This is a genomic window from Brachybacterium paraconglomeratum, from assembly GCF_003994255.1.
GTDB lineage: Bacteria > Actinomycetota > Actinomycetes > Actinomycetales > Dermabacteraceae > Brachybacterium > Brachybacterium conglomeratum.
Map to the genome: position 1 here is coordinate 397967 of NZ_ML133851.1, position 56331 is coordinate 454297.

Sequence of the window (56331 nt, forward strand, 5' to 3'; positions counted from 1 at the left end):
CGGCGACCGCTCACCCGTTGCCCGGAACGCTCCGCGCTCGGCGCCCTCGGTGCCGATCGTCACCGGCCGCACCGCCGGTCTTCTGGCCCTGGTCGAGGTGATCGGGATCCTCGTGACCGTCCTGCTCCTGGCACGGTCCGGTCTCGGGGAGCTGGTGATGCCTGCCGTCGCGGTGGTCGTCGCCGCGCACTTCGCCCTGTTCCTGCGCGTGCAGCGCTCGTGGCTGCACCTGGTCACCTCGGTGCTGGGGATCCTCGGTGCGGGGAGCGCCCTGGTGCTCATCGCCGTCGGCGCGCTCGACCCCGCCACCGGGCGGGCCGTGGCCGGGCTCTCGCTCGCCGCGTGCACGGCGCTCTACGGAATCGTGTTCTGCACCCTCGTCCCCGCCCCGGTGCGGTCGGTCGCCGCCCGCTCTTGAGCACGGCGCGGCGGGCTCAGAACAGGAGCGTGGCCAACTCCCCCACCTGACGGAAGCCGGAGGCGGCGTAGGCGCGACGGGCCGGCTCGTTGAAGTCGTTGACGTAGAGGGAGACCTGCGGGGCGTGGTCGCGGCGCACCTGGGCGACGAGCTCGGCCATCGCGGTGCGGCCCAGCCCGTGGCCGCGACGGTCCGGGCGCACCCACACGCCGTGGATCTGGGCGACGGGGCCGAAGAGCGCGCCGACATCGGCCTTGAACAGCACCTCGCCCTCCTCGACCACCGCATAGGTGCGGCGCTGCCGTATCAGCTCCCCCACCCGGTGACGGTAGGAGCGGCCGCCGTCGCCGAGCAGCGGATCGATCCCGACCTCCTCGCGGAACATCGCCACCGCGGCCGGGAACACGGCCGCCGCGTCCTGCGGCTCGGCGGCCCGCAGTCCCGCGCCGGGCAGCGAGGGCATCAGCGCCGGCGGGTCCGCGAGCAGCAGCGGCTGGCTCCAGCGGTGCTCGCGCACCTCCCGGTCCCAGGAGCGGCCGAGGGTCTCCCACAGCCGTTCGATCGCGGCCCGCTCCCCCACCACCGAGCTGGCCCGGCGCGGCCTGCCCGCCAGATGCGTCCCGAACTCGTCGAGCGCGCGCGGGGTCGCGGACAGCGGCGAGAGGTTCACCCCGTGCCAGAGCACGCCCTCGGGCAGGCGGTCATCGCCCACCAGGGAGAACTCCTGGGCGAGAGAGGCGGAGCGGGCGGTCTCCCGCAGCCGGGCACCGCCGAGCGCGTTGGTGACCGGGTCCCGCAGGGCGAGGACCAGCGCCGCGTCCACGGTGCCGGGGCGCACTGCGCGCAGGCGCCCGCCCCGCCGGAACACGGCCTCAGCCCACGGAGACGGAGGGGGCGCCGCCGGCGGGCACGTCCTCGCCCATCTCGGCGGCGATGCGGTTCGCCTCGGCCAGCAGGGTCTCGACGATGTCCGCCTCCGGCACGGTCTTGATGACCTCGCCCTTGACGAAGATCTGGCCCTTGCCGTTGCCGGAGGCGACGCCGAGATCGGCCTCGCGCGCCTCGCCGGGGCCGTTGACGACGCAGCCCATGACGGCGACGCGCAGCGGGACCTCGAGGTGCTTGAGGCCCTCGGTGACCTCGTCGGCGAGGGTGTAGACGTCGACCTGGGCGCGGCCGCAGGAGGGGCAGGAGACGATGTCGAGCTTGCGCGGCTTGAGGTTCAGCGACTGCAGGATCTGGTTGCCCACCTTGACCTCCTCCACCGGCGGGGCGGAGAGGGAGACGCGGATGGTGTCGCCGATGCCCTCACCGAGCAGGATGCCGAAGGCGACCGAGGACTTGATCGTGCCCTGGAAGGCGGGGCCCGCCTCGGTGACGCCGAGGTGGAGGGGCCAGTCGCCCTCGGCGGCGAGCTGGCGGTAGGCCTCGACCATGATCACCGGATCGTTGTGCTTGACCGAGATGCCGAAGTCGTGGAAGTCGTGCTCCTCGAAGAGGGACGCCTCCCACTTCGCGGAGGCGACGAGGGCCTCGGGGGTGACGCGGTCGCCGGTCATCATGCGCTTGTCGATCGAACCGGCGTTCACGCCGATGCGCAGCGCGGTGCCGTGGTCCTTCGCGGCCTTGGCGATGTCCTTCACCTGGTCGTCGAAGCGGCGGATGTTGCCGGGGTTGACGCGGACGCCCGCGCAGCCCGCCTCGATCGCGGCGAAGACGTACTTGGGCTGGAAGTGGATGTCGGCGATCACCGGGATCGGGGACTTCGCGGCGATCGCGACGAGCGCGTCGGCGTCCTCCTGGCGCGGGCAGGCCACGCGCACGATGTCGCAGCCGGCCGCGGTCAGCTCCGCGATCTGCTGGAGGGTCGCGTTGATGTCGTGCGTCGGCGTGGTGGTCATCGACTGCACGGTGATCGGCGCGTCGCCGCCGACGTACAGGTCGCCCAGCTTCACCTTGCGGGTCTTCCGCCGGGGGGCGAGGACCGGCGGGGGCGTCTTGACGGAGGGGATGCCGAGGCTCACGGAAGTCACCCCTCCATTATGGACCGCCGACGGGCTCTGGCGAGGCGAGGTGCGACACCTCCACCTCTCCTGCACGTACGACGTGGCCGGAGGCACAGCCCGGCGGGTCCGTCGCCCCGTGCGGTCAGGGGAACAGCGTGATCGGCTTGACGATGTCGGCGTAGAGCAGCAGCAGCGTCATCACGATGAACACGAGCGCGACCGCATTGGTCAGCGGGAGCATCCGCGACATGTCGACGGGCCCCGGATCCGGGCGTCCCCGCAGCCGAGCGATCCGGCGTCGGATCCCCTCGAGCAGCGCCCCGGCGACGTGCCCGCCGTCCAGCGGCAGCAGCGGGACGAGGTTGAACACGAACAGCGCCATGTTCAGCGAGGCGAGCATCGAGATCATCGTCCCGACCTTCTCGCGCAGCTCGAAGCCGGGCTCGTCGGCGGAGGCGACCTCGCCGGCCAGGCGGGAGACGCCGACGACGCCGAGCGGTCCGTCCGGGTCCCGCTCGGCGCTGCCGAAGGCGGCCTGGCCCACCTCGTACAGCCGCACCGGGAGGGTCACCACGATCTGTCCGGTGCGCACGAAGGCGTCCCACGCCATCGCGGGCACCTCGGTCGGGGACTGCGGGACGAGGTCGGGGGTGCCGGCCACGCCGAGGAACCCTACCTCCTCGGTGACCAACCTCCCGTCGGCGTCGCGCACCGCGGCGCCGTCCTGGTCCAGGACGGGCCGGGCGTCGATCACGAGGGTCGCCTCGAGCGGGATCTCCCGCCCGTCGCGCTCGACGACGACCTCTATCGTGCGGTCGTCCGCGGCGCGGACGGCCTCGGTGACGTCCTCCCAGCGCGTGATCGGGGCGCCGTCGATCTCGCGCAGTACGTCGCCGGGACGGATCCCGGCCTCGAGTGCGGGGGCCGGGGGCTGTCCCTCGCAGGAGACGTCCGCCGGCGCGTCGGCCGGGACCACGCACTCGGAGACGCTCTGCACCGTCGGCGTCACCGAGGGCAGGCCGATCCCGCTGACCAGCACCACCATCAGCAGCACGGAGATGAGCAGGTTCATGGTGGGCCCGCCGAGCATGACCACGAGCTTCTTCGGCACCGACAGCGCCACGAAGGTGCGGTGGGCGTCCTCGGGCCCGTACTGGGCGGACTCGTACGCCTTCGCGTCCTCGGACATCTCCGTCATCTGCTGGAGCAGGCCGGTGGAGTCCTCGCGGATCGTGCCCTCGGGCTCGCCCTTGTGCGGCGGGTACATGCCGATCATGCGGATGTAGCCGCCCAGCGGGATGGCCTTCAGCCCGTACTCGGTCTCGCCGCGGGTGCGGGAGAGGACCGTCGGCCCGAAGCCGATCATGTACTGGGTGACGCGGACCCCGAACAGCTTCGCGGGGACCAGGTGTCCGATCTCGTGCAGCGCGATCGAGAGGGCGAGCCCCGCCGCGATGACGAGGACGCCGAGCGCGAACAGCAGCATGCTCAGCGCGTCCGGGCCGAGAGGAGCTCGGCCGCGGCGGTGCGTGCCCAGGACTCGAGCTCGAGGAGGGCCCCGACGCCGTCGGCGCGCTCCGCGCGCGGCCGCGTCGGCAGCTCGAGCACCGACCGGATCAGCCCGGTGATGTCGAGGAAGTCGAGGCGCCCGTCGAAGAAGGCGTCGACCGCCTCCTCGTTCACGGCGTTGTACACGGCCATCGCTCCCCCGCCCTCGCGGTGCGCGGCGCGGGCCAGCGCGATCGCGTCGAAGGTGTCCTCGTCCACGGGCTCGAAGGTCCAGGACTGGGCGGCGGAGAAGTCCAGCGGGGCGGCGAGGCCGGGGAGCTTCTCGGGATGGGCCAGGGCCCAGCCGATCGCGTGGCGCATGTCCGGCGGGCTCGCCTGGGCGATCGTGGAGCCGTCGACGAGCGTGACCATCGAGTGGACGATCGACTGGGGGTGGACGACCACCTGCACGCGCTCCTCCGGCAGGTCGAACTGGAAGCAGGCCTCGATCACCTCGAGCGCCTTGTTCACCAGGGTCGCGGAGTTCGTGGTGATGACCCGGCCCATCGACCAGGTGGGGTGGGCGAGCGCCTGCTCGGGGGTGACGCCGTCGAGCTCGGCGCGGGTGCGGCCGCGGAAGGGCCCTCCGGAGGCGGTGACCACGAGGTGGTCGATCTGGTCGTGGCGCACCCCGGCCAGGGCCTGCGCGATCGCGGTGTGCTCGGAGTCGACGGGGAGGATCTGCCCGGGCGCGGCGGCGCCGGTGACCAGGTCTCCGCCGACGACGAGGGACTCCTTGTTCGCCAGCGCGAGCCGGGCCCCGGAGCGGAGCGCGGCGAGGGTGGGCAGCAGGCCGACGGAGCCGGTGATCGCGTTGAGGACCACGTCCTGCGCGCCGAGGGACCCGGCGAGCTCGACGACCGACTCGGCGCCCGCGCTGATCCGGGGCGCAGGGAGGCCGGCGGCGGTGCAGGCCGCCTCGACGGCCTCGCGCACCGCGACGACCCGGGCGGGGTCGGAGACGACGAGCTCGGCGGGGCGGTGCGCGAGCACCTGCTCGGCGACGAGGCCGGGCCGGGTGCCGCCGACGGCGAGGCCGTGGAGGGTCGCGACGTCCCCGTAGCGGGCGAGGACGTCGAGCGCCTGCGTGCCGATGGAGCCGGTGGATCCCAGCAGGACCAGGCGCCGGGGGGCGGCGCCGGTCACGGCACGGAGGCCATCACGTCCGCGACATGGTCGAGGTACACGTCGACCACGGCCTCGCGGTAGCCCTCGGGGCCGCGGCGGCGGCCGAAGGCGGCGCGGCGCACGTCGTCCACGCTCATCGGGTGGCCGTCGGTGAAGTAGGCGACGAGCTGGTCGCACAGGGCGTCGACGTCGCCCTTGTCGTAGGCGGGCTCGCCCTGCGCGGCCGGGGCGAAGCGGTCGCCCGCGGGGCGCTCGAGCCGCTCCTTGAGGGTCTCGGCGCGCTCGGTGAGCTGGGCGACCCATGCCTCCTCGCCCTGGGCGGCGATGGCGTCGTCGCGGGCCTGCAGCGCGAACGCGTCGGAGAGGCGGTCCAGCGCCTCGTCGACCACGCGCATGTCGTAGCCGCCGCGCTCGGTGCCGAAGCTCGCCGCCGTGATGTCGGAGCCGTCGAAGGACGGGTCGCGACCCTCGTAGGCCTTGCGGGCGCGGGAGAGGAACTCGTCGACCTCGCGCATGTCGTATCCGACGCTGAAGCGCGAGACACGCTCGAACGATGTGCTCACCTGGTGGTCCTTCCTCGGTGCTGTCGGTGTCCCACTGTAGCGGCGCGGGAGGGGCGATTCGGGGAGGCGTGCTGGGCTCTGCGGTCCCGGACGGGGCCGGGCCGCAGCGTCAGTCGGCGACGGCCGAGGCGACCGCCTCGACGCGGGCGACGCGCGCCTCGCGGTCCTCGCGGTGGGCGTCGGACTCGATCACCTCGGCGGCGAGCTGGCCGCAGGCGCCGTCGATGTCGGAGCCGCGGGTGTCGCGGATCGTGGCGGAGATGCCGTTGTCCCGCAGGATCTCCACGAAGCGCTTCTCGACCAGGGGATCCGAGGCGGTCCACTTCGAGCCCTTGACGGGGTTCAGCGGGATGGGGTTGACGTGGATCCAGTGCGCCCCGCCCTTGGCGATCAGCCTGTCGGCGAGCAGCTGGGCGCGGTGGGCCTGGTCGTTGATGTCCCGGATCAGCGCGTACTCGATGGAGACCCGTCGGCCGGTGGTCTCGAAGTACTCCCAGGCCGCATCGAGGATCTCGTCGACGTCGAAGCGGGTGTTGATCGGCACCAGCTCGTCGCGCAGCGCATCGTCCGGGGCGTGCAGCGAGACCGCGAGGGTGACCGGGATCTTCTCCGCGGTGAGCTTGCGGACCGCCGGTGCGAGGCCGACGGTGGAGACGGTGATGTGGCGGGCGCCCATCCCGAACCCCTCCGGGGCCGGGGCGTTCAGCCGCTTGCAGGTGGTCGCGACGGGGCGGTAGTTCGCCAGCGGCTCCCCCATGCCCATGAACACGATGTTCGAGACGCGGCCGGGGCCGCCGGGCAGCTCGCCGCTCGCGAGCATCCGGTTCGCGATGCGCACCTGCTCGAGGATCTCGGCGGTGGAGAGGTTGCGGGTCAGGCCCATCTGCCCGGTCGCGCAGAAGGGGCAGTTCATGCCGCAGCCCGCCTCCGAGGAGATGCACAGGGTGACCCGGTCGCTGTAGCGCATCAGCACGGACTCGACCATCGGGCCGTCGAACAGCTTCCACAGGAACTTCTGCGTGGCGCCGTGGTCCGCGCTCTGGCGCGAGACGACGCTCAGCAGCGGCGGGAAGAAGCGGTCCACGAGCTGCTGGCGGAGGTCCTTGGGGATGTCGGTGAGGTCCTCGGGATCCGTGGTGAAGTGCTCGAAGTAGTGCACCGAGAGCTGCTTGGCGCGGAAGCCGGGCAGGCCCATCTCCTTCACCGCCTCGATCCGCTCCTCGAGCGTGAGATCGGCCAGGTGCGCCGGCGGCTTCCCACGACGGGTGGGACGCAGCTGCAGCTGGCCGGGGGCGAGGGCGACCTTCTGCCCGGGGACGGCCTCGCGGGAGAGGTCGGGGTTGCTCGTCCCTGCGGCAGGGGTGCGAGGCGGGGTCTCGTTCATGGCAGCAGTACCTCCAGCATGACGTAGGTGGTGGGGGCGGCCAGGAGGATCGAGTCCACCCGGTCCAGCACGCCCCCGTGGCCGGGCAGCAGGTGCCCCATGTCCTTGATCCCGAGGTCCCGCTTCAGCAGGGACTCGGCGAGGTCCCCGCAGGTGGAGACCACGACCAGCACCGCACCGATCGCGACTCCCACCCACCAGGGCAGCTCGAGCGCGAGCACCGCGATCAGGGTGACCATCGCGGTGCCGAGCACGAGCGAGCCCGCGAAGCCCTCCCAGCTCTTCTTCGGGCTGATGCCGGGCGCCATCGGGTGGCGGCCGAAGAGCACCCCGGCGATGTAGCCGCCGACGTCGTTGCCGACGGGGCCGAGCACGGCGAGCAGCACCAGCATGGCTCCCTGGTCCCGCTGCATCAGCAGGAGCAGGAAGCAGCCGAGGAAGGGCACCCAGGCCAGGGCGAACACTCCCCCGGCGACGTCGCGCAGGGCGGTCAGGCCCATCGACTCGCTGACCCGCCACAGGATCAGCACGCAGACCGCGGCGGCGGTGGAGAGCATCAGCCCCTCCGCCCCGAACACGACCGTCGAGACGACCATCCCGATCACGCCGACCAGCAGCGGCACGGCCGGGACCTCGAGCCCTCCGTGGGCGAGCGCCCGGGTGAGCTCGAGCACCGCGGCGACCATCGCGATGGCGGCGACGACCGGGAACGCCTGCGGCACCACCAGCACGGACAGCGCCAGCACCGCCACGAGCGCGAGGCCGACGCCGATCGCGGCGGGGAGGTTCCTGCCGGGGCCGCGCCGCTTGGCGTGCTCGCCTTCCGGCGCGACAGCGACCGCCTCGACGGAGGTCGAGGCGGTCGCTGCGGCGGGGTCCGGCGCGGAGGTGCTCATCGCGGAGCGCTCACGGTCTGCACGGCGGGGCGGTGGCTCCGCGGCTCAGACGGTCTCGAGCTCGGTCTCCTTGAGGGCGAGCGCCTCGTCGACCTGCTCGATGAACTTCTTGGTCAGGGCCTCGAGGTCCTTCTCGGCGCGTGCGCCCTCGTCCTCGCCGATCTCCCCGTCCTTCACCAGCTTCTCGATGGCCTTCTTCGCATTGCCGCGGGAGCCGCGGATCGCGATGCGGCCGTCCTCGGCCTTGGTGCGGGCGAGCTTGACGTAGTCGCGGCGGCGCTCCTCGGTCAGCGCCGGCAGCACCACGCGCAGGGTGTCGCCGTTGTTGGTGGGGTTCACGCCGAGATCGGACTCGCGCAGGGCGGTCTCGGTCGCGGACATCGCCGTCTTGTCGTAGGGGGTGACGATGACGGTGCGGGCCTCGGGGAACTGCAGCGAGGCGAGCTGGTTCAGCGGGGTCGGCGCGCCGTAGTACTCGACCGTGATCCCCTGGAACATCGCGGCGCTCGCCCGGCCGGTGCGGATCGCGGTGAACTCGTCCTTGGTCACCTCGACGGTCTTGGTCATCTTGGACTGGGCGTCCTTCAGGATGCTCGCGGTGTCGTCGCTCACGGGGTGCTCCTCGGTTGTCGAAGGGTGTTCGGGTCCATTGTCCCGCACGTCGCGGCGTCCGGGCGCCGCGACCTGCGGGCCGGTGTCACTTGGTGACGACGGTGCCGATCCGGTCGCCGCGCATCGCCCGGGTGATGTTCCCCGGGGTGTCGAGGCCGAAGACCATCATCTGCTGGGCGTTGTCCATGCAGAGGCTGAAGGCGGTGGAGTCCACGACCTTGAGGCCGCGCTGGAGCGCGTCGCCGTAGGTGACGTGCTCGAGCTTCGTGGCGTCGGGGTTGGTGCGGGGGTCGGCGTCGTAGACGCCGTCGACGCCGTTCTTCGCCATCAGGACCTCCTCGCAGCCGATCTCGAGCGCGCGCTGGACGGCGACGGTGTCGGTGGAGAAGTAGGGCATGCCGGCGCCCGCGCCGAAGATGACCACGCGCCCCTTCTCCAGGTGGCGCACCGCGCGCAGCGGGATGTACGGCTCGGCGACCTGGCCCATCTCGATCGCGGTCTGGACCCGGGTGGAGACCCCGCGCTGCTCGAGGAAGTCCTGCAGGGCCAGGCAGTTCATGACCGTGCCGAGCATGCCCATGTAGTCCGCGCGACGGCGGTCCATGCCGCGCTGGGACAGCTCGGCGCCGCGGAAGAAGTTGCCGCCGCCGACGACTATCGCGCACTGGACGCCCTGGGCCACGCCCTCGGCGATCTCCGCCGCGATGCGGGAGACCACATCGGGGTCGACGCCCACGGCGCCTCCGCCGAAGGCCTCGCCCGAGAGCTTCAGGAGGACGCGTCGCCCGTCCTGTCGCTTGGGCAGAACAGGGATGGGGGACGTGAACGTCTGGGTCATGGGAGGGGTCCTTCCGCGCGGGGTCCTCGGCGATGATACCGGCGCGGGCCCCCCCCCCGGGGGGGGGGCCCCCCGGGGCGGTGGCCACGCTCACGTGGCCGGCGGGCGGGGAGGGCGCGCAGCGCGCCCGGCCCGGCCCGGTGGCGTCAGTTGCCGACGCGGAAGCGGACGAAGCCGGTGACGGTGCCGCCGGCCTCCTCGACGACCTGGCCGACGGACTTCTTCGGGTCCTTCGCGAAGGCCTGGTCGAGCAGGACGTTCTCCTTGTAGAACCCGTTCAGGCGGCCCTCGACGATCTTGGGGATCGCCTTCTCGGGCTTGCCCTCGTTCTCGGCGGTCTCCTGCGCGATGCGGCGCTCGTTGTCGACGAGCTCGGCGGGGACCTCGTCGCGGTTGAGGTACGCGGGGGTGAACGCGGCGATGTGCATCGCGACGTCGCGCGCGACCTCGGCGCCGGCCGCGTCGGTCGCGACCAGCACGCCGACCTGCGGGGGCAGGTCCTTGTTGGTGCGGTGCATGTACTCGGTGACGGCCTCTCCGGAGACGCGGCCGATGCGGCGCACCAGGATCTTCTCGCCCATGGAGGCGCCGGCGTTGGTCAGCGCCTCGCCGAAGGGGGTCTCGGCGAGCTGCTCGGGCTCGGTGGCGCCGGACTCGACGGCGGCGGCCACGGCCTCGTCGCCGAGCGCCACGAACTTGTCGTTCTTGGCGACGAAGTCGGTCTCGGAGTTGAGCTCGACGAGGGTGCCGGTGCGGCCCTCGGCGCTGTCGCGGATGTCGAAGGCGATGAGGCCCTCGGAGGCGGTGCGGCCCTCGCGCTTGGCGATGCCCTTGAGGCCCTTGACGCGGATGACCTCGACGGCCTTGGCCTTGTCGCCGTCCGCCTCGTCGAGCGCCTTCTTGACGTCGAGCATGCCCGCGCCGGTGGCCTCGCGGATCTCCTTGATGTCTGCTGCCGTGTAGTTGGCCATGTTCCTCTTCCTTGTGGGAGCTGCTTCGGGAGGTGGCGGGAGGCGATCGGCCTCCCCGTGGAGGGGCCCGGGACCGACGTGTCGGTCCCGGGCCCGCGGATCACTCGGCGGCGGGGGCCTCGGTGGAGGTCTCCTCGGAGGTCTCCGCGGCGGGGGCCTCCTCGGCGGGCTTCTCCTCGGCGGCGGCGACGGACTCCTCGGCGGGAGCGTCCTGCGACTGGACCTCGGACTGCTTGAGCAGCTCCTGCTCCCACTCGGCCAGCGGCTCGGCGTCCACGGCGGAGACGTTCTTCTCGCCGCCGGTGGACTTGGCGTGACGCTCCTGGAGGCCGGCGGCGACCGCGTCGGCGACCACGCGGGTCAGCAGCGTGACGGAGCGGATCGCGTCGTCGTTGCCCGGGATCGGGTAGGTGATCTCGTCGGGATCGCAGTTGGTGTCCAGGATCGCGACGACGGGGATGTTGAGCTTCTGCGCCTCGTCGACGGCGAGGTGCTCCTTGTTGGTGTCCACGACCCAGAGGGCGGAGGGGGCCTTGCCCATGTCGCGGATGCCGCCGAGGGTCTTCTCGAGCTTGTCCTTCTCGCGACGCATCATGAGCAGCTCCTTCTTGGTGCGGCCGGAGGAGGCCACATCGTCGAAGTCGATCTGCTCGAGCTCCTTGAGGCGGTTCACGCGCGCGGAGACGGTCTGCAGGTTGGTGAGCATGCCGCCCAGCCAGCGCTGGTTCACGTAGGGCATGCCCACGCGGGTGGCCTGCTCCTGCACGGACTCCTGCGCCTGCTTCTTGGTGCCGACGAACAGGATGGTGCCGCCGTGGGCGACGGTCTGCTTGACGAAGTCGTAGGCCTTGTCGATGTACGACAGGGTCTGCATGAGGTCGACGATGTAGATGCCGTTGCGCTCGGTGAAGATGAAGCGACGGACCTTCGGGTTCCAACGACGGGTCTGGTGACCGAAGTGGACGCCGCTCTCCAGGAGCTGGCGCATGGTGACGACTGCCATGATGGTGTCCTCTGTTCTCCGGTCCTGGGCTCGCACGGCGCGCCCGAAGGCGTCCGCGGTCATCGCGCAGGACCTGCTTTCTCGGTTGTTCCCCCGCCACCGGTCGGTGCGGGGCCTGGTGCCCGGGTGCCGGCCGCCCTGCACCTGCCTCCGCACGGGGCGGGGACGGGAAGGACCGATGGCCGACGAGCCCTGGTGGGCACGCGAAGTCATCCGGACGGACCGGATGCTGAGTGGAGTCTATCGGACGCCGCCGCCTCCTCGCGCGCGTCCTGCGTCACCTCCGTCCCGGCGAGTCCTCGCGGGGCCCTCGTGCGTCACGTCCGTCCCGGCGAGTCCTCGCGGGGCCTTCGTGCGCCGCCTCCGTCCCGGCGAGTCCTCGCCGGGTCCTCGTGCGACCTCTCCTCCACAGACCCCGCGGGTCCACCGCCGCCGGGCGGGGCTCGCCGAGCCGCGGCGGGGCGCGGACGATGCCGACATGATCCCCTCGCCGGCGCCTCCGCCCTCTCCCCCGCCCCTGTCCCTGCCCGCCTCCCCGGCGGCGCTGGTGCTCGCGCTGCTGGTGCTGCTCCTGCCGGTGGTCGTGATGCCGTCCGCCGCGGCACGGGCGGACGGTCCGCGCTGGCAGTGGCCGGCGCCGCCGCCGCACGAGGTGATCGCGCCCTTCGACGCGCCGGCGACGCCCTACGGCCCCGGTCATCGCGGGATCGACATCGCGGTCCCGGGCGGTGCGGAGGTCCGGGCGGTCGAGGGCGGGACCGTGCGGTTCAGCGGGTCGGTCGCCGGGCGCGGCGTCGTCTCGGTGGTGCATGCCGACGGGCTGATCTCGACCTACGAGCCGGTCGACGGTGGGGTGAGCGCCGGGGACCCGGTCGGGGCCGGTCAGGTGCTCGGCACCCTCGAGGGCTCCTCGCCCGCCTCCCACTGCGCCGGTCGGGACTGTCTGCACCTGGGTGCTCGACGGGGCGAGCTCTATGTCGACCCGCTGCTGCTGCTCGGCGGGCGCGGGCCGAGCGTCCTGCTGCCCTGGGCGGGCGGCGCCTCCGGGGACGGTGCGGGAGCGACCGGGCCGGGGGCCTCCCTCGATGCCGGAGCCGGGTCTGCAGGGACGGCGTCGGGAGCAGGAGCGAGTGCTGGGCCTGCAGCAGGGGCGGGAGTGTCGTCCCGGGCGGTCGCTCAGGTCGCACGGCACGGAGCGCGGGCGGTCGCCCTGGCCTGACCGTGCCCGGGGCCGCCGGGGCTGCACGGCCCGGGACCGTCGGCGATGGTGGCGCACCCGGCGCGACCGGCGCTGACCTGACGCGCCTGCCGCGGATCAGGCGCGCGGATGCGCCTGCTCGACGGTGCTGCGCAGGCGTTCTGCGCTGACGTGGGTGTAGATCTGCGTGGTGGCGAGCGAGGAGTGCCCGAGGAAGTCCTGAACGCTGCGGAGGTCCGCACCGCCCTCGACGAGGTGGGTGGCCGCACTGTGCCGCAGGGTGTGCGGGGTGACGTGGCGGGCGATCCCGGCGCGGGCCGCGTAGCGGTCCACGAGGGTGCGCACGGCGCGGTCCCCGAGCCTCCCGCCCCGCACCCCGAGGAAGAACGCCCGACCCGGCGCCTTCGCTCGGCGCGCCGCGGAGGTCCCGGCCCGGCCCTTCCCCGGGGCCTGTGCCGTGCCTCGACCGGCGGCGGTCGCACCGGCGAGCACCGGCCTGCCCTCCGTCTCCCAGCGGCGCAGCGCCTCCAGGGCGGGGACGCCGACGGGGACGATCCGCTCCTTGTCGCCCTTGCCGCGCACGCGGACGGTGCCCTGGGCCATGTCGATCCCGCCCAGGTCGAGGGCCACGAGCTCGGAGACGCGCAGGCCGGAGGAGTAGAGCAGCTCGAGCACGGCGGCGTCGCGCAGCTGCACCGCGCGCTGGACTGGATCGACCGCGGACGGCTCCTCGGCGGGCGCGCCGCCTGCGGCGGTGCCCTCCCCTGCCGCGTCACCCGCCGTCGCGGTCCCGTCCCGCGTCACGGCGCCGTCCCTCGTCGCCGTGTTGCCCTGCGTCGCGGCGCCGGCCGGCATCGGAGCGCCGCCCTGCGTCGAGGTGCTGCCCGGCGTCGGGGCGCCGCCTCGTGCCGGGGCGGCGTCCTCGGAGTCCGTGTCGGCGCCCGGTGCCGGGACGTCGCTCCTCCTCGGCGCGGGCTCGGTGACGATCCCGTCGAGGAGCGCGCCGGCCTGCTCGTCGGTGAGGACGGTGGGCAGGTGCCGGCCGCGGCGGGGCGCGCGGAGCCGGCCGCCGACGTCGTGCGGGATCCTGCCGGTGGAGGCGAGCCAGGTGGTGAATGTCCGCGCAGCCGCGGCGGAGCGGGCGAGGGTGCTCGCGCCGGCCCCGGTCTCCGCGCGAGCGCCGAGCCAGGAGCGCAGCGCTGTCACGTCGAGCTCGGCCGGGGCGATCCGCTCGACCTCCCGCAGATGCGCCAGCAGCGCCACGGCCTCGCGGCGGTAGGCCCGGACGGTGTGCTCGGACCTGCCTCGTTCGAGGTCGAGATGGGCGGCGAAGGCGTCGACGATCTGCTCGTCGGTCTCCGTCGCGCGCTCCGTGCTCATCCCGTCATTCTCGCCCATCCTCGCGGCCGGGGGCAGTGCTCCCGCCGAGCCGGCCGTCAGCCCGTGCGGCGAGTGCGCCGGACCCGCTGCCCTTCCTGCTCGATCAGGCCCAGCAGCTCGAGCCGGGCCAGCGCTGCGCCGACCTCCCGCGACGCGAAGCCGATCTCGTCCGCGAGGCGGCCCGGTGAGATGCCCGAGCGGGGCGGGACGGCATCGAGCACACGCCGATCCGCTGGTGAGAGCAGATCGAGCTCGTCCTGGCGGGCGAAGCTCCCCTCCCCTGCGGCGGGCCCTCCGGGCAGCAGGTCCAGCAGCTCGGCGGGCTCGGTGACGAGCACCGCGCCGCGTTCGCGGATCAGGCGGTGGCAGCCGGCGCTGGCCGCGGAAGTGACCGGGCCGGGCACCGCTCCGACCGGTCGGGAGAGCTGATCGGCGAGCCGCGCCGTGGACAGGGCCCCGGAGCGCCAGGCCGCCTCGACGACCACCACCGCGCGGGACAGGGCGGCGATCAGCCGGTTGCGGGCCAGGAACCTCCACCGTGTGGGGGCGGTGCCCATCGGGGCCTCGCTGAGCAGGAGGTGCTGCTCGCGGATCCGCTCGAGCAGCTGCGTGTTCCCGCGGGGGTAGAGGCGGTCGAGCCCGCCGGCGAGGACGGCGAGGGTCGCGCCGTCCTGGGCGGCGAGCGCCCCGCGGTGCGCCGCGGCGTCGATGCCGTACGCGCCGCCGGAGACGACGGTCCCGCCGGCGCCCGCGAAGGCGGCGCCGAGGGAGGAGGCGACGTCCTCCCCGTAGGGGGTCGAGGCGCGGGAGCCGACGAGCGCCGCGGCGCGCTCCCCGGCCAGGCGGTCGAGCCGGGCGGGGCCCTGCACCCACAGGCAGTGCGGGGCGGTCTCCTGGAGGTCGTCGAGGGCGCTCGGCCACTCCTCGTCCCCGGGGATCAGGACCCGGATCCTCCGTCGGTCGGCGTCCTCCAGCACCGCCTCGACGTCGACGGCGGCGAGCCGGCCGCGCCAGCGCTGGAGGGCGCGGGAGGCGCGGGCGCCGGGCGTGCCGGCGCCGGGGTCGGCGGCCTCGGCCGGCACCTGTCCGTCCAGCGCGGCGAGCAGCTCGGCCGGCGTCGCCTCCCGCGCGAGCTCGAGCGCGGCGCGGGATCCGAGCCGTTCCCGCGCCATGAGCGCGACGGCGTCGGACGGCTCGGCGAGCAGGGACCAGGTGAGCCGGGCCCGGCGCTCGGTCTCGTGCGTGATGTCGGGGTTCTCGGGGTTCTCGGGGTTCTCGGTCATCGGGCGTCCGCCTGTCGCAGGGTGAGGGCCTCGCCGATGTGCAGGGCATCGGGACGATCCTCGCCGTCGAGGTCGGCGAGGGTCCAGGCCAGGCGCAGCACGCGGTCGTGGCCGCGCAGGGTCAGCCGGCCCTGGCTGAGGGAGTGGCGCAGCAGCGCGAGGTCCGCCGGGGCGGGGGCGAACTCGGTCCGCAGCAGCGGGCCGGGAAGGTGGGCGTTGGTGCTCCAGCCGCGTCCCTCGTAGCGGCGGGCCTGGCGGGTGCGGGCCCGGCCGACGCGGGCGGCGATCGCGGCGCTGGGCTCGGCGGGCTCGGCGCCGCTGCGGTGGAGGTCCACCGGTCCGACGTCGACGCGCATGTCGATCCGGTCCATCACGGGCCCGGAGAGCCGGGAGAGGTAGCGGCGGCGCTGCAGCGGGGTGCAGGTGCACTTCTCGCCCTTGCCCCAGGCGTTCCCGCAGGGACAGGGGTTCGCGGCCAGGACCAGCTGGAAGCGGGCCGGGTAGCGGGTGACCCCGCGTGCCCGGTGCAGGGTGATGTCCCCGGTCTCCAGGGGTTCGCGCAGCGCCTCGAGCACCCGGGCGGAGAACTCCGGCGCCTCGTCGAGGAAGAGTACCCCGCAGTGGGCGCGGGAGATCGCGCCGGGCCGGGCGAGCCCTCCTCCCCCGCCGACGATCGCGGCGGCGGTGGCGGTGTGGTGGGGGCTCTCCAGCGGCGGGGTGCGCAGGAGGCCGCCGCGGGCGTCGAAGCGGCCGTCGAGCGAGTGGACGGCGGAGACGTCCAGGGCGTCCTCGGTGCTCAGCTCGGGCAGGATGCCGGGCAGGCGCGCGGCGATCATCGTCTTGCCGGCGCCGGGCGGTCCCTGCAGCAGCAGATGGTGGGCGCCTGCGGCGGCGACCTCCGCGGCACGGCGGGCCTGCTCCTGGCCGATCACGTCGGCGAAGTCGACCGCGCTGCCCGCTCCTCGCTCCACCGCGGCGCCCGCGGGCAGCGGCTCGCGGGCGGGGGACGGCGGGACGTCCGCGCCGAAGCGGTGCAGGAGGGTGGTGAGGTCGGGCGCCGCGTCCACCTCGATGCCGCCGACGAGTCGGGCCTCGGCGAGGTTCGCCTCGGGGACCACGGCGCGGGAGAGCCCCAGACCGCGGGCGGCGAGCAGGGCGGGCAGCACCCCGGGGACGGGACGCAGCCTCCCGTCGAGCCCGAGCTCGCCGAGCAGCACGGTGTCGGAGGGGACGTGGGTGAGCAGGTCGCCCTGCGCGTCGAGGACCGCGAGCGCGATCGCGAGGTCGAAGCCGGAGCCGTGCTTCGGCCGCCAGGCCGGGGTCATGTTCACGGTGATCCGGCGCTGGGCGAGGCGGAGGCCGCTGCGGGCCGCGGCGGCGCGGACCCTGTCCTTGGCCTGGAGGGTGGAGGAGTCCGGCAGGCCCACGAGCGAGAACGCGGGCAGGCCCTGAGAGACGTCGGCCTCGACCTCGACCAGGGTGCCCTCGAGGCCGGTGAGGCTGATCGAGAGGGTGCGCGCCTGGCCCATCTCAGTGCACCCCTTCGAGGTGCTCGAGGGAGAAGACCCCGTCCAGGTGGGCGTGCACGGCGATCACGTCGATCCGCACGTCGCGGTGCGGGGTCGAGCGCTCCATGAGGTACTCCCCCGCCAGCCGGCGCAGCCTGCGCAGCTTCGCGGGGGTGACGGCGGCCTGCGGCACCCCGGTGACGAACGATCGGCGGGTCTTGACCTCGACGAAGACGAGGGTCGTGTGCGCGAGGGCGACGATGTCCAGCTCGCCGTGCTCGAGCCGCAGGTTGCGCTCCACGATCTGCCAGCCGCAGGCCACCAGGTGGTCGGCGGCGAGGTCCTCCCCGGCGCGTCCGAGCTCGAGGGTGGTCATCTCCCGCACGCGGGGCGGTGCCGGGGCCGGGCGGGGCCTGTCGGCGGGGAGGGAGGCGGGCGGGGTGCCGGGGGCGGGAGCGAGGCTGTTCATGCCCGTCAGCCTCGCGGGAGGGGCCCGGGCGGGGAAGCGGCCCCTGGATCCTGGGGACGACGGGGCGCTGTGGAGGAGAGGTCGCGCGGCGCCGGAGGGCCGCGCGGCGGGCTCAGGGCAGGGAGATGTCCTGCTTGTTGAGCTCCTCGATGTTGACGTCCTTGAAGGTCACCACCCGCACCGAGCGCACGAAGCGGTTGGAGCGGTAGATGTCCCACACCCACACGTCCGCCAGGCGCAGCTCGTAGAACACCTCGCCGCCGCCCGAGCGGACCTGCAGGTCCACCTGGTTGGCGAGGTAGAAGCGGCGCTCCGTCTCCACGACGTACGTGAACAGGCTGACCACGTCGCGGTACTCGCGGAAGAGCTGGAGCTCGAGGTCGGACTCGTAGTTCTCGAGATCCTGGCTGCTCATCGGCGCTCCTCCTCGTCCTGCGGGCTCCACGGGCCCTCCCACAGTACGCCAGCGGAGCCGGGCGTCGGGCCGGTGCCCGCGGCAGCCACCGCTGCGGGGCGGGCGGTGCGGGTGGCGGCGGGCACGGAGCCGAGCCGCCAGCTGCGGCGATGGTGCTCGTGCACGCCGATCCGGTCGATCGCCGCGCGGTGCACCGCGGCGCCGTAGCCCTTGTTCGAGGCCCAGCCGTAGTCGGGAGCCTCCGCGTCCAGTTCGACCATCCGCGCGTCCCGTGCGACCTTCGCGAGGATGCTCGCCGCGGACACGCTCGCGCAGTCCCGGTCGGCGGCGACCCGCAGCTGCACCAGCGGCGCGGGGCGCTCCGCGGCCGTCAGCGCGGGGGTGAGCACGTCCGCGTCCCCGTCGAGCAGGAGGGCGTCGGCCTCGACGCCGAGCCCCTCGAGCGCGCGCAGCGCGGCGCGGGTCAGGGCGGCCATGATCCCGATCTCGTCGATCTCGGACGCCTCCGCCCAGCCGACGGCACCGGCCAGCGCGGACTCGCGGATCGGGGCGACCAGCGCCTCACGGCGCCGGGCGGTGAGCTTCTTGGAGTCCCTCACGCCGTCGGGCAGGGGTGCGACCTCGCCGTCGGTGATCTCGAGGGCGACCGCGCCGACGGCGACGGGGCCGGCGAGGGCGCCACGGCCCACCTCGTCCAGCCCCACCACGACCCGGCGCCCGAGGCCCGCGCGGCGGGCGAGCTCGCGTTCGAGGTCGAGGGTCGGTGCGGGGGCGCTCACGGCTGGTCGGGCACGTCGGCGAACGCGTCCGACCCGTCCCCGAGGCCGGTCCAGCGGCTCGCGGGCCAGAACACGACCTCGGCGCGGCCGGTGATGTCCGACTCGTCGACGAAGCCGCCCTCGCCCTGCACCTCGTGCCAGGCGGAGTCCGCGGAGGCGTAGCGGTTGTCGCCCATCACCCAGACCTTGTCGTCGGGGACGGTGACATCGAAGGCCGCCTGGCAGGCGGGGGTCTCCGGGTTGATGTACGGCTCGTCGAGGGTGGTGCCGTTGACCTGCAGGGCGGCGCCCTCCTCCTCGCACACCACGTGATCGCCGGGCAGGCCGATCAGCCGCTTGACCAGGTGGTCCTGGGAGGGGTCGGGGGCGAGCCCGATGAGCGAGAGGGCCATCATGACCCGCACCCGGGGGGTGGGGTTCTCGGTCGCGTCGCCGGGGATCCAGTCCGCCGGGTCCTCGAAGACGATGACGTCGCCGCGCTCGAGGTCGAACACCCCGGGGCTGAGCTTGGAGACGATGATCTTGTCGTCCTCCAGCAGCGTGGGGTTCATCGAGGCGGAGGGGATGTAGAACGGCTGGATCAGGAAGGTCTTCACGAGCACCGCGATGACCAGCGCGACCACCATGGTCACGAGGGTGTCCAGCCACAGCGGCATCCGCTGCCTGCGGCGGTGGGTGCGGCCCTCGCCCTCGGGGCGGTCCTGCGCCGCGGGGCGCTCGTCCCCCTGCGGGGCGCTGCCCTCGGACGCGGTCGTCGCGGTCGCGGCGTCCTCGGCGGGAGCGGGGTCCCCGGTCGGGGAGCCGGCTCGGCGGTTCTCGTCGGACGCATTCATCGCGGCAAGGATAGCCGCTGGGGGCTGGGAGTCAGAGGGAGCCGCCGCGAGGCGGTGGCCACACGATCCGCTCGACCCTGCCGACCACCCGATCCACGGGGATCATCCCGCCGCCGGGGGCGCCGAGCAGGTGCCGGGAGTCGGTGGAGTCGGGACGGTTGTCGCCGAGCACGAACATGCGCCCCTCGGGGACGACGAGGTCGAACTCGGTGGTGCCGGGCGCCATGCCGCTCGGCAGGTAGGGCTCCTCCAGCTCCTCGCCGTTCAGCAGCAGGGCGCCCTCGTCGCCGCAGCAGGCGATGGAGTCGCCGCCGACGGCGATCACCCGCTTGACCCAGTAGCGGTCGCCGTCCTCCGCCGAGGGGGCGAAGTATCCCCTGCCGTCGAAGACGACCACGTCCCCGCGCTCGGCCTCGCCGGCGTTCGTGCGGTCGGCCAGGAGCACGTCCCCGGCCTCGAGGGTCGGGGCCATGGAGGCCGACGGGACGCGGAAGGGCTGGACCACGAAGTGCCGCACGGCGAGCACCGCGAGCAGCGCCAGCACGACGCAGACGGCGACGGCCACCACCGGGTGGGGCCGTCGCCGTCTCGCCGCGCTCACGCGGGTGATCCTGGGATCCGGGAGCGGATCAGGAGTGGTCGCGCTTCTCCTTGATGCGGGCCTTCTTGCCCGTGAGGTTGCGCAGGTAGTACAGCTTCGCGCGGCGGACGTCACCGCGGGTGACGACCTCGATCTTGTCGACCGTGGGGGCGTGCACGGGGAACACGCGCTCCACGCCGACGCCGAAGGAGATCTTGCGGACGCGGAAGGTCTCGCCCACGCCGTGGCCCTGGCGGCCGATGACGTAGCCCTGGAAGACCTGGATTCGGGAGCGGTTGCCCTCGATGACCTTCACGTGCACCTTGACGTTGTCGCCGGCGCGGAAGGCGGGGACGTCCTCGCGCAGGGACGCCTTGTCGAGCTCGTCAAGCTTCTGCATGTCTCTCTCCTGGCCTCCGCCTCAGGTCGTCGGCCTCGTTCGTCGGGCCGCCTCTCGGGCGACCCGTCATGAACCGTCGATCCGGCGGGGAGCTGGCTCCCCGTGCCGGTGTGCTGGGCCTCTGGCGGCGACTCCCATCGCCACGGACCTGCCCGACCGCGTGATGCGCCCTCCCCTGAGGCAGAGAGGCGCGCGGTGCGCACGAGGGGACATTCTGCCAGCGCACGGGAAGGGGCGGCAAGCCCGCACCGGGGCGTTCGTGCCGGTGATCACCGTGGCGGGCTGTCGGATCGCTCACGTCCGGGTCGCGGGCGGGGCGTCCTCGGTGCGCCGGACGACGCCCTCAGGCCTCGTCGAGCAGATCGGGGCGGCGCTGCCGGGTGCGCTCGAGCGACTGCTCGCGCCGCCAGGCGGCGATCCTCCCGTGGTCGCCGGAGAGCAGGATCGCGGGCGCCTCCCGCACCACCCCGGCCGGGTCCTCCCAGCGGGCGGGGCGGGTGTAGAGCGGGTACTCCAGCAGCCCGTCGGAGTGGGACTCCTCGACGAGGGACTCGGCGTTGCCGACCACGCCCGGGACGAGCCGCACCACGGCCTCGGTGATCGCGAGGACCGCGACCTCGCCGCCGTTGAGCACGTAGTCGCCGAGGGAGGCGAGGTGGATCTCGCAGCCGATGTCGGCGAGGTGCTCGTAGACCCGCTCGTCGATCCCCTCGTAGCGACCGCAGGCGAGGACCAGCCATTCGCACTCGGACCATTCCTGGGCGGTGGCCTGGGCGAAGGGGGTGCCGGCGGGGTTGGGGAAGATGATCACCGGCTCGGTGTCGGCGCCGAGCGCCGCCTGCCCCTCGGCGCGCACGGCGGCGAAGGCCTCCGCCCACGGCTCGGGCTTCATCACCATGCCGGCACCGCCGCCGAGCGGGGTGTCGTCCACGGTGCGGTGGCGGTCGTGGGTCCAGTTGCGCAGGTCGTGGACGTGCAGGTCCACGAGCCCGTCGCGGCGCGCCTTGCCGATCAGGGAGAGCTCGAGCGGCGCGAGGTACTCGGGGAAGATGGTGAGGACGTCGATGCGCACGGCGGGCTCAGCGCTCCGTCCGGGCGGGGCCGGAGGTCTCCGACTCGGGGCCCTGCTCGTCCTCGGGCAGCGCGTCGAACAGCCCGCCGGGCGGATCGGCGATGACGACGCCGGCCTCGAGGTCGACCTCGGGCACGAGCTGCTCGACCAGCGGCAGCTGAACGCGTCGCCGGTCGGGGGTGCGCACGACGAGGAGGTCCTGCGCCGGGTAGTGGTCCACGCCCGCGACGACGCCGAGCTCGCGCCCGTCGACGTGGCGGACGGCGAGGCCCTTGAGCTGCGCGGGATACCAGGCGTCGGGATCCTCGGCGGCCTCCTCCTCGGCGTCGACCGCGAGCTCGAGGTCCACCCCGCGCAGGGACTCGGCGTCGGTGCGGTCCGTGACCTCCTCGAAGCTCGCGTACCAGCGCTCCTGCTGGAGGCGGGTGCGGGCCACGGTGAGGGTGCGGGAGCGGCCGGCGACCTCGACCTGGAACACGGTGCCGGGGCTCAGGCGCTCCTCGGGCTGGTCGGTGCGCAGGACGAGGGCGACCTCGCCGCGCAGGCCGTGGGCGCGGCCGATCGTCGCGACGATCACGTCGAGGGTGCTCATGCGGTGGCTCCGTTCGAGGGGGCGGGAAGGGCTGCGAGGTGGGCGGGAGAGCCGTCGGACGGGTCGGAGGCATCTGCCCGGGCGGGCACGTCCTCCGGGGCGGGGGCGCCGACGACGGCATCGCCTCCCTCCTCGGCGGGCGCCGGGGCGTGGTAGCCCTGCTCGGCGCAGGCGGTCGAGAGCTGGTCGAGCGGGTCCTGGAGCCCGTCGGACCAGGTGTCGCCGTCCAGGGCGTCGACGAAGGGGGCGCGGACCTGCTCGAGGGCGGTGCGCACGGCGTCGTCGTCCACGGCGGTGATCTGCGCGTCCAGCAGCTCGGCGGTCGCGCGGAGGTCGTCGGTGCGGCCGGAGGGGACCTCGCGCGGGGAGAGGCCGACGAGCTTGAACATGTTGGAGGTCAGGACGTTCGAGTTCGCGAAGTGGGTGAGGGTGCCGGGGGTGTCGAAGACATCGGCGCAGACCAGAGCGGCGGGCTTGGCACCGGCCTGTCCTCCCCCGGCGACCCAGAGCGCCGCGACGGAGACGTCCTGGCAGCCGGCGGCGACGCCTTCGAACGCGTCGGCGAAGGCCTCGCGGTCGGACTCGGCGCCGCGCTCGGGCTGGGTGCGGAACCAGTCGGCCAGCTCCGTCGCGGCCGCCCGTGCGCCCTCGGGCGCGTCGGCGAAGAGGTCCTCGACGTCGTCGCCGGTCATGGCGTAGAAGCCGGGATCGGAGGGGCCGACCTCCGGTGCGCTCCCGGCACGGTCCAGGACCTCGCGGGAGAGCGGGCCCGCATAGTCGGGGTCTCCCCAGAACCCGGTGCAGGCCGCGACGAGGGCGGGATCAGCGCTCGTCTCCTCGGACGCGGCCGACGGCGCCTCCGGCTCCCCACCGGGCCCCTCGTCCGTGCAGCCGCCGAGCGTGAGGGCGAGGGCGGCGAGCGCGGCGCCGGGGAGGGCGGCCCGGTGAACGCGGCGACGACCCCCGGACGGCGAGGAGCGGCGCTGCCGGGACCTCTCGGTCCGCTCGGCAGCGCCGCTCCTCAGGATCCTGCGGGGCACCTCAGCGACGGTCGACGTCGACGATGTCGACCCGCACGTCGTCCTCGGAGAGGGCCGCGGTGACCGTGCGCAGGGCACGGGCGGTGCGGCCGGACCGGCCGATGACGCGTCCCAGGTCGGCGGCGCCGACCCGGACCTCGAGCAGCGGGCCGCGACGGGTGGACTTCTCCGTGACGCGCACGGCGTCGGGGTCGTCGACGATGCCGCGGACCAGATGATCGAGCGCTTCGGCGCGGGCGCTCATCTCAGGCCTCGTCGGTCGCCGCGGCCTCGGCGTCCTCGGTGGTCTCGCCCTCGGCCGGAGCCTCCTCGGAGCCGGGGGCGACGTCCGCGGCCTCGGCCTGCTCGTCAGCCTTGGCCTTCTTCGCCCCGTCGCGGGACTCGGTGGCGGCCTTGTCGGCCTCGGCGATGAGCTCCTCGGCGGACTTCTTCGCCTCGGCGGTCTTCAGGGAGCCGGCGGCGTCGCCCTCGCCCTTGAACTTCGCCCAGTCGCCGGTGACCTTCAGCAGCGCGGCGACCTGCTCGGACGGCTGCGCGCCGACGCCCAGCCAGTACTGGGCGCGCTCGGAGTCGATCTCGATGACCGAGGGGTTCTCGGTGGGATGGTACTTGCCGATCTCCTCGATCACGGCGCCGTCGCGCTTCTTGCGCGAATCGGCGACCACGACGCGGTAGAACGGTGCACGGATCTTGCCCATGCGCTTCAGACGGATCTTGACAGCCACGTGGGTGGACTCTCCTTCAGGGATGTTCGGGTGAGTCCCGCCGCAGCCTGTGGGGTGATGCGGGCGCTGACGGTTCTCGGGGTGTCGCTCCCGGGCGGGTAGAGGGCCAGCCCGGACGCATACAGCGCACGATTATGCCAGGGATCCCCTCCCCCGTTCCACCCCGCGTCCTGTGCGGCGGGGCACAACGGCCCCGGAGGCAGGACCGACCTCGGCGCGCCGGGCCGACGGGCCGGCCCACGACTCGGCGACGGATCGTCCGGCTCGTCGAGCCGGCGAAGCGGCGAGGCGGGCCGACGAGGCGGGCCGACGAGTCCGTCGGCCTCAGCCGGAGAACGCCTCTATCAGCTGGTTCGCGCCGAGCACCACGAACAGCAGCGTCACCACGCCGAGGGCGATGTTCAGGACCGGCCCGTTGCGCCACTTCTCCGGCATGTGCCGGGAGTTCATCAGCACCAGCAGCGTGATCGCGAGGAAGGGCATGAAGAACGCGCCGAGGACACCGTAGGCGATGATCACCTGCACCGGCCGGCCGAGCAGGAGCAGCAGCATCGGCGGGAAGGTCAGCCACAGCACGTAGAAGCGGTAGTACTTCCCTCCGATCCTGCGGTCGGGATGCTCCTCGGCCTTGCCCCGCACATGCCCCCAGAAGTCCGCGAACATCACCGAGACGCCGTTCCACACCCCGAGCACGGAGGAGAAGGACGAGGCCCAGAAGCCGATCAGGAACATCCAGCTGAAGGCCGTGCCGTAGCGGGAGGCGAGCACCTCGGCGAGATCGAGCAGGCCCCGATCCCCCTCGTCGATCGCGATCGACGAGGAGTACAGCAGCTCCGCGCCGACGACCAGCATGGCGATGACGAAGATGCCGGAGATGACGTACGCCATCGCGTTGTCGATCCGCATCACCCGCATCCAGCGCGGCGTGGACCAGCCCTTCTCCTTCAGCCAGTAGCCGTAGGCGGCGAGCGTGATCGTGCCGCCCACGCCGCCGGCGATGGACAGCGTGTAGACGAGCCCTCCCTCCGGGATGCGGGGCACGAGCCCGCCGAGCACCTCGCCGAGGTTCGGGAGGGTGACCACGGCGGCGCCCACGACGGTCAGGAACATCAGGCCGACGAGCACCGCGACGATCTTCTCGAGCGCGTGGTAGCGCCCCACCCAGACGAGCCCCGCTCCGATCAGACCCGAGAGGATCGCGTAGACGATGAACGGCATGTCCGCGATCCAGCCGACGTCCCCGAGCACGGGCAGCTGCGGGACGAGCGCCGCGAGCGGGAGGGCGGAGGCGCTCATCGCCGTCGCGCCGTACACGAAGCCCCAGACCATGATGTACGGACCGAAGTACCAGGAGGTCCATCGGCCCACGCGGCGCCAGCCCTCGAAGATCGAGTGGCCGGTGGCCAGGGTCCAGCGCCCCGCACCCTCGACCAGCACGATCTTGATGATCACGCCGGCGACCGCGGCCCACAGGAGCGCGTAGCCGTAGCGGGAGCCGGCGACCAGGGTCGCGACGAGGTCGCCGGCGCCGATGCCGGTCGCGGCGACGACGAGGCCCGGGCCGACGAGCTTCCAGCGCGGCGGGGCGCTCTGGCCGTCCTCGGCGCCAGCGCCGGCGGAATCCTGCGGGACGTCGGCCGGGCCGTCCCCGCCGGGGTCGGGGACGGCCGCGGGGCCGCGCTCGGCGCGTCGTCGGCCGGCAGGCTGCGATCCGGTGGGCTGCTCTGCGTCGTCGGAGTGCATCCATGCACGATAGCGGCCGTGTGCCCCGGATCACCGCGTGATGCGGCAGGGCGACGCGAGGTCGTCCGCTCTGCCCGGTTCGGGCCCCGCGGCCGGCGCCGGGGCGGTCAGGTCACGCGACGACGCGACCGCCGAGCACCACGTGGCTGCGCTCGCGCAGGATCCGATGGTCCTCGCGCGGGTCGGCGGGGACGACGATCAGGTCCGCCGGGGCGCCGTCCTCGAGCCCGGGGGCGCCGAGGAAGCGGCGCGGCGCCCAGGCCGCGGCCTCGAGGATCTCGGTCGCGGACAGCCCGGCGGCGTCGAGCTCGTCGAGCTCGTCGTGGATGATGCCGTGGCCGAGCACTCCCCCGGAATCGGTGCCGGCCAGCAGCGGGACCCCGGCGTCATGGGCGTCGCGGGTGCGGTCGTAGCGGCCGGCGCGCAGGCGGCGCATGTGCGCGGCATAGGCGGGGAACTTCTTCTCGCCCTGGGAGGCGTAGGTCTCGAACTCGTCGACGTTCACCAGCGTGGTCACCACCGGGATGCCCGCCGCGGCGACCCGGCGGATCGTCTCGTCGGTCAGGCCGGTGGCGTGCTCGAGGCAGTCGAAGCCCGCGTCGAGCACGAGCGGGAGAGTCTCCTCGTCGAAGGTGTGGGTGGTGATGCGGGCACCCGCGGCGTGGGCGGCGTCGGCCGCGGCGACGAAGTCCTGCGCCTCCCAGCACGGTGTCAGATCGCCGACGCCGCGGTCGATCCAGTCGCCGACGAGCTTGACCCAGCCGTCACCGCGGCCGGCCTCACGGGTGACGGCGGCGGGCAGGTCCTCGGGCTCGAGCTCGTCGGCATAGCCGATCAGGTAGCGGCGGGTGCGGGCGAGATGGCGGCCACAGCGGATCAGCCGCGGCAGGTCGCCCTGCTGCTGCAGCGGGGAGTTGTCGATGATCGAGCCGGCGTCGCGGATCAGCAGCACCCCGGAGTCGCGGTCGACGAGGGCCTGCTCGCGCGCCTCGGCGAGGGTGGTGCCTCCTCCCCCGTCGGCGATGCCGAGGTGGCAGTGCAGATCGGCGAGCCCGGGGATCACGAAGCCGTCCATCTCGCGGATCTCCGCGCCGGCGGGCAGCTCGGGCTTCTCGTGGTGGATCCGGCCGCCGACGACCCAGGCGCCGCCCTGCTCCTCCTCGGCGCCGAGCAGGATCGGTCCGCGCAGGTGGAGGATCGGTGCGGTGGTCTCGGCGACATCGGTGGTGCTCATGCCGCCGAGCCTATCGATCCGGGACCGGGACCGAGGCGTCCCACCGGGTTCGGCCTCGAACAGCGGGGCACGGCACGTGCAGCTGGGCTCGGCCAGAGCGGCAGGCGTCGGCGTCGACGGAGAAGTTCAGCCCAATGTCGATGACTACGCGGCCTCTGCACCCCACGCGGCATCGAGGCGAAGGAAGAAGTCGGTCGGCTCGTGGAGGTCCTCCGCGTGCACCCGGATGACCGTCCACCCCTCGGCGGTCAGCACGGCGCTCTTGTGGTGATCGTGCTTCACCCGGTCAGGGCTCGTCAGGTGGTCGCCGCCGTCGTACTCGATGGCGATGCGCCGATCCGGATAGGCGAGGTCGGCGTAGTAGACGATGCCGGTCGTGGGGTCGACCACCTCGTGGTTCATCGCGGTGACGGGTCGCCCGCACCGCATCAGCAGCAGATGCATCTGAGTCTCCTGCGGAGACCAGACGCGCTCCCGGGCCAGCGCGACGGCGTTCCTCAGCCGTGATGCCCCGCGGCCGCGTGCCGTGCCGGCCCGCTCTCTCACCTCGGTCATAGGGATGCGCCATGCAGTCCCGAAGCGGTCCGCGACCAGCGAGTCGACGGCGATGACGAGCTCGTCGAGCGTGAGGCCGACGGCGATCTCCTGCAGCGCTGTCAGCGGATCGACCATGGTCACGCCGTGGAGGTCGACGGTCGGGGACGCGGCGCGCCGATGGACGACGAGCGTCTCGGTGCGCCGCGGGGAGCTGCCCTCGCTGGTGTTCAGGTGCACGCGCGCACCGCCCTCTCGTCGAGCCCGCCGGGGCAGACGGACTCCGAACAGCTCGGCGGCGGTCGCCCCCGAGACGACCGACGGGCACCCGAGGAGCTCCTGGGCCGCGAGGACCACCCGTCGCAGGTCGGCCGGGTGGTCGGTGCGCGTGTAGCAGGTAGGGAGCACGCGGGTCATCGCAGGCGAGTGGAGATGGCGCCGGTGCATCCCGTGCTCGAGGAGCCACTCACGTCGGTACACCTCGCCCCGCTGCAGATCCTCCGGTCTCAGTCCCATGGCCGGGACCGTAGCTCTCTCACGTCACCCGGCACCGGCTCCGGTCGATGCTGGGGACGATCCCGCTGTGGGGAGGAACGGTCGTCCCGCACGGAGCTCGCGGATCGGGCCAGTGCCGGCGCGCCCCTGGCCGACTCTGTGCAGTTGTTCGACGGGAGGTACCGGAAAACCGGTACCGGACGTCGAACAACTCCACGTAACTGGTACCGGGCGTCGAAGTGCCGGGCGCAACCGGTACCGGACGTCGAACAACCCGGGCGGTGGCGCCCCGGGACGGCCGACATGGCCCGGGAACAGCTTCACGGCCAGTTCTTCGACGGGAGGTACCAGAAAACCGGTACCGGAGGTCGAACACCCCGGCGTGACCGGTACCGGACGTCGAACACCCCGAGCGGAACTGGTACCGGGCGTCGAACACCCCGGGGTGACCGGTACCGGGCGTCGAAGTGCCGGGCGGAACTGGTACCGGAGGTCGAACTGCCAGCCGGCGCCGCGCCCGGAGGGCGGTCGGCGCCGCAGGATCACTTGCCGCCGAGGAGCTTCTGCATCTCCGGCGGGAGCTGGCTGGGGTCGAAGTCGGACAGGTCCGGCTGGCCGCCGCCCTGGCCGCCCTTCGCGGCCCCCGCGCCGAACGCGGAGCCGCCCTGCCCGCCGCCCTCCGCGGCGCGCTTGGCGGCCTCGGCCTGCTCGCGCGCGGCCTTGGCGGGGTTCTTCGACTTCGACTTCTTGCCCTGGGGGCGCTGCGGGGCCTGCCGGCCTCGGGACTTCTTGCCCATGCCCATGCCGGGACCGCCGGGCATCCCCGGCATGCCTCCGCCGCCGCCGGACATGCCGCGGCCCATGGTGCGCATCATCTGCTGGGCCTGCTTGAACCGCTCGAGAAGCTGGTTGATCTGCTGGACGGTGGTGCCGGAGCCCCGGGCGATGCGGTTGCGGCGCGAGCCGTTGATGATCTTGGGGTCGTTGCGCTCCTCGGGGGTCATCGAGCGGATGATCGCCTCAATCCTCCCGATCTCGGACTCGTCGAAGTTGTCCAGCGCCTCGCGGTACTGCCCCATGTTCGGCAGCATGCCGAGCATCTTCTTGATGCTGCCCATGTTCTTGAGCTGCTGCATCTGGTTCAGGAAGTCGTCGAGGGTGAAGTCCTCGCCCGAGGCGAGCTTCGCCGCGGTCTTCTCGGCCTCCTTCTGGTCGAAGGCCTTCTCCGCCTGCTCGATCAGGGTCATCACGTCGCCCATGTCGAGGATGCGGCCGGCCATGCGGTCCGGGTGGAAGCGCTCGAAGTCGTCGAGGCTCTCGCCGGTGGAGGCGAAGAGGATCGGGCGCTCGGTGACGCCGGTGATGGACAGCGCCGCACCGCCGCGCGCGTCGCCGTCGAGCTTGGAGAGGACCACGCCGGTGAAGCCGACGCCGTCGCGGAACGCCTCGGCGACCCGGGCGGCGTCCTGGCCGATCATCGCGTCGACGACGAAGAGGGTCTCGTGGGGGCCCACGGCGTCGCGGATGTCCCGCGCCTGCTGCATCATCTCCTCGTCGATGCCGAGGCGGCCGGCGGTGTCGACGATGACCACGTCGTGCTGCTGGAACTGCGCGGTGGAGACGCCGTTCATCGCGACCAGGACCGGATCGCCCACGCCGTTGCCCGGCTCGGGGGCGAAGACGGGCACGCCCGCGCGCTCGCCGACGATCTGCAGCTGGTTCACGGCGTTGGGGCGCTGGAGGTCCGCGGCGATCAGCAGCGGCGTGTGGCCCTCGGACTTCATCCACTGCGCGAGCTTGCCGGCGAGGGTCGTCTTGCCGGCGCCCTGGAGGCCGGCGAGCATGATGACCGTGGGCGGGTTCTTCGACCAGTTCAGGTCGCGGGCCTCGCCGCCGAGGACCTGCACCAGCTCGTCGTTGACGATCTTGACGACCTGCTGGGCGGGGTTGAGCGCCTTGGAGACCTCCTCGCCGAGGGCGCGCTCGCGCACCGCGGCGGTGAAGGTGCGCACCACGGACACCGCGACGTCGGCGTCGAGCAGGGCTCGACGGATCTCGCGGATCGTCTTGTCGACGTCCGCCTCGCTGAGGCGGCCGTGGCCACGCAGGCCCTTGAGCGACTCTGTGATGCGGTCGGAGAGGTTGTTGAACACGAAGCGCTTCCCCTTGGTCGGTCGGACCGCACCAGTGTAGAGGCTGGGCCGCGCGCTCCCGAGCCCTCCCCCGGCTCACGGTGAGCTAACCTGCACCGATGGCACGCGGGGGCGTCGGGACGGCGCACGGGATCACACTGCAGCAGCTGCGCTACTTCGTCGAGGTCGCCGCGGAGGGCTCGATCACCGCGGCGGCGGACCTGCTCCAGGTCTCCCAGCCGACGATGTCCGCGGCGATGAAGGACCTCGAGCGCCGGGTGGGACGCGCCCTGCTGCGCCGCTCCGTGCGCGGCGCGGCCCTCACCGACGACGGCATCGAGTTCCTCGGCTACGCCCGTCAGGTGGTCGAGCAGGCCGAGCTGCTCGAGCACCGCTATCTGGGACGCCCGCCGGCCCGCCGCCTGCTGGCGGTCTCCGCGCAGCACTACTCCTTCGTGGTCGAGGCGTTCGTGCGGATGGTGAAGGCCTCGGAGGCGGCGGAGTACGCGTTCACGCTGCGCGAGACCCGCACCGCGGACATCATCGAGGACGTGCGGACGCTGCGCAGCGAGCTCGGCGTCCTCTACCGCAGCGACTTCAACCGCAAGGTCATCGACAAGCTGCTGCGCGACTCCGAGCTCGTCTTCACGCCGCTGTTCCTGGCGAGCCCGCACATCTTCGTCGCCCGCACGAACCCGCTGGCCTCGCGTCGACAGGTCACCCTCGAGGACCTCGAGGGCCTGCCCCGGCTCACCTTCGACCAGGGGACCGACAACTCCTTCTACTTCGCCGAGGAGATCCTCTCCACGCGCTCGGCCGCGCAGGACATCCGGGTCAGCGATCGGGCCACGATCTTCAACCTGATGATCGGGCTGGACGGCTACACGATCTCCACCGGGATCGTCTCCGACGACCTGGACCCGTCCATCGTGGCCGTGCCGCTCGAGGTGGACGAGCGCATCGAGATCGGCTGGATCGGGCACGCCTCCGCACCGCTGACCGGTCAGGCGGAGCGGTTCGTCGCCGAGATGCGCGAGGTGGTCTCGAGCTTCGGGGTCGAGCCGCTGTCGTAGCGGCTGCTCCGCCACCGGAGCCCTTTGAACAGGGCCGTCCCCGCCATGGCGACCGCCCCGACGCCAGGACCGATCCCCCGCCATAGGGGCCACCTATGAAGAGACCCCAAGTGTCGTGATGACACTATGGCGCGTGGTCCTGCGTACGCTCGTCCCACCACGACGACCGGGGGCACGATGACGACCGACTTCTCCTTCAGCATCCGCACGACCCGCTTCGACGAGGACTACGTCCCCTCGAGCGGCTCGCGGATCACCACGAACTTCGCCAACCTCGCCCGCGGGGAGCATCGCCGCGAGAACCTCCGCCGCGCCCTGCGCATGATCGACGAGCGCGCGAACGAGCTCGCGGGCGGCGGGGACCGCTACGCCGTGGAGCTCGACATCGTCTCGGCGGACCTGCACCTGGCCGCAGGAGCGGAACCCGCCGACGGCGGTGAGGGGCTCCCGCTGATCGAGATGCTCGACGTGCGGATCCTGGACCGCGAGACCGGCGAGCGCCTGCCGGGGATCACCGGGAACAACTTCTCCTCCTACGTGCGGGACCACGACTTCAGCGTGCGCCTGCCCGCCCATCAGCAGGCCACAGGCGACGCGGGATCCGGCGGCGGCGTGCCGGAGGACTTCGGCGTGCTGCACGGCAGGCTCTTCCGCCGCTTCATCTCCTCGGACGCCTATCGCGAGCGCTTCGCCGGACCGCCCGTGGTCTGCATCAGCGTCTCCACCAGCCGGACCTATCGCCGCATCGGCGCGCCGCATCCGGTGCTCGGCGACGAGTACGAGGCCGACGGCTCCTCCCTCACCGATCTCTACTTCGCGCGGATGGGGCTGCAGGTGCGGTGCTTCAAGCCCCGCGGCGCCGTCGCCCCGCTGGCGTTCTACTTCGAGGGCGATCTGCTCGCCGATCACTCCGACCTGGCGCTCATCGGCACGATCGCCACGATGGAGACGTTCCAGCGGATCTATCGCCCCGAGATCTACAACGCCCGCGAGAGCGCCGGGGAGGTGTACCGGCCGAGCCTGGGCAGCACCGACCACGCGGACACGGGGATCGTGTACGACCGCGAGGAGCGCAGCCGTCTGGGCGTGACCCAGGGCAGGTTCATCCAGGAGCGGCTGATCGCGCCGCACCAGGAGCATCTCGAGCAGTGGCTGGCCGAGGAGGTCGTCCGATGAGCACCCTCCTCCCCACCTCGATCGTCGGCAGCCTCCCCAAGCCCTCGTGGCTCTCCGAGCCCGAGACGCTCTGGTCGCCCTGGCGCCTCGAGGGCGCGGAGCTGGACGAGGGCAGGCGCGATGCGCTGCACCTCGCCGCGGCCGAGCAGGCCGTGGCCGGCCTCGAGGTGATCAGCGACGGGGAGCAGACCCGCCAGCACTTCGTCACCACCTTCATCGAGCATCTCAGCGGCGTCGACTTCGCTCGTCGCGAGACGGTGCGCATCCGCGATCGCTACGACGCGAGCGTCCCGACGGTCGTCGGGCCGGTGCGTCGTGAGCGGCCCGTCTTCGTCGACGACGCGGCCTCCCTCCGCACACGGACGGACAAGCCCCTCAAGTGGGCGCTGCCCGGGCCGATGACCATGATCGACACGCTGTACGACGCGCACTACGGCAGCCGCGAGGAGCTCGCCCGAGAGTTCGCGGCCCTCCTCAACCAGGAGGCGCGGGAGCTGGAGGCGGCGGGCGTGGACATCATCCAGTTCGACGAGCCCGCCTTCAACGTCTTCTTCTACGACGTGCGGGACTGGGGCGTGGAGGTCCTCGAGCGGGCGGCCGAGGGGCTGCGCGCCGAGACCGTCGTGCACATCTGCTACGGCTACGGCATCAAGGCCAACAACGACTGGAAGGCGAGCCTGGGCACGCAGTGGCGCCAGTATGAGGAGACCTTTCCGCTGCTGCGGGACTCCGTGATCGACACGGTCTCCCTCGAGAGCCGCGGCTCGCACGTCCCGATGGAGCTCGTCGAGCTGCTGCGCGGCAAGAAGGTGATGCTCGGCGCGATCGACGTCGCCGATCCGCAGGTCGAGACCCCCGAGGAGGTCGCCGACACCCTCCGCCGGGCCCTCGCCTTCGTGGAACCGGAGAATCTCTGCCCGAGCACGAACTGCGGCATGGCGCCGCTGTCCCGCACCGTCGCGCAGGGCAAGATGCGGGCGCTCGCCGCGGGGACGGCGCTTCTGCGCGCCGAGCTCGCGAGGGGCTGAGTCCGCGCCGCCGCGGGGCGGGCGGAGGGAGCCGGGCCCGGCGAAGGGCGCCGACCCCGCGTCGCGACGGAGCCTGCGCCGCGGCGGAGCCTGCGCCGCGGCCCAGCCTGCGCGGCGACGCCGACCCGGCCGGCTCAGGTCGAGGCGGCGTCCATCAGGGCCGCGACGATCCGGCCGACGGTCGGCGGGTCCAGGGCGCGGCCGTGCTGATCGGTCAGATACAGCACGTCCACCGCGCGCCGACCGAGGGTCATCACGTGGGCGCTGCGCACCTGCAGCCCGTGGACGGTGATCGTCTCGGCGACGTCGGCCAGGAGGCTGGGACGGTTGCGGGCGTTGACCTGCACGACGGTCGCCTCGCGCGAGGCGCCGGGCAGGAGCGTCACCACCGGGGCGTCCTCGGTGGTCCGCAGCGGCGGGGCCGGTGGGAGCTCGAGCACCCGGGCGTCGGCCCGGTCCCGGTGCGCCAGCTCCCGGTCCAGGGCCGAACGCACCACGGAGGGGTGCGGGAGGTCGGCCTGGGTGCCGGTGACCCACCAGGTGTTCACGGCGATCCCGTCCTGGGTGCTGACCACGGCGCTGTGCACATCCAGGCGCAGCCGCACCAGCACCCGCGCCATCGCCGCGAAGACCCCGGCGCCGTCGGGGGCGCCGAGGCAGAGCTGCGAGATCGGCTCGTCGTCCAGCGGGGCGGGATAGATGACCTGCGCGCTGTCGCTGCGGCGCACCGCGGCCAGCACCGCCTCCTGGGCGGAGCGCTGCGGGGCCAGCCGGGTGCGGGGCGCGGTCTCGGTGCCGCGCAGCGCGTCGCGCCCGAGGTCGGTGAGGTGGTCGACGAGGTCGGCGCGCCAGGTGGACCAGGCCGAGGGGCCGGCGGCGATCGCGTCGGCCTCGGTCAGGGCCCGCAGCAGCTCGAGGGTGTCGAGGTCCTCGTCCACCGCCCGCAGCAGCTCCCGCAGGGTCGTGGGGTCGGCGAGGTCGCGGCCGGTGGCGAGGCCCACCAAGGTCAGGTGCTCGCGCACGAGGGTCGCGATCGTGCGGGAATCAGCCCTGTCGAAGCCGAGGTGCCGGGCCGCGGCCTCGGCGAGCGGCGCGCCCTCGGCGGCGTGGTCCCGCGCCTCGGGGCGCTTGCCGAGGTCGTGCAGCAGGGCGGTGACCAGGAGCAGGTCGGGTCGGCTGACGCGGGACAGGAAGCGCTGCGCCTCGAGCACGGTCTCGATCTGGTGGCGGTCCACGGTGAAGCGGTGCACGGCCGAGCGCTGGGGCCGGTTGCGGATCTCCGACCAGCCCGGCACCCAGCGGGAGAACACGCCCTTGACGTCGAGGGCCTCGTAGGCGTCGGCGAGGTGCTCCCCGGCGAGTGCGTCGACGAGCACGTCGCGCTGGGCGGGCAGCAGGGGCGCCACGGTCTCCTGCGCCATCCGGGCGAGGGTCGCCTCGGCGAGCGGCAGCCCCGTCGTCGCGGCGTGGCGCACCGCGGCCACGTCCCGCAGCAGATCCCGCGAGGACGGGTCGACGGACACCTCCCCGGCCTGGACGATCACGCCGTGCGGGAGACGCTCGAGGGCGGGCCTGCGGGCGGTGCCCGCGCCGCGAGTGGCGCTGCCGCCTGGCGCGATCGCGGCCTCGGCGGCACGTACCGTGCGATGCAGCTCCCAGGTCACGGCGCGCGCGGCGTCGGCGAGGACGGCGTGGTGGTCGTCGGCGGTGGCGTGCCCGGTCAGCGCCGCGACGGCGTCCTGGTCGGCGCGGCCCAGGCGGGTGCCCGAGGCGCCGGTGACGGCCTGGAGCGCGTCGCGGGCGTCGCGGAGGGTGCGGGAGGCGGCGTCGACGACCTCGTGGTCGTGGTCGGCGAGCCAGCTCTCGGCGAGCGCGCGGATGACGGTGATGTCGCGCAGTCCGCCGCGGTCGGACTTGAGGTTCGGCTCGGTGGCGTGGGCGAGGGAGCCGTAGCGCCGGTCGCGGTCGGCGGCGAGGTCGACCACCTCCCCGACCCGTCGGCGCGCCTCGCGCCGCCATCGGGCGCGGACCCGGGCGGCGGTGTCCTCGACGAGCTGCGCGTCCCCGGCGATGTGCCGCAGGTCCAGCAGCGCGATCGCCGTGCGCAGGTCGGCGGCGGCGACCTGCTCGCACTCCTCGAGGCTGCGCACCGAGTGGTCCAGGGAGGTGCCGGAGTCCCAGATCGGGTACCACAGCGCTCCCGCGAGCTCGGCGGCCTGCTCGGCGCCCACCCGGGCGGGGTCCACGAGCAGCACCAGGTCGAGGTCGCTCGCGGGGCCGAGGGAGCGCCGGCCCAACGAGCCGATGGCGGCGAGCGCCGCTCCGCTGCCCCGTCCGGGCACGGCCTCGCCGGCCCGCTCCCACAGGGTGCGCAGCCAGTCGTCGACGAGATCGGACTGGGCGAGCCTGCGGGAGGGACCGGCGGAGGGGTCCGCGAAGCCCTCGTGGAGCACCTGGGTGATCCGGCGGGAGGAGAGCTCCTCAGAGGGCATCCGCCCCCCGTTCCCCGGTGCGCACGCGCACCGCGGTGCCGACGTCGGTGGTCCAGATCTTCCCGTCGCCGATCCTCCCGCTGCGGGAGGCGGCGAGGATCAGGTCGATGATCGCGGACTCGTCGCTCTCCAGGGCCAGCACCTCGACCTTGATCTTGGGGATGGTGTCGATCGTGTACTCCGCGCCGCGGTAGACCTCGGTGTGGCCGCCCTGGCGGCCGTACCCGGCGACCTCGGTGACGGTCAGGCCGGTGACCCCGTACTCGCGCAGGGAGTCGGTGACATCCTGCAGGGCGTGCGGCTGGATGATCGCGGTGATCAGCTTCATCGGGGCTCTCCTGCGACGGCGGGACGGGCGGGCTGCTCGGCGGCGGGGCCGCCTGCGGCGGGGACCGGGTCCGCGACGGGGTCGCCGGGGGCCTGGTTGCGGGGTTCGGGGCCGGGGTCCGCGGGCGGGAAGGCGGCGGAGCCGACGGTGCCGACGGTGCCGACGACCGAGGAGCGGTCCCGGCGGGAGGCCAGGGCGCCGACCAGATCATATCCGGCCTCGGCGTGATGGGTGATGTCGATCCCGGCGCGCTCGTCGGCCTCGGGGATCCTCCATCCCATCGTGTACTTCAGGACCAGGGCGATGGCGAGGGTCAGCACCGCGGAGATCAGCATGGCCACGATCGCGACGAGGGTCTGGACCAGCAGCAGGCTCGCGCCGCCGCCGAGGAGGAGACCGCCGTCCACGGCGAGGAAGCCGATCCCGATGGTGCCGACGAGGCCGCCGACCAGGTGCACGCCGACCACGTCGAGCGAGTCGTCGATGCCGAAGCGGTACTTCAGGCCGACGGCGAGGGCGCAGGCGAGACCTGCCGCGAGACCGAGCACGATCGAGGTGAGCGGCGTGAGCGCGGCGGCGGCCGGGGTGATCGCGACCAGGCCGGCGACGACGCCCGAAGCCATGCCGAGCGAGGTGACGTGCTTGTCGCGGATCCGCTCCACGAGGGCCCATCCGAGCATGGCACCCGCCGTGGCCACCGTGGTGTTGACCCAGGCCAGGCCCGCGGTCCCGTCGGCCGTGCCGGCGGAGCCGCCGTTGAAGCCGAACCAGCCGAACCACAGCAGGGCCGCGCCGAGCATGACCAGCGGCAGGTTGTGGGGCTTCATCGGCTCATTGCCGAAGCCCTTGCGCGCTCCGACAACCAGGGCGAGAACGAGACCGGCGACGCCGGCGTTGATGTGGACCACGGTGCCGCCGGCGAAGTCGACCGGCTCGGCGATCGCGGCGAAGGGGCCGTCGCCGCTGAGCAGGCCTCCGCCCCAGACCATGTGGGCCAGGGGCGCGTACACGATCAGCACCCACAGCGCGGCGAAGACCAGCCAGGTGCCGAGCTTGACGCGGTCGGCGATCGCGCCGGAGATCAGGGCGGTGGAGATGATCGCGAAGGTCATCTGGAAGCCTGCGGCGACGAGGAAGGGCACGCCGCTCTCGGCGAGGAGGGACTGGTCGTCGGTGCCGGCCAGGCCCAGGAACTCCAGCGGACTCCCGAACAGGCCGCCGACGTCGGTGCCGAAGGCGATCGAGTATCCGGCGACGGTCCAGGCGATCGCGACCACGGCGATGGCGCTGAAGGACATCAGCATCATGTTCAGCACGGTGCGGGCACGCACCATGCCTCCGTAGAAGAGGGACAGGCCGGGGGTCATCAGCAGCACGAGCGCCGCGCTGGTGAGGATCCAGGCGGTCGCCCCCGTGTCGAGGGTGAAGTCCATGGCGGCTCCAGTCAGAGGAGGGCCGGCGGCCGGGATCGAGGTGCCGACCTGCCGTACGGCCGGGCGGGCCGTGCCCTCAGAGTGCGGGCTCAGCCGGGGATCGCCTAGGCGGGAGGGCCGCCGTGATCGTTCCGTGACCGAGGATTCCGGGACGCGGGACGGACCGGGCGGCAGGGCGGGCCCGCCGCCTAGCGTCGGCCCGACGGCATCCGCCGAGCCCTCCGCAGCGTCGCGGGAGCACTCCGCTCCGCCCCTCGGCGGACGACCTCGAGGAGACGATCCCGCCCGTGACCCCATCGACGACCCCGCTGCCGACCGACGACCTCTCCTCGGACCGCTTCGCACGGCATGCCGCCTCCACGCTCCGACGCGGGGTGGGCCGACGGCAGATGCTGCAGGTCGCCGCGGCCCTGGGGGCGGGCGGCGCGCTGATGTCGGCCTGCGCCCCGTCGTCCGGGGAGCCCGCGACCGGGGATCCGACGCCGCCCTCCGGGGCCGGGCAGATCCTGCAGCCGGGGAGAGGGGAGATCCCCGGCGACCACTACCTCGGTTCGGAGACGGACCAGGTGATGTGGGGCTATGTGCCCACCGTCCACTCCGATCCGGTGCTGACCGTCGGCTCCGGCGAGACCGTGACGATCGATGCGGTCTCCCACGAGGGGATCCTCGAGGACCAGGGCCGGGACCCGCTGGAGTTCTTCGGCGCGCACGGCGTGGAGGCCGGCTCGGTGCTCGAGGACGCGATCGCGATCGCCGCCGACTACGACCGCACCGCCCGTGACTTCGCCGCCGACGGCCCTCACGTGGTCACCGGGCCCATCGCCGTCGAGGGCGCCGAGGTCGGCGACGTCCTGAAGATCGAGACCCTCGAGGCGGTCCCCCGCGTCCCCTACGGCGTGGTCTCCAGCCGGCACGGCAAGGGAGCGCTCGCGCTCACCGCCGACGGCGCCGCGCCGGAGGGTGCATCCCTCGAGCAGGTGATGCCGGCGGCGTCGACGGACGGCCGGGGCACGGCCGACCCGATGGCCTGGGGCAACGTCTCGGTGTTCACCCCGATCGAGGACGGCCACGGCGTGATGGCCTTCGACGGCGGGGCGGCCAGGTTCCCGCTGAGGCCCTTCATGGGCATGATGGGCGTCGCCCGCGCCGAGGCCTCCTCCCCCACGGACCCCTCCGCCAACTCGATCCCGCCGACCCTCGGGGGCGGCAACATCGACATCCGGCTGCTGGGCCCCGGCTCCACGTTCTACCTGCCGGTGCACGCCCCCGGCGCCCTGTTCTACGTCGGCGACCCGCACCATGCGATGGGCGACGGGGAGGTGGCGCTGACCGCTATGGAGGGCTCGCTGCGCGGCACCTTCCGTCTGACGGTGTGCAAGGAGGGCGAGGGGGACGCGCCGCGGCTCGCGCACCGCTATCCCTTCGCGGAGACCGCCGACGCGTGGATCCCGATCGGGCTGTCCGATCCCGACGGGTCGGTCGACGGCCAGGGCAGCGACCTCGACGTCGCCCTGCGCACCGCCGTCGTCAACGCGCTGGAGTTCCTGGAGCAGGAGCTCGGCATGGACCGCGCGATCGCCTACGCCTATCTCTCCGCCGCCGCGGACTTCACGATCTCCCAGGTCGTGGACCGCACCGTCGGGGTGCACGGGATCATCGCGAAGAGCCACTTCGCCTGAGACGCGGGACGGCCCGGGCGATCGCTGGGATCGCCCGGGCCGTCCGGGGGCCGCGGGGCCGGGGAGCGCTCAGCCTTCCAGCAGCGCGTCGACGAAGCCGTGCGGGTCGAAGGGCGTGAGGTCGTCCATGCCCTCGCCGAGGCCGACCATCTTCACGGGCACGCCGAGCTCGCGCTGGACGTTGACGACGATGCCGCCCTTGGCGGTGCCGTCGAGCTTGGTGAGCACGATGCCGGTGATGTGCACGGCCTCGGAGAACACCCTCGCCTGCTGCATGCCGTTCTGGCCGGTGGTGGCGTCGATGACGAGCAGCACCTCGGCGACCTCGTCGCCGTGCAGGCCCTTCTCGGCGACCCGGCGCACCTTGCCGAGCTCGTCCATCAGGCCCTTCTTGTTCTGCAGGCGGCCGGCGGTGTCGATGATGACCACGTCGACCTCCTGCTCGATGCCCTTCTTCACGGCGTCGAAGGCGACGGCGGCGGGGTCGGCGCCGTCGCGGTCGGCGCGGACGGTGTCCACGCCGACCCGGGAGCCCCAGGTCTCGAGCTGGTCGGCGGCGGCGGCGCGGAAGGTGTCGGCCGCGCCGAGCACGACGGTGCGGTCCGCGGCGACGAGCACGCGGGCGAGCTTGCCGACGGTGGTGGTCTTGCCGGTGCCGTTGACCCCGACCATGAGCAGCACGGAGGGGACCTCGGTGCCGTCCTCGGCGGTGCGGCGGGTCGCGGCGAGGCGGCGGTCCAGGTTCGGGTCCACGAGCGCGACGAGCTCCTCGCGCAGCACCTCGCGCACGGCGGCCACGTCGTCGGTGCCGAGCACCTGGATGCGTCGCTTGAGGTTCTCGAGCATCTCGTCGGTCGCGGCCGGGCCGAGGTCGGCCATCAGCAGCGTCTCCTCGATCTCGTCCCAGGTCTCCTCGTCGACCGTGGAGCGGGTGAGGAGGGTGAGGATGCCGCGGCCGAGGGCGCCGGAGCGGGAGAGCCGCTCGCGCAGGCGCAGCATGCGGCTCTCGGGTGCCTCGGGGGTCTCGATGACGGGGCCGCCAGGGGCGGTCGTGGTGGCGTCCTCGGCGGGAGCCTCGGGCTGCGCGGTCCCGGCCGGTGCGGTCTCCGTCGGGGCGTTCTCCGTCGGAGCGGCGGTGTCGGGCTCCGCCGTGCCGGTCCCGGCGGTGTCGGCCGGGGCCGTCTCGGCGGGAGCGTCGGCGGGTGCGGACGCGGCGGGGGCCTCGGGCGCCTCCTGATCGAAGGGGACGTCCTCGGCAGCGGGGGCGGTCTTCTCGGCGGGAGCGGCGCCGTCCGGCGCCTGCTCGCCCGCGGCGGGCCGCTCGGCGGTCTTCGGGGCCGGGGCGGAGAGCGTGTCGGCCCAGGTCGGGGCGGCGGGTCGCTCCTTGACCGCGGTCGCGGTGCCGGTGGTGGAGCCGGGCTCGCTCCTCGAGGAGTCCTCACCGCCACGCTGCTCGTCGCGGTCCTTCGAGGAGGACGAGCGGCCGCGGCTGCGGATGTAGGCCCAGGCACCGACGCCGAGCACGACGACACCACCGCCGCCTCCGGCGATCAGGGCGAGTAGGGCATCGGGATCCACGGGTCACCTCCGAGGTCGGGGAAGCCGGCGATGCGGCGAGGACAGCTGCCAGTCTAGGGCCGTCGCCGGGCCGTCCCTGCGTGAGTCCCGGATCCGGGCGCGACCTGCATCGCCGGAGCCCGGTGGACGGGGCGGGGTCAGCCGCGACCGGTGCGGGAGGTGTGGCGCGGATGCTCCGCGGCCGTGCCGTCCTCGTCCTCGCGCGGGAGGCGCAGATGGGGCATCGCGACGACTGCCAGGATCACCACGGCCAGGACAACGGCGAGGATCAGGAAGAGCACGACGACGAAGGGCAGCTGCATGCCCATATTGTGCACCGACGACGGCGCGGTCCCCGGGAGCGTCCTGGACGGCGCGTCACCGGGGACCGCGGGGACCGGCGGGCCTGCACGGCCCGCCGATCGCAGGGCTCAGCCGAGCTCCGGGAACCAGATCCCGATCTCGCGCGCGGCGGACTCCTCGGAGTCGGAGCCGTGGACGAGGTTCTGGATGACGGGGAGGTCCTGCTCGCAGGCGAGGTCGCCGCGGATGGTGCCGGGCGCGGCCTCGGTGGGGTTGGTGGCGCCGGCCAGGGAGCGGAAGCCCTTGATGACGTTCACGCCCTCGACGACGAGCGCGACGAGCGGGGCGGCGCCCATGTACTCCACGAGGCCGGGGTAGAAGGGCTTGCCCTCGTGCTCGGCGTAGTGGGCGGCGAGCTCCTCGGCGGTGGCGGTGCGCTGGGCGAGGGCGACGATGTCGTAGCCCTTCGCCTCGATGCGGCGGAGGATCTCGCCGCGCAGGCTGCGCTGGACGGCGTCGGGCTTGAGCAGGACGAGAGTGCGCTGTGCGGTCATGGGATCAGGGTACCCACAGGTCAGCCGTGGTCATGTCAGCGCTCGTCCGCCCCGTCGGAGTCCAGCAGCCTCGCGTCCACGGCGTCCTTCTCGCGGTCCAGCTGGCGACCCTTGACGATGCCGTAGGCGAGCATGGCGGCGAAGCCGAGGCCGATCACCCACATCGCAGAGACCTGGAGGCCGAGCAGGATCGCCGGGATCTGGAGGGCGAGGGCCAGCCAGTACGCCCAGGCCCCGCGGCTGAGCATTCCCCCGTTCATCAGCAGGGCGATCGCGGTGACGAGTCCCCAGGTCCAGGTCAGGGCCCGGTCGCCGGGGGCGAGCTGATGGGCGACGAGCACCGCGAAGAAGACGACGAGCGCCTCGCACACGAGCACCGTCGCGGTGATCATCCGCTGTGCGCCGTGAGAGCGGGTGGAGGGGGTGAGGTCGAGGTCCATCTCTCTCACGCCTCCTCGGGGACGCCGAGCAGGTCGCGGACCTCGGCGGCGAGGGTGACGGACCCGGCGACGACCACGCCGCCGAACTGGTCGCCGTCGGCCTCGGCGAGGTCGACCGCGATCTGGATCGCGTCGGGCAGGCTCTCCTGCTCGAGCACCCGGTCCTCATCCTCGAAGATCTCGCGGGCGATGTCGGCCAGGCGGTCCGCGGGGATCGCGCGGGGGGAGCTGGAGCGGGTGATGACCACGGCGTCCAGCAGCGGCTCGAGCACCTCGAGGATGTCGTCGGCCTCCTTCTCCTGGAGGATGCCGACCACGCCGATGGTGCGGGTGAAGCGGAAGTTCTCGCGCACGGTCTGGACGAGAGTCAGGGCGCCGGCGGGGTTGTGCGCGGCGTCCAGCAGCACCGTCGGCGCCTGGCGCACCACCTCGGCGCGACCCGGGGAGGTGACGCTCGACAGCGCCGCCTGCAGCAGCTCGCCGTCCAGCGGGGAGGTGCCGCCGCCCAGCAGCGCCTCCGCGGCGGCGACGGCGAGCAGGGCGTTGCGGGCCTGGTGCTCGCCGAGGAGGGAGAGGAACACCTCCTCGTAGCGGCCGGCGATCCCCTGCAGCGAGAGCATCTGCCCGCCGACGCCCGGGGTGCGGGCGAGCACGCCGATCTGCTGCCCCTCGACGGAGGCCTCCGCGCCGAGCTCCGCCACGCGCTCGCGCAGCACGTCGGCGGCGTCCTGGTAGGGCTGCTCGGCGAGGACCGCGATCGCCTCGGAGGTGAGGATCCCGGCCTTCTCCCCCGCGATCTCGGCGATCGTGTCGCCGAGGTACTCCTGGTGGTCCAGGGAGATCGGGGTGATCACGGCGACGTCGGGGTCGACCGCGCCGGTCGCGTCCCAGGTGCCGCCGAGGCCGGTCTCGACCACGGCGACGTCCACGGGGGCGGAGGCGAAGGCCTGGAAGGCCATCGCGGTGAGGTACTCGAAGTAGGTCAGCGGCGGGCCGCCGGCGGCCTGCGACTCGGTGTCGACGATCTGCGCGAAGGGCTCCACGTCGCGATAGGCCTGGAGGAAGCCCTCCTCGTCGATGGGCGCGCCGTCGATCGCGATCCGCTCGGTGGGCGAGTGGAGGTGGGGGCTCGTCGTGCGGCCCGTACGCAGCCCGGCCTCGCGCAGGATCCGCTCGAGGATCCGCGCGGTGGTGGTCTTGCCGTTGGTGCCGGCGATGCGGATCGAGCGGTAGGAGTTCTGGGGGTCGCCCATCAGCTCCATCACCCGGCGGATCCGGCTGAGGTCCGGCTCGATGCGGTTCTCCGGGGCGCGCTCGAGGAGCGCGGCATAGACCTCCCGCAGCTCGGGGGACATCGCCGGACGGGAGGAACCCGGGCGGGGAGAACTGGGCACTGCGGCTCCTGGGTGCGGGGCGGGACGGGCCGGATCAGTGTACGAGGGGCACCTGGGACCCGGGGACCGGACGATCCCGGGCGCGGGCAGCCGGGGACCGGACGTCCGGGGCACAGACGTCCGGGGCACGGACGGTCGGGGCACGGGCGACCGCTCCTCCCCACGTCGCGGTCGTCCACAGCCCGGCTCTCCCCCGCTCGTGCTCGACCGCGGCCTCCCTAGCCTGACCGCGAGCGCCGGCGCCGTCGGGGCGGAGGACGCCGATCCACGGGCTCGGCTGGGCGAGGAGACGGGAGGGACGGCATGGGGGACGGAGCCGACGCGATGCTCGGCATGGACACGGACCGATGCCGCCTGCAGGCCGACAGTCTGGAGGCGGCCGCCGACCGGCTCGCGGGGCTGCGCGAGAGGGTCGACGACGCCGTCGGCGCCGCGACCTGGCACGGCCCGGACGCCGACGCCTTCCGGCTCCGCTGTTCCCTGCTGTCCCAGGGCCGTCTGCGCGAGGCCGGCGAGCTCCTGGATCTCCTCGCCCGCCGGCTCCGCGTCGAGGCCGTGGCGCAGGAGCGCGCGTCGGCGGCCGTCGGACACGGCGTGGCCTCCTCGGGCCGTGCGCTCGCCCCCGCCGGAGCAGGAGGACGTCTCCTCGCGGGTCCCTCCGCCGCGGCGTCCCTCCCCCTCCTCGGCGCTCCCGCATCCGCCGCCCTCGTCTCCGACGCCCTCGGCGCCGGGGTCGCGCTCGGCACCGCGGAGCTCACGGGCGTCGTGGTCGGGCTCGGCGGCGACCCGGACGGGATCGACCGGGTCCAGGACGAGCTCGGACACCTCGGCGGGATGTTCGAGGACTGGGCGGCGGGCGGGGACGCCCCCACCCTCGCCCGGCTCGGCGCGAGCACCCTCCTCCTCGGCGGCGCGATCGCGCTCGCACCGGTGGAGACCGTGACCGACACCGGTCTCCTCGACCCACGCACCGACGTCACCGTGCACGCCGTGGTGGAGGTCCCCTCGAGCACGGCTCCGCGCGGCCTCGCCGACCTCGTCGCGGCGAACGACGAGGCCCGCCGTCCGCTCGCAGGCGTCCCCGGCGACGCCGACAGGGACGGTGCCGCGGCGGGGCGGGTGCGGATCCAGACCATGCGCGGCCGGGACGGGGGCGAGGCGTACATCGTCCATGCCCCGCCGACCGGGGGCGCGCCTATCTGGGATCCCGACTCCTGGGGGCCGCAGGGGAACTCCGCCGGCTGGGACTCGAACCTGCGGACCATGGCCGGGCAGGAGTCCGCGGCGATGGCCGATATCCGCACGGCGATGGCCGCGGCAGGGGTCCCCGACGGGGCGCGGGTGATGGTCGTGGGCCATTCGCAGGGCGGGCTGACAGCCGCGCATCTGGCGGCGGACCCCGGCGTCAACCGGGCCGACGGAGCACCGGGCAGCTACGACATCTCCCACAGCTTCTCGGTCGGGTCCCCGGTGGGGACGGTGGTGCCGGTGCAGGCCTCGACCAGCACGGTCAACGTCTCGCACAGCTCGGCGCTCGAGCCGTCCCTGCTGCTGCGGCATCCCGCGACCTGGCCGGCGCCGCTGCGGATCGCCGATCCGGTGCCGCTGCTGGACCTGGCCGGGTACCGGATCGACGGCAGCCGCGTCTCCTCCCCCGCTGTCCGCGAGGTGGTGCTCGAGGCGCCGGCTCCCGCTCTCGGCGGGGCCTCCCCGCTCGAGAACGCCCATGAGTCGGTGCTGCGCACGGAGCAGGGCGTGGACCCGACCGGCGGCTATCACGGCAGCCTGCAGGCAGGGTCCGGGACCGACCCTGTGCTCGCCGCGCTGCAGGAGGACCTGGAGGGGACCTATGTCGGCGACGGGGTCACGGTCGTGGAGGACGTCGTGGTCGTGGTGGGGCGGAAGGACCTGCGGTGAGCGCGAGGCAGGGCCGGGTCCCGCGGGCGGAGGACCCGGGCGGGCGCCGCGGGCCCCGGCTCAGGTCAGCCCGTATCTCGCGTAGAGCGCGCTCGCGCCCACCTGCTCCAGTCGGTAGTCCTCGACGGCCATGTCCGGCTCGAGGCCCCTGGCCGTGAACTCCTCGACACCGGCGAGGAAGCCCATGATCCCGCCGACGGAGATGTTCCCCTCGGTCTCGTCCCCCTCGTGCAGGGTCGTGACGACCGCGCGCATCGCGTCGTCGTAGATCGTGAACGCGTCCCTGCGCTCCTCGGCCGCGAGATCGATCCGGCCGTGCAGGAGTCGACGGAAGGTGCCGTTCATGCCGCTCTCGATCTCGCACCCGGCCACGCCTTCGACCTCGAGCACCGCCGTGGTGACTCGACGGACCCGCCCGCTGCCGCCGCAGCCGGTGAGCGGGCCGACAGCGAGTGTCCCCGCCGCCAGGAGCATGGTGCGTCGCCTCGTGATACCGGCCATGACCGCCCCTTCCCCTGTCCTCGATCCCCACAGGTTGCCATCCGGCGAGGCCGGTGTCAGGACCCTGCGGGCAGTGACGCCGACGACGGGGAGGCGGCCGGAGACAGGGGCGCTGAGGCGCATGGGGCGACGAGCGGCCCTCCGCTCAGGCGACCTTCCAGCGGTAGACGAAGGCGGCGACGGCGTCGCGCTTGATCGGCTCGTAGGGGCGGAAGGTGCCGTCGGACCATCCGGTGGAGTAGCCGTTCGCAGCCATCCAGGTGATCTCGTCGTAGAAGACCTCCGAGCCCCGGTGCACGTCCGTGAAGGGGGACCGGGTCGGGCCCGTGAACGCGGGCGCACCGGCGGCACGGTGGAGGAACGCGGCCATGGCGTCGCGCTTGATCGGCTCGTAGGGGCGGAAGGTGCCGTCGGGCCAGCCCTGCGCGAGCCCCACCGAGTGAGCCCAGGTGATCTCCTTGTAGAAGACCGTGTCCTTCGAGTTCACGTCCTTGAAGGGCGAGACCTTCGGCGGGGTGAACGCGGGCGAGCCCGCTGCCCGGTACAGGAAGGCGATCACGGCATCGCGCTTGATCTGGTCATAGGGGCGATAGACGGCGCTCGCGCCGCTCCCCCACCCCGTGGAATAGCCCATGTGGTTCATCCAGGCGATCTCGGTGAAGAAGATCGTGCTGTCGTAGGGCACGTCCGCGAAGGGGTCCGCGGGCTTCTTCCCGAGCGGCGCAGCGACCGGATAGCGCGAGGTGCTCGCGCCCGTCGGGGAGCCGAACCACTGCGAGTAGAGGCGGTAGAAGTTGCGGTTGCCGTAGGTGGCGCAGACGTCGTCGACCACCGCCGAGGAGCCCGCGTCGAGGGTCGCCTGGGTGGGGGTGAAAGGGGTGTAGTTGTACAGCGCCGCGGTGGCCCGGTTCGAGATGGTCACCTTCCCGTAGCCGCAGAAGGCGTAGGGGCTGTACTGGATGTCGTAGGTGCGGCCCGCCTGGTAGCGGTAGCCGCGAGCCGGGTCGCCGTACGCCTGCAGGCGCACCCCGGCGTTGTAGATCTGCTGGGCGAATCCGGCGTATTTCGGGTCGCAGGTCTGGAAGTCGGGGCAGCCGAAGCCGAGCGCCTCCCTGAGCATCTTCGGGGTCGCATTGCGCGTGGTGACGAGGCCCTGCTCCTTCTGGAGCATGGTCAGGAGCACCTTGGGGCTGATGCTGCAGGCGCGGGCGACGTCGGCGATGATCGTCCCGGCGCTCGCCGCCCTCTTCGCGGGGATCGCCGCGCAGTAGGCGTCCTTCGCGCGCTGCGGGGTGTCCATCCGGAGGTCCTTGAGGCAGTCCGCGCCGTCGGTGCCGCGGGTGCAGCTCGCGCCCTTCTGATCGAGGAAGGCGTCGACCTGGGCGGCGGTCATGGAGGTGCCCGCGAACATCTGTGCGTCGCTGATGAGGGTGCCGGGGACGAAGCCGCCCAGGCCCGCGGGCGGGGTGCGGGCCTCGGAGCCGGGGGCGGCGCCGAGGACGCCGGCGGAGGCGATCAGCACGGCGAGCACGAGGAGCGCGAGACGCCGACGAGCCCGCGTCGGAGCGGTCGTCGAGGAGGACCGGGCGGGGGCAGGCGTGGACATGCGATCTCCTGGGGATGGGGGATCCCCAGCTGGATCCCTCACCATGATACGTCCGACAGATGCCCAGAAACCCGCCCTGACCAGCCGATACGCAGTCGTGACTCACGCGGGGCAGTAAATCGTCATGAAGCGGGCGAACTGACGCCCGCCGCTGTGATCGGGACGCGCGGGAGGGCCGACGGGACAGCTCGGGCGAGCTGCCGGGACGGCGCGGGCGGGCTGCCGGGACGGCGTGGGAGGGCCGACGGGGCGGCGCGCCTCGCGCCGCCCCGTCCCGCCTCAGGCCCGCTGCACCGAGACGGTGACGGTGCCGCCGGTGACCTTCTCGCTCGCCTCGTGCGCGACCTCGGCGGGCCGCGCGGGGACCTCGAGCTCGAGCGCGAGGACCTCCCCCGCGACCAGCTCACGGTGGGCGGCGACCGCGGCGACGACGGGCTCGTCGCCGTCCACGGTCAGGCGGATCCGGTCGGAGATGTCCAGTCCCGCCTCACGGCGCGCGGACTGGATCGCGCGGACCACGTCGCGGGCGGTGCCCTCCGCCTCGAGCTCGTCGGTGAGGCGGATGTCGAGGGCGAGGAAGTCGCCGCCGCGCAGCACGCCGACGGTCCGGCCCTCGAGGGCCGCACTCTCTCCGGCGACGAGGTCGAGCGAGTACTCCCCCTCCTCGAGCGCGATCCCGCCGGAGGTGACGGTGCCGTCCTCGGCCACGGACCAGTCCCCGGTCTTGGAGCCCTTGATCGCGCCCTGCATCTGCTTGCCCAGCCGCGGCCCGGCGGCGCGGGCATTGACGGTGAGCTTCTGCTCCACACCCATGCCCTGCGCCTCCTCGCTGGTGACGTCCAGCAGGCGCACGTGCTTCACGTTCAGCTCGTCGGCGATGATCGCCGTGAACGGCTCGAGCGAGGCGGGGTCGTGGTGGACGACGGTCAGCTCGGCGAGCGGAAGGCGGGCGCGCAGGCCCTCCTTCTTGCGCAGCGCGTTGCCGGCGCTGGCGATCGCGCGCACGTCGTCCATCTGGGCGACGAGCTGCTCGTCCCGGGGGAAGAGGGAGTCGTCGGGCCAGTCGGTCAGGTGCACGGAGCGGCCGCCGGTGAGCTCCTTCCAGATCTCCTCGGTGACCATCGGCAGCAGCGGCGCGGCGACCTGCAGCAGGGTCTCCAGGCAGGTGGCCAGCACGTCGATGGCCTGCGCATCGCCCTCCCAGAAGCGGTCGCGGGATCGGCGCACGTACCAGTTGGTGAGCATGTCCAGGTGGTCCTGGATCTGCTCGGCGGCGTCGGCGATCGCGAGCTCGCGGAAGGAGGCCCGCACCCCGCGCACCAGGTCGCCGGTGCGGGAGAGGAGGTAGCGGTCCATCACGTCGGTGGACTCGTACCGGGCGGCGCCGCGGTGCCCCGTCGGCCGGCCGGAGGCGTCCTTCTCCCCCGCCGCGTTGGCGTACAGCGCCAGGAAGTACCAGACATTCCACAGCGGCAGCACGACCTGGCGCGTGGCGTCGCGGATCTTCGGCTCGTCCACGACCAGGTTGCCGCCGCGCAGGATCGGCGAGGACATGAGGAACCAGCGCATCGCGTCGGCGCCGTACTTGTCGAACATCTCGCGCACGTCGGGGTAGTTCCGCAGCGACTTGGACATCTTCTGCCCGTCCTCGCCGAGCACGATGCCGTGGCAGATGACGGAGGTGAAGGCGGGCCGGTCGAACAGCGCGGTGGCCAGCACGTGCATGACGTAGAACCAGCCGCGGGTCTGCCCGATGTACTCCACGATGAAGTCCGCGGGGTTGTGGCCCTCGAACCAGTCGTGGTTCTCGAAGGGGTAGTGCACCTGCGCGAAGGGCATGGAGCCGGAGTCGAACCAGACGTCGAACACGTCGGTGACGCGGCGCATGGTGGAGCGGCCCGTGGGGTCGTCGGGGTTCGGGCGGGTGAGCTCGTCGATGTAGGGGCGGTGGAGGTTGACCTCGCCGTGCTCGTCGCGCGGGAGGGTGCCGAAGGCCTCCTCGATCTCGGCGAGGGAGCCGTAGACCTCGACGCGCGGGTGGTCGGGGTCGTCGCTCTTCCACACCGGGATCGGCGTGCCCCAGTAGCGGTTGCGGGAGACGGCCCAGTCGCGGGCGCCCTCGAGCCACCTGCCGAACTGGCCGTGCTTGACGTTGCCGGGCACCCAGTCGATCTGCTCGTTCAGCTCGAGCATCCGCTCGCGCTGGTCGGCGACCTTCACGTACCAGGAGGAGACGGCCTTGTAGATCAGCGGGTTCCGGCAGCGCCAGCAGTGCGGGTAGGAGTGCACGTAGCTGGTCTCGCGCAACAGGCGGCCCTCGCGCTGGAGATTGCGGATGACCGGGCGGTTCGCCTCGAACACCTGCAGACCGGCGATCTCGTCGAGCTCGGTGCCGCGGAAGTAGTCGTGGAACTGCGCGCCCTCGTCGACGGAGACGATGACGGGGATGCCGTAGGCGGCGCTGACCTGCTGGTCAACCTCGCCGTAGGCGGTGGCCTGATGGACCACGCCGGTGCCGTCGTCGGTGGAGACGTAGTCGGCGACGGTGACGATCCAGGCGTTCTCGGTGCCCCACTTGGCGCGGTCCTCGGAGTAGACCGTCCACAGCGGCTGATAGGTCATGTGCTCGAGCTCGGCGCCCGCGAAGCGGCGCTCCTCGATCGCGGCGACGGCGTCCTCGGCGCTCTCGTAGCCGAGCTCCTTGGCGTGCGCGCCGACGAGCGCGGCGGCCAGCAGGTAGCGGCCCTCGCCCGCGGCGGCGCCGTCGGCGGCGCCGAGCGGGCCGGCCGGCAGCACCGCGTACTCGAGCTCAGGGCCGACGGCGAGGGAGAAGTTGGTGGGCAGGGTCCAGGGCGTGGTCGTCCAGGCGAGCGCCTTCACGCCCGCCAGGCCCAGCTGCTCGGCCTTCTCGCCGGTGAAGGGGAAGGTGACGGTGACGGTCTGGTCCTGGCGCTCCTGGTAGACGTCGTCGTCCATCCGCAGCTCGTGGGCGGACAGCGGCGTCTGGTCCTTCCAGCAGTACGGGAGGACGTAATAGCCCTCGTAGGCGCGGCCCTTGTCGTGCAGGGTCTTGAACGCCCACAGCACCGACTCCATGAAGGTGACGTCGAGGGTCTTGTAGTCGTTCTCGAAGTCGACCCAGCGGGCCTGGCGGGTGACGTACTCCTCCCACTCCTTCGTGTACTTCAGCACAGAGGCGCGGGCAGCGTTGTTGAAGGCCTGCAGGCCCATGTCCTCGATCTCGGACTTCTCGGTCATCCCGAGCTCCCGCATCGCCTCCAGCTCGGCGGGCAGGCCGTGGGTGTCCCAGCCGAAGCGGCGGTCGACCTTCAGCCCGTCCATGGTGCGGAAGCGCGGCACGACGTCCTTGACGAAGCCCGTGAGCAGGTGGCCGTAGTGGGGCAGGCCGTTGGCGAAGGGCGGGCCGTCGTAGAAGACGAACTCCTCGGCGCCCTCGCGCTGGGCGATGGAGGCGCGGAAGGTGTCGTCGGTGCGCCAGAACTCCTGGATCGCGTTCTCGAGCGCGGGCAGGTGCGGCGAGGGGACGAGCGGGTCTCCGGAGACCGGGTAGACCATGGGACAACCTCCGAGGCGGAACAGGGGCGGCGGGCGGGCGGACTGCTGCCCGAGGACGCTTCCGGCGCGGGCCGGCGGCGCGGTACCACCTCGGTTGACGCCGCGCGCGCCGGCGCTGCCGACGCGGGGGCCTCCCCTCGTTCCTCAGCTGTGACGGGCTGGTCCCGGCGGGTTCTACTGGGCGCGGCGCCTGTCCTCGCGGACCGTGCTCGTGCTGTTCTTCCCGCGGCTCTCCGGTGATGGCCGGGTCGATGCCGATGCCGTGCAGTGTACGCGGGCTCGCCCGCGCGGTCACGACCGCCCCGGGGGAAGAGACGCGAGGAACAGCCGCACCGGGTCCGCGGGCCTCTGCGGCTCGCGGGGCTCCGCAGCTCCCGGGTCCCAGCACATGCGGTCGGGATCCCCAGCCGCCTGCCAGGTGGGCGGGGTCTCATGATCACGGCGGCCCCACCGGGGACGCCGTGGACGAAGGAGACGACATGGACGACGACATCCCTCACCGACGATCGCGCTTGGGCGCATCGACCCTCTCGGCGGCGGCGCTGCTGGTGCTGACCTTCGGCCCGTCCGCGCTCGCGCTGAGCCCCTCGACCGCAGCCTCCGCGGCCGCCGTGCCGCCGCGCGTGGTGGTCTCCGCCCCGGTCGCGGCCGCGGCCGCGATCCAGACGACGCGCTCGCAGGACGAGGAGGACGCCGACGGCACCGATGCCGCCGCCGCATCCACTACCGCCGAGGAGGCGTGAGTCACCTCCGCGGACGGTGACAGTCGTGGAACACTGGTCCTTCCACGGAACCGCGCGCCGCTCGGCGCGGTCGACGCAGAAGGAGCGAGGATGTCGCTGTTCGGAGAGCCCTTCACCGCCAAGTGCCTGAAGTCGGGGATCACGGTCGAGGTCGAGGAGGGCCAGTCCCTCCTCCAGGCTCTGCTCGACGCCGGCGTCCCGATGGACTACTCCTGCGAGGGCGGGGTGTGCGGCACCTGCGTGGTGCCGCTGGTCTCCGGACAGGTCGAGCACATGGACGAGTTCCTCATGGACGACGAGCAGGACAGCCAGATGATCACCTGCGTCTCGCGCGGCGAGGGTGAGATCGAGATCGACGTCTGAGACGACGCGACCGCCCGCTGCCTCACAGGCGCGGGCCGGCCACCCACCAGGCGAGGCCGACGACGCCCATGAGCGCCGCGGCGCCGAGCACCGCCAGCGGCATCGGCAGCACGGGCCCGACCACGAGCAGCATGAGCACGCCGAGGGCGGCGAGCGCCAGCATGGTCACGAACACCACCGGGCGTCCCGAGGCGGGCTTGCCTCCCGTGCCCGTCGCAGAGCCCCGGCCCGTCGCAGCATTCCGGCCCGTCGCAGCGCCGTGCCGCGCCATCGCGTCCTCCGGGAGCATCGTGGTCATGCGATGGTCCTCTTCCCTGGTCCGTGCCGTGCCCTGGTGCGGGCGCAGCGCCCGTTGCGCCGCCTGACGGGACGATCCTCCCCCGGTCCGCACGGCGCGCACATCCCGCGCAGGGAGGACTCCCGCCTCCACCTTTGGTCGTAGGCGCGCCCGCAACGGTCATGGTGCCTCCTCCCAGGCGTCCGCGATCAGCGGGCGCCTGGGTCGGGACCGGCCGGTCCCGGGCTCGGCTCGTCGCGGCGGGCGTCCTGCTGATCCTCCCGGGCGTCCTGCCGGGCGAGTTCCGCGAACACGCCGCCGCGCGCGAGCAGCTCCTCGTAGGTGCCGCGCTCGACGATCCTCCCCCGCTCCATCACCACGATCTGGTCGGCGTGGCGGACGGTGGAGAGGCGGTGGGCGATCGAGACGGTGGTGCGGCCGCGCGCGACCGCGTCGAGCGCTCCGGACATCGCCCGCTCCGTGGCGACGTCGAGGGCCGAGGTCGCCTCGTCCAGCAGCAGCACCGGCGGGTCGCGGAGGATCGTGCGGGCGAGCGCGAGGCGCTGCTTCTCCCCGCCGGAGAAGCGGTAGCCCCGCTCCCCCACGACCGTCGCGTAGCCGTCCGGGAGGGCGACGATGTGGTCATGGATCTGGGCGATGCGGCAGGCGGCGACGAGCTCCTCGTCGGAGGCCTCCGGGCGGGCGAAGCGCAGGTTCTCGGCGATGGTGGCGTGCAGGAGGTAGGTCTCCTGGGTGACCACGCCGATGCTCGCGGCGAGCGAGGACAGCGTGATCTCCCGCAGGTCGTGGCCGTCCAGGATGATTCGGCCGTCGGTCGGCTCGTAGAGCCTCGCCATGAGATAGCCGGTGGTGGTCTTGCCCGATCCGGTCGCGCCGACGAGGGCCGTGTGCTTCCCGGCCGGGACCACGAGGTCCAGGTGCGCGAGCGCCGGCTCCTCGGCGCCGGGATAGGCGAAGGTGACGTCCTCGAAGCGGATCTCGCCACGCACTCGGGCGGGGTCCAGGGAGATCGCGCCGTCGGCGTCGGCGATGAGGATCGGGGCGTCGAGGTACTCGAAGACCCGCGTGAACAGGGCGAGGGAGCTGTTGACCTGGGTCGCGACCCGCAGCAGGCCGTTGATCTGCGGGAACAGGGAGGACTGCAGGGCGATGAAGGCGACGAGGGTGCCGATGGTGATGCCGCTGCCGTCGGGGTCGGCGAACAGCAGGTGCCCGCCCAGGAAGTAGGTCAGCGCCGGGAAGAGCGACATGATCGTCGTGAACACGGCCATCTGCCAGCGGCCGGCCATCTGGGAGCGGACCTCGAGGTCGGCGAGCTCGCGGGAGTCGTCGGCGAAGGCGCTGCTGAGCGTCTCGACGCGTCCCATCGTCACCCCGAGCAGGATCCCGGAGACGGACAGCGATTCCTGGATCCCGGCGGAGAGGTCCGCGGCCTTCTCCTGCCGGGTGCGGACGATGGTGCGGCGGCGTCTGCCCACGCGCCGGTTCATCCAGACCGCGAAGGGCAGGGCGATCAGCGAGAACAGCGTGAGCCGCCAGTCCATCGCGATCATGGCGACCAGCGCCATCGCGACCCCGGCGCCGGAGGAGACGATCTGGGTCATCACCGAGGTGACCACGGACTGCATCGAGCCGATGTCGGAGAAGATCCGCGACTGGATCTCGCCGGTGCGGGTGCGGGTGAAGAATCCCAGCCCCATCCGCTGCAGGTGGGAGTAGACCGCCACGCGCAGGTCGTGCATCACCGACTGGCCCACGCGGGCCGAGAGCATCGACTGGGTGACGCCGAGGGCGCTCGCGACGACGGTGACGGCGATGAGCCCGCCCACGGACCAGGCGAGCACGTCGGCGCGCTGCTCGGGCAGGGCCACGTCGACGATCTCACGGATCAGGAACGGGGAGACCACCCCGGCGGCCGCGGCGAGGACGATCAGCGAGAGCACGGCGGCGAGAGTGCCGCGGTAGGGGCGGAACAGGCCCAGCACCCGGCGCACATCGGGCTTCTGCCCGGGGGCGAGCTTCAGGTCGCCGCCGCCTCGGCCCCCGCCGCCTCCCATGCCGCCGCCCATGCCCCCGCCGGGCATGCCGCCGTGGGACATCAGAGTCCCTGGTGGCGGGCCACCCGGTGGGCCGCGGCCTGGGCGAGGGGGCGCACGGTGACCAGGTCGAGGTTCACGTGGTGCGGGGCGTTCAGGGCGTAGGAGACGACGTCGGCGCAGTCCTCCGCGGTCAGGGGCTGCTCGACCCCGTCGTAGACGGCATCGGCCGCGTCCTGGTCGCCGAGGCGGACGAGGGAGAACTCCTCGGTGCGGACCATGCCGGGGGCGACCTCGATGACGCGCACCTTCTCCCCGTTCAGCTCGAGCCGGAGGGCGGCGGCGAGCATGTGCTCCCCGGCCTTCGCGGCGTTGTAGCCGGACCCGCCGGGGTAGGCCTCATGGCCGGCGACGGAGGTGAGGAAGAGGAGGTCGCCGCGGCCGCTGCGGCGCACGGCGGGCAGCAGGGCGCGGGTCACGCGCACGGCGCCGAGCACGTTGATGTCGTACATCCGCTGCCACTTCTCGAGGTCGGCCTCGGCGGCCGTCTCGACGCCGAGGGCGCCGCCGGCGACATGGACGACGGCGTTCAGGCTCCCGTCGAAGAGCTCTTCGACGCGGGCGACGAGCGCGGCGACCGACTCGTCGGAGGTGACGTCCACGGCGAGGACCTCGCAGCCGGTCTCGGCGGCGAGCTCGGCCAGGCGCTCCTCGCGCCGTGCGACGGCCAGGACCCGCCAGCCGTCGGCGACCAGGCGGGCGGCGGTGGCACGGCCGATGCCGGAGGAGGCGCCGGTGACGACAGCGGTCAGAGGGGCGTCAGCAGGGCTGTGAGCAGTCATGGTGCCGAGCCTACGTCGGCGCCGGCGGCGCGGGCACGGCCGTCCCGTCGGCGTCCGGGACGGCCGACGGGAGGGCGGACACGCCCGGACGACAGGAGCGCGCGCCCGGACGACAGGAGCGGGGCCTCAGACCCCGTGGACCTGCTCGTGCCGGCCCGCGGCGAGGTCGCCCTCGACCCGACCCTTCGAGAGCCGGGTCATGACGGCGGCGATCGCACCGTCGCCGGTAACGTTGGTGGCGGTGCCGAAGGAGTCGATCGCGATGTAGGCGGCGATCATCAGGCCCACGGCCGCGTCGTCGAAGCCGAGGATCGAGGAGAGCACGCTGGCGGCGGCCATGATCGCGCCGCCGGGCACGCCGGGCGCGGCGATCATCACGATGCCGAGCATGAACACGAAGCCCAGCAGCGCCGGGACGTTCAGCCCCATGCCGGTGACGATCATGATCGCGACGGCGAAGGTGGTGATCTTCAGAGTGGAGCCGGCGAGGTGGATCGTCGCGCCCAGCGGGATCACGAAGTCGGCGATCGCGTCGGGGATGCCGTTGCGCTTGGTGCACTCGACGGTGACGGGGATGGTCGCGGCCGAGGAGCTGGTGCCCAGCGCCGTCATGTAGGCCGGGAGCATCCGGCCCAGCATCCGCAGCGGGTTACTCCCCATCGCGAGGCCTGCGACGCCGTACTGGGCCAGCAGCACCACCACGGTCATCGCGAAGACCAGCAGGATCACGGCGAGGAAGGTGCCGATGACGGTCCAGATCTGGCCGTTCATGGTCAGACCCAGGAACATGCCGAAGATGTACAGCGGCAGCAGCGGCACGATGATCGCCTCGATGATCCGCACGATGATCGTGCGCAGCTGCTCGAAGGACTCCTGCAGGGCGCCCTTCTTCACGAGGGTCAGCCCGATGCCGAGGCAGAAGGAGAGCACCAGCGCCGTCATCACGTCGAACACCGGCGGGATCTCGATGTCGAAGTAGGCCGCGATCGCCGAGTCCTCGGGGTTCTCGAGCGTGCCGATGCTCGCGCCGTCCAGCATCCGCGGCAGCAGCACCAGGGAGATCCCGAGCGCGAACAGCCCGCACAGCACCGTGGAGAGATAAGCGATGCCGGTGGTGGCGGCGAGCATCTTCCCGGCGCCGCGGCCGAGCTCCGCGATCGCCGGGGTCACCAGGCCCACGATGATCAGCGGGATGAGGAAGCCGAGGAAGCCG

General features: G+C 73.1%; 53 protein-coding genes (2 of these 53 only partly in view). 9 read left to right on the forward strand and 44 right to left on the reverse strand.

The genetic code is table 11. The features are described 5' to 3' along the window. On the forward strand, positions 1 to 418 hold the 3' portion of the coding sequence (locus DS079_RS01775; RefSeq protein ID WP_126984575.1) for a hypothetical protein. Its footprint begins 164 nt before the window's first position; 418 of the gene's 582 nt are visible here — the last part of the coding sequence; the start codon falls outside the window, past its left edge; the stop codon is at positions 416 to 418. A gap of 16 nt (positions 419 to 434) precedes the next feature. Here the strand turns inward: DS079_RS01775 and DS079_RS01780 are convergent, their stop codons facing one another. From DS079_RS01780 to rpsB, 11 genes are all read right to left on the reverse strand, one after another. After that, positions 435 to 1286 (reverse strand): GNAT family N-acetyltransferase, encoded by an 852-nt coding sequence (locus DS079_RS01780; RefSeq protein ID WP_126984576.1) that lies wholly within the window; start codon positions 1284 to 1286, stop codon positions 435 to 437. 4 nt (positions 1287 to 1290) lie between these two features. Next, positions 1291 to 2451, reverse strand: a complete 1161-nt coding sequence (ispG, locus tag DS079_RS01785) for a flavodoxin-dependent (E)-4-hydroxy-3-methylbut-2-enyl-diphosphate synthase (RefSeq protein ID WP_126984577.1) — start codon at positions 2449 to 2451, stop codon at positions 1291 to 1293. 115 nt (positions 2452 to 2566) lie between these two features. Next, positions 2567 to 3910, reverse strand: coding sequence for a M50 family metallopeptidase (locus DS079_RS01790; RefSeq protein WP_126984578.1), 1344 nt, complete (start codon positions 3908 to 3910; stop codon positions 2567 to 2569). 2 nt (positions 3911 to 3912) lie between these two features. Continuing rightward, entirely contained in the window at positions 3913 to 5118 is a 1206-nt protein-coding gene (gene dxr / locus DS079_RS01795; RefSeq protein WP_126984579.1) for a 1-deoxy-D-xylulose-5-phosphate reductoisomerase, read from the reverse strand. After that, positions 5115 to 5663 carry a DivIVA domain-containing protein gene (locus DS079_RS01800; RefSeq protein WP_010551362.1) on the reverse strand — a complete coding sequence of 183 codons (549 nt, stop codon included), beginning with the start codon at positions 5661 to 5663 and terminating at the stop codon, positions 5115 to 5117. Before DS079_RS01800 ends, dxr begins: the two co-directional genes overlap by 4 nt. Before the next feature lie 109 nt (positions 5664 to 5772). Beyond that, positions 5773 to 7047: a dual-specificity RNA methyltransferase RlmN gene (gene rlmN, locus DS079_RS01805; protein WP_010551361.1), complete on the reverse strand. Its 1275-nt coding sequence runs from the start codon at positions 7045 to 7047 to the stop codon at positions 5773 to 5775. After that, positions 7044 to 7943, reverse strand: a complete 900-nt coding sequence (locus DS079_RS01810; RefSeq protein WP_126984580.1) for a phosphatidate cytidylyltransferase — start codon at positions 7941 to 7943, stop codon at positions 7044 to 7046. Before DS079_RS01810 ends, rlmN begins: the two co-directional genes overlap by 4 nt. A 45-nt stretch (positions 7944 to 7988) precedes the next feature. Beyond that, positions 7989 to 8555, reverse strand: a complete 567-nt coding sequence (frr, locus tag DS079_RS01815; RefSeq protein WP_010551359.1) for a ribosome recycling factor — start codon at positions 8553 to 8555, stop codon at positions 7989 to 7991. Between the two features lie 85 nt (positions 8556 to 8640). Next, a complete protein-coding gene (pyrH, locus tag DS079_RS01820) occupies positions 8641 to 9393 on the reverse strand; it encodes a UMP kinase (protein ID WP_062949160.1) in 753 nt (250 codons plus the stop codon). A 146-nt stretch (positions 9394 to 9539) separates the two neighbouring features. Next, a complete protein-coding gene (gene tsf / locus DS079_RS01825) occupies positions 9540 to 10364 on the reverse strand; it encodes a translation elongation factor Ts (RefSeq protein WP_126984581.1) in 825 nt (274 codons plus the stop codon). Between the two features lie 100 nt (positions 10365 to 10464). After that, a complete protein-coding gene (gene rpsB, locus DS079_RS01830) occupies positions 10465 to 11367 on the reverse strand; it encodes a 30S ribosomal protein S2 (protein ID WP_126984582.1) in 903 nt (300 codons plus the stop codon). 478 nt (positions 11368 to 11845) lie between these two features. On the opposite strand from rpsB, the gene DS079_RS17565 reads away from it, so the two are divergent. Further along, positions 11846 to 12586, forward strand: coding sequence for a murein hydrolase activator EnvC family protein (locus DS079_RS17565; RefSeq protein ID WP_126984583.1), 741 nt, complete (start codon positions 11846 to 11848; stop codon positions 12584 to 12586). Positions 12587 to 12682: 96 nt separating this feature from the next. Here DS079_RS17565 and DS079_RS01840 read toward each other — a convergent pair whose 3' ends face one another. The 18 genes from DS079_RS01840 to ffh form a co-directional block, all read right to left on the reverse strand. Further along, the gene (locus DS079_RS01840; protein WP_126984584.1) at positions 12683 to 13945 is read right to left on the reverse strand and encodes a tyrosine recombinase XerC; all 1263 of its coding nucleotides are present in this window, start codon (positions 13943 to 13945) and stop codon (positions 12683 to 12685) included. Between the two features lie 56 nt (positions 13946 to 14001). Further along, positions 14002 to 15228 (reverse strand): DNA-processing protein DprA, encoded by a 1227-nt coding sequence (dprA, locus tag DS079_RS01845; protein ID WP_126984585.1) that lies wholly within the window; start codon positions 15226 to 15228, stop codon positions 14002 to 14004. After that, positions 15225 to 16757, reverse strand: a complete 1533-nt coding sequence (locus DS079_RS01850) for a YifB family Mg chelatase-like AAA ATPase (protein WP_126984586.1) — start codon at positions 16755 to 16757, stop codon at positions 15225 to 15227. The genes dprA and DS079_RS01850 overlap by 4 nt, the downstream gene beginning before the upstream one ends. Position 16758: 1 nt before the next feature. Continuing rightward, the gene (locus tag DS079_RS01855; protein WP_082358740.1) at positions 16759 to 17205 is read right to left on the reverse strand and encodes a YraN family protein; all 447 of its coding nucleotides are present in this window, start codon (positions 17203 to 17205) and stop codon (positions 16759 to 16761) included. 112 nt (positions 17206 to 17317) lie between these two features. Beyond that, a complete protein-coding gene (locus DS079_RS01860; RefSeq protein WP_010551350.1) occupies positions 17318 to 17620 on the reverse strand; it encodes a DUF2469 domain-containing protein in 303 nt (100 codons plus the stop codon). Then, the gene (locus tag DS079_RS01865) at positions 17617 to 18399 is read right to left on the reverse strand and encodes a ribonuclease HII (protein WP_126984587.1); all 783 of its coding nucleotides are present in this window, start codon (positions 18397 to 18399) and stop codon (positions 17617 to 17619) included. Before DS079_RS01865 ends, DS079_RS01860 begins: the two co-directional genes overlap by 4 nt. Next, positions 18396 to 19232 (reverse strand): signal peptidase I, encoded by an 837-nt coding sequence (lepB, locus tag DS079_RS01870; protein WP_126984588.1) that lies wholly within the window; start codon positions 19230 to 19232, stop codon positions 18396 to 18398. The genes DS079_RS01865 and lepB (DS079_RS01870) overlap by 4 nt, the downstream gene beginning before the upstream one ends. Positions 19233 to 19263: 31 nt before the next feature. Next, positions 19264 to 19833 (reverse strand): signal peptidase I, encoded by a 570-nt coding sequence (gene lepB, locus DS079_RS01875; protein ID WP_164736067.1) that lies wholly within the window; start codon positions 19831 to 19833, stop codon positions 19264 to 19266. Between the two features lie 28 nt (positions 19834 to 19861). Then, entirely contained in the window at positions 19862 to 20212 is a 351-nt protein-coding gene (rplS, locus tag DS079_RS01880) for a 50S ribosomal protein L19 (RefSeq protein WP_010551346.1), read from the reverse strand. 343 nt (positions 20213 to 20555) lie between these two features. After that, the gene (trmD, locus tag DS079_RS01885) at positions 20556 to 21284 is read right to left on the reverse strand and encodes a tRNA (guanosine(37)-N1)-methyltransferase TrmD (protein ID WP_126984589.1); all 729 of its coding nucleotides are present in this window, start codon (positions 21282 to 21284) and stop codon (positions 20556 to 20558) included. A 7-nt stretch (positions 21285 to 21291) separates the two neighbouring features. Beyond that, positions 21292 to 21876: a ribosome maturation factor RimM gene (gene rimM / locus DS079_RS01890; RefSeq protein ID WP_126984590.1), complete on the reverse strand. Its 585-nt coding sequence runs from the start codon at positions 21874 to 21876 to the stop codon at positions 21292 to 21294. Then, complete coding sequence (locus DS079_RS01895; RefSeq protein WP_126984591.1) at positions 21873 to 22916, reverse strand: hypothetical protein; 1044 nt, start codon at positions 22914 to 22916, stop codon at positions 21873 to 21875. Before DS079_RS01895 ends, rimM begins: the two co-directional genes overlap by 4 nt. Before the next feature lies 1 nt (position 22917). Then, positions 22918 to 23160, reverse strand: coding sequence for an RNA-binding protein (locus tag DS079_RS01900; RefSeq protein WP_010551342.1), 243 nt, complete (start codon positions 23158 to 23160; stop codon positions 22918 to 22920). Between the two features lies 1 nt (position 23161). Further along, positions 23162 to 23641: a 30S ribosomal protein S16 gene (gene rpsP, locus DS079_RS01905; RefSeq protein WP_010551341.1), complete on the reverse strand. Its 480-nt coding sequence runs from the start codon at positions 23639 to 23641 to the stop codon at positions 23162 to 23164. 324 nt (positions 23642 to 23965) lie between these two features. Beyond that, positions 23966 to 25384 carry an Nramp family divalent metal transporter gene (locus DS079_RS01910; RefSeq protein ID WP_126984592.1) on the reverse strand — a complete coding sequence of 473 codons (1419 nt, stop codon included), beginning with the start codon at positions 25382 to 25384 and terminating at the stop codon, positions 23966 to 23968. Positions 25385 to 25496: 112 nt separating this feature from the next. Further along, positions 25497 to 26618: an amidohydrolase family protein gene (locus DS079_RS01915; RefSeq protein ID WP_126984593.1), complete on the reverse strand. Its 1122-nt coding sequence runs from the start codon at positions 26616 to 26618 to the stop codon at positions 25497 to 25499. A gap of 144 nt (positions 26619 to 26762) precedes the next feature. Beyond that, positions 26763 to 27668, reverse strand: coding sequence for a DUF559 domain-containing protein (locus DS079_RS01920; RefSeq protein WP_126984594.1), 906 nt, complete (start codon positions 27666 to 27668; stop codon positions 26763 to 26765). Positions 27669 to 28189: 521 nt separating this feature from the next. After that, complete coding sequence (gene ffh, locus DS079_RS01925; RefSeq protein ID WP_126984595.1) at positions 28190 to 29800, reverse strand: signal recognition particle protein; 1611 nt, start codon at positions 29798 to 29800, stop codon at positions 28190 to 28192. 98 nt (positions 29801 to 29898) lie between these two features. Here ffh and DS079_RS01930 point away from each other — a divergent pair, with 98 nt between their 5' ends. The 3 genes from DS079_RS01930 (at position 29899) to DS079_RS01940 (ending at position 33056) form a co-directional block, all read left to right on the forward strand. After that, on the forward strand, positions 29899 to 30852 hold the full coding sequence (locus DS079_RS01930) for a LysR family transcriptional regulator (RefSeq protein ID WP_126984596.1): 954 nt from the start codon (positions 29899 to 29901) through the stop codon (positions 30850 to 30852). Between the two features lie 177 nt (positions 30853 to 31029). Next, positions 31030 to 32028, forward strand: a complete 999-nt coding sequence (locus DS079_RS01935; RefSeq protein ID WP_126984597.1) for a putative oxygenase MesX — start codon at positions 31030 to 31032, stop codon at positions 32026 to 32028. Then, positions 32025 to 33056, forward strand: a complete 1032-nt coding sequence (locus DS079_RS01940) for a methionine synthase (RefSeq protein ID WP_126984598.1) — start codon at positions 32025 to 32027, stop codon at positions 33054 to 33056. Before DS079_RS01935 ends, DS079_RS01940 begins: the two co-directional genes overlap by 4 nt. 134 nt (positions 33057 to 33190) lie before the next feature. Here DS079_RS01940 and DS079_RS01945 read toward each other — a convergent pair whose 3' ends face one another. Genes DS079_RS01945 through DS079_RS01955 form a run of 3 tightly spaced genes read right to left on the reverse strand, consistent with a single transcriptional unit; the run spans position 33191 to position 37309 of the window. Next, positions 33191 to 35548, reverse strand: a complete 2358-nt coding sequence (locus tag DS079_RS01945) for a [protein-PII] uridylyltransferase family protein (RefSeq protein WP_126984599.1) — start codon at positions 35546 to 35548, stop codon at positions 33191 to 33193. Beyond that, the gene (locus DS079_RS01950) at positions 35538 to 35876 is read right to left on the reverse strand and encodes a P-II family nitrogen regulator (RefSeq protein ID WP_010551331.1); all 339 of its coding nucleotides are present in this window, start codon (positions 35874 to 35876) and stop codon (positions 35538 to 35540) included. Before DS079_RS01950 ends, DS079_RS01945 begins: the two co-directional genes overlap by 11 nt. Then, the gene (locus DS079_RS01955; protein WP_126984600.1) at positions 35873 to 37309 is read right to left on the reverse strand and encodes an ammonium transporter; all 1437 of its coding nucleotides are present in this window, start codon (positions 37307 to 37309) and stop codon (positions 35873 to 35875) included. Before DS079_RS01955 ends, DS079_RS01950 begins: the two co-directional genes overlap by 4 nt. Positions 37310 to 37596: 287 nt before the next feature. Here DS079_RS01955 and DS079_RS01960 point away from each other — a divergent pair, with 287 nt between their 5' ends. Next, on the forward strand, positions 37597 to 38988 hold the full coding sequence (locus tag DS079_RS01960) for an acetamidase/formamidase family protein (RefSeq protein WP_126984601.1): 1392 nt from the start codon (positions 37597 to 37599) through the stop codon (positions 38986 to 38988). 69 nt (positions 38989 to 39057) lie between these two features. On the opposite strand, the gene ftsY is transcribed toward DS079_RS01960, so the two are convergent. From ftsY to DS079_RS01980, 5 genes are all read right to left on the reverse strand, one after another. Next, the gene (gene ftsY, locus DS079_RS01965; RefSeq protein WP_126984602.1) at positions 39058 to 40566 is read right to left on the reverse strand and encodes a signal recognition particle-docking protein FtsY; all 1509 of its coding nucleotides are present in this window, start codon (positions 40564 to 40566) and stop codon (positions 39058 to 39060) included. Positions 40567 to 40703: 137 nt separating this feature from the next. Then, positions 40704 to 40868 carry a hypothetical protein gene (locus DS079_RS16995; protein ID WP_159419648.1) on the reverse strand — a complete coding sequence of 55 codons (165 nt, stop codon included), beginning with the start codon at positions 40866 to 40868 and terminating at the stop codon, positions 40704 to 40706. A 108-nt stretch (positions 40869 to 40976) separates the two neighbouring features. Beyond that, entirely contained in the window at positions 40977 to 41402 is a 426-nt protein-coding gene (gene ndk, locus DS079_RS01970; protein ID WP_126984603.1) for a nucleoside-diphosphate kinase, read from the reverse strand. Positions 41403 to 41437: 35 nt separating this feature from the next. After that, a complete protein-coding gene (locus DS079_RS01975) occupies positions 41438 to 41842 on the reverse strand; it encodes a DUF4233 domain-containing protein (protein ID WP_126985082.1) in 405 nt (134 codons plus the stop codon). Between the two features lie 5 nt (positions 41843 to 41847). Continuing rightward, on the reverse strand, positions 41848 to 43197 hold the full coding sequence (locus DS079_RS01980; protein ID WP_164736068.1) for a bifunctional folylpolyglutamate synthase/dihydrofolate synthase: 1350 nt from the start codon (positions 43195 to 43197) through the stop codon (positions 41848 to 41850). A 342-nt stretch (positions 43198 to 43539) separates the two neighbouring features. On the opposite strand from DS079_RS01980, the gene DS079_RS01985 reads away from it, so the two are divergent. Beyond that, positions 43540 to 45153: an alpha/beta fold hydrolase gene (locus DS079_RS01985; protein WP_126984605.1), complete on the forward strand. Its 1614-nt coding sequence runs from the start codon at positions 43540 to 43542 to the stop codon at positions 45151 to 45153. A gap of 60 nt (positions 45154 to 45213) precedes the next feature. Here DS079_RS01985 and DS079_RS01990 read toward each other — a convergent pair whose 3' ends face one another. From DS079_RS01990 to ileS, 3 genes are all read right to left on the reverse strand, one after another. Further along, a complete protein-coding gene (locus tag DS079_RS01990) occupies positions 45214 to 45654 on the reverse strand; it encodes a hypothetical protein (RefSeq protein ID WP_126984606.1) in 441 nt (146 codons plus the stop codon). 145 nt (positions 45655 to 45799) lie between these two features. After that, positions 45800 to 47260 carry an S-layer homology domain-containing protein gene (locus DS079_RS01995; RefSeq protein WP_126984607.1) on the reverse strand — a complete coding sequence of 487 codons (1461 nt, stop codon included), beginning with the start codon at positions 47258 to 47260 and terminating at the stop codon, positions 45800 to 45802. Positions 47261 to 47539: 279 nt separating this feature from the next. Beyond that, entirely contained in the window at positions 47540 to 50836 is a 3297-nt protein-coding gene (gene ileS / locus DS079_RS02000; RefSeq protein WP_126984608.1) for an isoleucine--tRNA ligase, read from the reverse strand. Positions 50837 to 51315: 479 nt separating this feature from the next. Here ileS and DS079_RS02005 point away from each other — a divergent pair, with 479 nt between their 5' ends. Beyond that, positions 51316 to 51579: a hypothetical protein gene (locus DS079_RS02005; protein ID WP_126984609.1), complete on the forward strand. Its 264-nt coding sequence runs from the start codon at positions 51316 to 51318 to the stop codon at positions 51577 to 51579. A gap of 90 nt (positions 51580 to 51669) precedes the next feature. Next, complete coding sequence (locus DS079_RS02010) at positions 51670 to 51942, forward strand: 2Fe-2S iron-sulfur cluster-binding protein (protein ID WP_010551319.1); 273 nt, start codon at positions 51670 to 51672, stop codon at positions 51940 to 51942. Between the two features lie 22 nt (positions 51943 to 51964). On the opposite strand, the gene DS079_RS02015 is transcribed toward DS079_RS02010, so the two are convergent. From DS079_RS02015 to DS079_RS02030, 4 genes are all read right to left on the reverse strand, one after another. Then, entirely contained in the window at positions 51965 to 52240 is a 276-nt protein-coding gene (locus DS079_RS02015) for a hypothetical protein (protein ID WP_126984610.1), read from the reverse strand. A gap of 188 nt (positions 52241 to 52428) precedes the next feature. Further along, positions 52429 to 54339 carry an ABC transporter ATP-binding protein gene (locus DS079_RS02020; RefSeq protein WP_241237512.1) on the reverse strand — a complete coding sequence of 637 codons (1911 nt, stop codon included), beginning with the start codon at positions 54337 to 54339 and terminating at the stop codon, positions 52429 to 52431. Then, complete coding sequence (locus DS079_RS02025; protein ID WP_126984611.1) at positions 54339 to 55118, reverse strand: SDR family oxidoreductase; 780 nt, start codon at positions 55116 to 55118, stop codon at positions 54339 to 54341. The genes DS079_RS02020 and DS079_RS02025 overlap by 1 nt, the downstream gene beginning before the upstream one ends. Before the next feature lie 126 nt (positions 55119 to 55244). Then, positions 55245 to 56331, reverse strand: the 3' portion of a protein-coding gene (locus DS079_RS02030) for a dicarboxylate/amino acid:cation symporter (RefSeq protein ID WP_126984612.1). The gene runs 224 nt beyond the window's last position; the window shows 1087 of its 1311 coding nt (coding positions 225-1311); the start codon falls outside the window, past its right edge; the stop codon is at positions 55245 to 55247.

Bases quoted from the DNA above. Each gene is read 5' to 3' on its own strand.
- rpsB (WP_126984582.1), bottom strand. From the start codon at position 11,367: ATGGCAGTCGTCACCATGCGCCAGCTCCTGGAGAGCGGCGTCCACTTC.
- DS079_RS02005 (WP_126984609.1), top strand. From the start codon at position 51,316: ATGGACGACGACATCCCTCACCGACGATCGCGCTTGGGCGCATCGACC.
- DS079_RS01975 (WP_126985082.1), bottom strand. From the start codon at position 41,842: ATGGACCTCGACCTCACCCCCTCCACCCGCTCTCACGGCGCACAGCGG.
- DS079_RS01985 (WP_126984605.1), top strand. From the start codon at position 43,540: ATGGGGGACGGAGCCGACGCGATGCTCGGCATGGACACGGACCGATGC.
- DS079_RS01790 (WP_126984578.1), bottom strand. From the start codon at position 3,910: ATGCTGCTGTTCGCGCTCGGCGTCCTCGTCATCGCGGCGGGGCTCGCC.
- rimM (WP_126984590.1), bottom strand. From the start codon at position 21,876: ATGAGCACCCTCGACGTGATCGTCGCGACGATCGGCCGCGCCCACGGC.
- DS079_RS01920 (WP_126984594.1), bottom strand. From the start codon at position 27,668: ATGGGACTGAGACCGGAGGATCTGCAGCGGGGCGAGGTGTACCGACGT.
- DS079_RS01850 (WP_126984586.1), bottom strand. From the start codon at position 16,757: ATGGGCCAGGCGCGCACCCTCTCGATCAGCCTCACCGGCCTCGAGGGC.
- DS079_RS16995 (WP_159419648.1), bottom strand. From the start codon at position 40,868: ATGCAGCTGCCCTTCGTCGTCGTGCTCTTCCTGATCCTCGCCGTTGTC.
- DS079_RS01955 (WP_126984600.1), bottom strand. From the start codon at position 37,309: ATGGACTTCACCCTCGACACGGGGGCGACCGCCTGGATCCTCACCAGC.
- pyrH (WP_062949160.1), bottom strand. From the start codon at position 9,393: ATGACCCAGACGTTCACGTCCCCCATCCCTGTTCTGCCCAAGCGACAG.
- DS079_RS01915 (WP_126984593.1), bottom strand. From the start codon at position 26,618: ATGAGCACCACCGATGTCGCCGAGACCACCGCACCGATCCTCCACCTG.
- DS079_RS01900 (WP_010551342.1), bottom strand. From the start codon at position 23,160: ATGAGCGCCCGCGCCGAAGCGCTCGATCATCTGGTCCGCGGCATCGTC.
- dprA (WP_126984585.1), bottom strand. From the start codon at position 15,228: ATGACCGAGAACCCCGAGAACCCCGAGAACCCCGACATCACGCACGAG.
- DS079_RS01810 (WP_126984580.1), bottom strand. From the start codon at position 7,943: ATGAGCACCTCCGCGCCGGACCCCGCCGCAGCGACCGCCTCGACCTCC.
- DS079_RS02010 (WP_010551319.1), top strand. From the start codon at position 51,670: ATGTCGCTGTTCGGAGAGCCCTTCACCGCCAAGTGCCTGAAGTCGGGG.
- DS079_RS01990 (WP_126984606.1), bottom strand. From the start codon at position 45,654: ATGGCCGGTATCACGAGGCGACGCACCATGCTCCTGGCGGCGGGGACA.
- DS079_RS01840 (WP_126984584.1), bottom strand. From the start codon at position 13,945: ATGAGCACGGAGCGCGCGACGGAGACCGACGAGCAGATCGTCGACGCC.
- rlmN (WP_010551361.1), bottom strand. From the start codon at position 7,047: ATGAACGAGACCCCGCCTCGCACCCCTGCCGCAGGGACGAGCAACCCC.
- DS079_RS01910 (WP_126984592.1), bottom strand. From the start codon at position 25,384: ATGCACTCCGACGACGCAGAGCAGCCCACCGGATCGCAGCCTGCCGGC.
- ileS (WP_126984608.1), bottom strand. From the start codon at position 50,836: ATGGTCTACCCGGTCTCCGGAGACCCGCTCGTCCCCTCGCCGCACCTG.
- DS079_RS02015 (WP_126984610.1), bottom strand. From the start codon at position 52,240: ATGACCACGATGCTCCCGGAGGACGCGATGGCGCGGCACGGCGCTGCG.
- tsf (WP_126984581.1), bottom strand. From the start codon at position 10,364: ATGGCCAACTACACGGCAGCAGACATCAAGGAGATCCGCGAGGCCACC.
- DS079_RS17565 (WP_126984583.1), top strand. From the start codon at position 11,846: ATGATCCCCTCGCCGGCGCCTCCGCCCTCTCCCCCGCCCCTGTCCCTG.
- DS079_RS01940 (WP_126984598.1), top strand. From the start codon at position 32,025: ATGAGCACCCTCCTCCCCACCTCGATCGTCGGCAGCCTCCCCAAGCCC.
- DS079_RS01860 (WP_010551350.1), bottom strand. From the start codon at position 17,620: ATGAGCAGCCAGGATCTCGAGAACTACGAGTCCGACCTCGAGCTCCAG.
- DS079_RS02020 (WP_241237512.1), bottom strand. From the start codon at position 54,339: ATGTCCCACGGCGGCATGCCCGGCGGGGGCATGGGCGGCGGCATGGGA.
- DS079_RS01950 (WP_010551331.1), bottom strand. From the start codon at position 35,876: ATGAAGCTGATCACCGCGATCATCCAGCCGCACGCCCTGCAGGATGTC.
- DS079_RS01930 (WP_126984596.1), top strand. From the start codon at position 29,899: ATGGCACGCGGGGGCGTCGGGACGGCGCACGGGATCACACTGCAGCAG.
- lepB (WP_126984588.1), bottom strand. From the start codon at position 19,232: ATGAATGCGTCCGACGAGAACCGCCGAGCCGGCTCCCCGACCGGGGAC.
- rplS (WP_010551346.1), bottom strand. From the start codon at position 20,212: ATGCAGAAGCTTGACGAGCTCGACAAGGCGTCCCTGCGCGAGGACGTC.
- DS079_RS01945 (WP_126984599.1), bottom strand. From the start codon at position 35,548: ATGCCCTCTGAGGAGCTCTCCTCCCGCCGGATCACCCAGGTGCTCCAC.
- ndk (WP_126984603.1), bottom strand. From the start codon at position 41,402: ATGACCGCACAGCGCACTCTCGTCCTGCTCAAGCCCGACGCCGTCCAG.
- DS079_RS01855 (WP_082358740.1), bottom strand. From the start codon at position 17,205: ATGAACAGCCTCGCTCCCGCCCCCGGCACCCCGCCCGCCTCCCTCCCC.
- DS079_RS01995 (WP_126984607.1), bottom strand. From the start codon at position 47,260: ATGTCCACGCCTGCCCCCGCCCGGTCCTCCTCGACGACCGCTCCGACG.
- DS079_RS02025 (WP_126984611.1), bottom strand. From the start codon at position 55,118: ATGACTGCTCACAGCCCTGCTGACGCCCCTCTGACCGCTGTCGTCACC.
- DS079_RS01935 (WP_126984597.1), top strand. From the start codon at position 31,030: ATGACGACCGACTTCTCCTTCAGCATCCGCACGACCCGCTTCGACGAG.
- DS079_RS01980 (WP_164736068.1), bottom strand. From the start codon at position 43,197: ATGTCCCCCGAGCTGCGGGAGGTCTATGCCGCGCTCCTCGAGCGCGCC.